The organism is Streptomyces sp. NPDC051041 (genome assembly GCF_044456065.1).
GTDB lineage: Bacteria > Actinomycetota > Actinomycetes > Streptomycetales > Streptomycetaceae > Streptomyces > Streptomyces glaucus.
Window position 1 is genome coordinate 369,087 of sequence record NZ_JBITFM010000002.1, and the last position, 44,978, is coordinate 414,064.

The window sequence follows — 44,978 nt, forward strand, 5'->3', positions numbered from 1 at the left end:
GCCCTCCCTGCGCCTGATCGCCGACATCTTCCAGTACTGCCGGGCCGAGATCCCGAAGTGGAACACGATCTCGATCTCCGGCTACCACATGGCCGAGGCCGGCGCCTCCCCCGCGCAGGAGATCGCCTTCACCCTCGCCGACGGCATCGAGTACGTCCGCACCGCGGTCGCGGCCGGCATGGACGTCGACGACTTCGCGCCCCGCCTGTCCTTCTTCTTCGTCGCCCGCACCACGATCCTGGAGGAGGTCGCCAAGTTCCGCGCCGCGCGCCGGATCTGGGCGCGGGTGATGAAGGAGGAGTTCGGCGCCGAGAACCCCAAGTCGCTGATGCTGCGCTTCCACACGCAGACCGCCGGGGTGCAGCTGACGGCCCAGCAGCCCGAGGTGAACCTCGTGCGCGTCGCCGTGCAGGCGCTGGCCGCGGTCCTCGGCGGCACCCAGTCGCTGCACACCAACTCCTTCGACGAGGCGATCGCGCTGCCGACCGACAAGAGCGCCCGGCTCGCCCTGCGCACCCAGCAGGTCCTCGCCCACGAGACGGACGTGACGGCGACGGTCGACCCCTTCGCGGGTTCGTACGTCATCGAGAAGATGACCGACGACGTGGAGGCGGCCGCTCTGGAGCTGATGCGGAAGGTGGAGGACCTCGGCGGCGCGGTCGACGCCATCGAGCGCGGCTTCCAGAAGAGCGAGATCGAGCGCAACGCCTACCGCATCGCCCAGGAGACCGACTCCGGCGAACGGGTCGTGGTCGGCGTCAACCGCTTCCAGCTCGACGAGGAGGAGCCCTACGAGCCGCTGCGCGTGGACCCGGCCATCGAGGCCCAGCAGGCGGAACGGCTCGCGAAGCTGCGCGCCGAGCGCGACCAGCGGGCGGTGGACACGGCGCTGGCCGCGCTGAGGAAGGCCGCCGAGGGCGAGGACAACGTCCTGTACCCGATGAAGGAGGCGCTGCGGGCCCGGGCGACGGTGGGCGAGGTGTGCAACGCGCTGCGCGAGGTGTGGGGGACGTACGTGCCGTCGGACGCGTTCTGACCCGGCGGGCCGCCGTGCGACACTCCCTGTCATGTTCGGCGTCATAGACCTCCCCACCTACCTCGCGGGCCTGATCCTCATCGTCCTGCTGCCCGGCCCCAACTCCCTCTACGTGCTGTCCGTCGCCGCCCGTCACGGCGTCCGCGCCGGGTACCGGGGGGCGGCCGGGGTGTGGTGCGGGGACACCGTGCTGATGACCCTGTCGGCGGCCGGGGTCGCCTCGCTGCTGCAGGCCAACGCCGTGCTGTTCGGGATCGTGAAGTACGCCGGCGCCGGGTACCTGACCTGGCTCGCGGTCGGGATGCTGCGGGCCGCGTGGGCGATGTGGCGGACCCGGCGGGAGCGGGTGGCGGAGGGGGCGCCGGCCGTTGCTGCCGGGAGCGACGAGCGGCCGTTCCGGCGGGCGCTGATCATCAGCCTGTGCAACCCGAAGGCGATCCTGTTCTTCGTCGCCTTCTTCGTGCAGTTCGTCGACCCGGGCTATGCGTACCCGGCCCTCTCCTTCGTCGTCCTCGGCGCCTTCGCCCAGCTCTTCAGCTTCCTGTACCTCAGCGCGCTGATCTTCAGCGGCACCAGGCTGGCCGCCGCCTTCCGGCGCCGCAAGCGGCTGTCGGCGACGGCCACCTCGGCGGCGGGCGCGCTGTTCCTCGGGTTCGCCGTGAAGCTGACGCTGGCCGGCGCCTGACGGCTCAGCCCCGGCCGAAGCGGGCCGCGTGGTCCGCGAGGCCGGCCGGGGGAGGCCCACCGCGGTGCCCTCCGGGAAACGGGCGACGGCCTGGAAGTTATCGGTCCCGGCGCGCGGGCGCACCGTGAGGAGTCCCTGGTCGTCCCCGCGCGGCGGGAGGATGTGCCAGTGGGCGCGGTCCAGGCCCGTGATCCGGACGTCCGCCACGAGCGCCGGCGGCGGATCCGAGGGCGGACCGCCGGCCGGCCGCACGTCCCGTGAAGGGTCAGCGCGCCCGGGAGAGCGCCGACCGCAGGCGGGGGGTCAGCGGCTCCTCGACGAACCGGTTCAGCAGCCAGGCCAGCAGCAGCATCGAGGCCACCGTCAGGGCGAAGGTCGGCGCCGACGCCAGGTGCAGACCGCGGTGCAGGGCGTGGATCACCACCCAGCCGAGGTGCTCGTGGACCAGGTAGAACGGGTAGGTCAGCGCGCCCGCCACGGTCAGCCAGCGCCAGTTCGCCCACTGCAGCCAGCCCAGCGCGATCGCCGCCACCGCCGCGAAACCGAGCGTCACCACGAGGACGATCCCGAACGACGAGCGGTAGGAGAAGGCGTCCACGCTCGGCGCGTGCCAGAGTTCCCGGACCGCGTGGTGCTGCCCGATCAGCCAGCTCACCCCCACGATGCCCCACGCGCAGGCGTCCCGCCGGTCGCGGTGGACCAGGTAGAGGCCGATGCCGCCGATGAAGAACGGGGCGTACTCGGGCATCAGGACCAGGTCCAGCAGCGGCTCGTTCGCGGCCTGGGCGATCGCCGCCGCCAGGGTCCAGCCCGCGCAGAACAGGACGACCCGGTGGCGATTGGCCCCGGGCAGGACGACGCACAGCGCGAACAGGGCGTAGAAGCGGATCTCCGCCCACAGCGTCCAGCACACGCCCAGCACCCGGTCCGCGCCCAGGGGCTGCTGCAGCATCGTCAGGTTCACCAGCGCGTCGCTCGGCGACACCGCCTCGTAGGCGACCGCCGGCAGGGCGAACACCGCCGTCACCAGCACGACCGCCACCCAGTAGGCGGGCAGCAGACGGGACGCGCGGGAGGCGAAGAACGACGCCAGCGGGCGGCCCCAGCCGCTCATGCAGATCACGAAACCGCTGATCACGAAGAAGACCTGCACGCCGAGACAGCCGTAGGCGAAGAACTCGTGCAGCGTGGGGAACTGCCGGGCGGGCGAGGTGCCCCAGGCGTCGGTGACCTCGCCGCCCCGCCCGCCGTAGTGGTACGCCGCCACCATCAGCGCGGCGACCAGCCGCAGCCCGTCCAGGGCGCGCAGCCGGCCGCCCGGGCGCTTCGCCGCCCGCGGCGGCGCGGCCGGGGCGTTCCGCTCCCGGACGGACGCGGCCGCGACGGGCTGCGGCCTCGATGTGCTGACGGCCGTTTCGGTCACGCTGCTGCCTTTCGCGGGACGCTGCGGGGTCTGTCGGGCGCGCTCCTGACCGCCTTCACCCAGGCCGGAGGAGAACCGCTACCGGAAGCCTAGGACGGGAGTTCGGGCACGACTGTTCGACAGGGTCACCCTTTGCCGGCCTGTCCCCAAGGATTCACCCGAAGGTTCTCCGCTCGTTCCGTCGGTGCTCAGCGGCGCACCGCCTTCTGGATCGCGCGGGCCCGGCGCACGATCCGGCGCGCGGTGGCGCTGCGCGGGAGGAACGACAGCTGGGCGGGCACCCCGCCGGGCAGTCCCAGCGAGGTGAGACGCCTCTTCTTGAAGTACCGCCGGGTGTGCGCGTTCAGATGCCGCGCCAGGTACCGCTCGGCCTCCGGGCGCAGCTCGGGCAGGATCTTCGGCTGCATCGCGAAGCCGACGGCCCGGACCAGGCCGGCGAGGGCGTCGGTGTCCGCGCTCCGGCTCTGCTCCTCGACGGCGGCGCGGTCGGTCAGCTCGGGCAGCAGCGCGTCGACGATGGTGACGGGGACGCGGTTGCTGTTCTCGTACGGGGTGAGGCGCTCCAGCAATATCTCCGTGCCCACGCGGGCGACCGGCAGGCGGTACAGCACGGACGCGGTGAGCAGGGCGGTGGAGAAGCAGCCGACGACCAGCGCCGGACGCATCCGCTGGTACAGCACCTCGGCCAGGACCGGCGTGTCCAGCACCGTGAGGTCCACGCCGAGCTTCTCGGCCTCCTGCTCCAGGGTGCGGGCGTAGCGGGCCGGGGCGGTCGGGTGCGGCTTGAACACGACGCGGGTGTGGCCCAGGCCGAAGGCGCCCCTCAGCATCCGCACGTGCAGGTCCTCCTCCTCGTCGGGGGAGAGGATGTTGAGCGCGGACAGGTACTGGCCCAGCAGCAGCGCGGGCTCCTCGACCCGGGGCAGCTCGGCCCCGGTGTCGACGAGTTCGGCCAGCACCTTGGTGAACGCGGCGGTCGGCACCACCTCCGGCTCCACGCCGAACTCGGTGAGCAGCAGCGGTTTCAGACCCGGCACCAGTTCGAGGTGGAGCAGCCGTTCGATCCGCGTGCCGACCAGCGGGTCGATCTTGTTGCGGGTGGGTCCGTAGCTCATCAGGCCGTCGGCGTAGACCGTCACGGGCGCGCCGACGAAGATCTGCGCCACGCCGAGCGCCGGATGCACCTGGATCGACTCGACGGCGAGCTCCACGTCGTCGTCACCGAGGTCCCAGGCCAGCCGCAGGTACCGCTCCCACAGGGGGACGTCGTCCGCGCGCGGCGCCCAGCCCCCCGGGTGGAAGGGGAAGATGGTCTCGTTCCACGACACCACGTCGTCGAACCGGTCGCGCAGCCGCTCGAACCCGGGCATGTCGGCGACCGCCGGAGTGGTCTCCGGCGTCGCCGCGTTGTTGGACACGAGCAGGATCCGCCGGTCGGCGGCGTCGAAGCAGCCGGCGTCCAGGGCGGCGGCCAGCGTGGCCGTGCCGTACAGCGTCGAGGCGAGGAAGATCTGCGTGGTCACGCGGCCACCTCCGCGCCCTGGGCGGGGCGGCGGCGCAGCCGGCGCAGACGCGTGGCGCGCTCGGCGTCCATGGAGTCGAGCGCCTGGTCGAGCACGTCCTGCGGCATGCGCCGCAGCGCGGCGGCGCTCATCGACTTCAGTTTCCGGGCCACGGGAGGCTCGAACCTTTCGATGGATCCAAGGTGGTGGGAAATGATCGCGCAGTAGGTGCGCACGGCCTTCGGCAGCAGGGTCGCCGCGTCCGGGTCCGCGGCGGTCTCCTCGACGACCTGGTCGAAGGCGCGGATGAAGTCGAGCTGGCGCACGTCGCCGATCTGGGTGAGCGACGAGGCCACCCCGCGCCGGTAGAACACGCCGAGCAGCCCGGAGACCGCGAAGGACTCCGCCTCCCGGTGCAGCTTCCAGATCCACGGCCGGTCCTCGGCGGTGCGCAGCCCGTCCCGGAAGTGCAGCAGACCGCGGTCGAGCAGCCGGCGGTGGTAGATGCCGGCCCAGGCGTAGGGGTAGTCGACCGAGGTGGAGCGGTGCGTGGGCAGGATCGCGTCGCGCGGGCGCAGGACGACGCCCCGGCGGCCGAGCGGCACCCGGTGCACGGAACGGGCCCGCGCGGTGCACTGGACGTGGTCGACGCGCAGGAAGTCGCAGCCCAGCTCTTCGATCTGGGCGACGAGACGGGCGTAGTAGCCGGGGGCCAGCCAGTCGTCGCCGTCCAGGAAGGTCAGGTACTCGCCGCGCGCCGCGTCGATGCCGGTGTTGCGCGCGGTGGCCAGGCCGCCGTTCTGCTCGTGCCTGACCAGCACCGCGCCGGGCAGCTCGCGCTCCGCGCGCGCGAGGATGTCCGGTGTGCCGTCGGTCGAGCAGTCGTCGACGAGGATGAACTCGAAGTCCTCACGCGCGTTCGCGCGCAGGCTCCGGAGGGTGTCGGGGGCGTATTGCTGCACGTTGTAGAACGGCACGATGACGGAGAGCTTGAGCACGTGAGCGACGTTAGGGGGCGGCCCGGCCTTCGTCTTTACCTGAGGCTTGCGGTCGGGTGAACGGCGCATGGCGATGCCATGAAGCGGGCGCTTTTCCGTGCTCCCGGCGGCCCGATTCGCCATTCGGCGACGTGCTGTTAACCGTTTGTTGCATTCGGGTTGGGCGGTTCCTAGAAATGGCTTCCTAGCGTCTTCGGCGTGCCAGCAAGTGCAGCAAGTACCACGACGACGGGGCCGGCGGAGACGGCGAGGCCCCGGCGGATCGCCGTCCTCGCGGATTCCGACACCCGGTGGAAGTGGGGCGCCCTCACCGCGAACCGCATCGCCCCGGCCGGCCCCGACGGCTCGGACATCCGCCTGGACGGCTACCTCCTGCGGGGCCGCGCCACGCCCACCGCCCGCCAGCTGCGGGAGGTCGGCGTGCAGGCGGACGCCCTGCACGAGGTGACCGCGGTCGAGTTCCTGCGGGCGATGGCCGAGGAGTCCTACGACATCCTGGTCCTCGCCCTGGTCGGCGGCGGGGTGCAGGCGATGCTGCACGGCCTGAAGCGGGTCTGGGAGGACCGGGCCGACCGGCCCGTCGTCGTCACCGGCTACGTCGGCGTCGTCTACGAGAAGCTCGCCGACGGCCTGCTGCTGCGGCACGGCGCCGACCTCGTGCTCGCCAACTCCCGCCAGGACGCGGAGCGTTTCCGCGCCGTGTACGAGGGGGTGGGCGCCGACGCCTCGTCGGTGACCGAGGTGGCGCTGCCGTTCCTGGGCGGGGAGCCCTACACCGGCGAGCACGACCCCTACACGGTCGTCTTCGCCGCCCAGCCCTCGGTGCCGGAGAGCCGCAAGGACCGTACGTACCTGCTGGACCGGCTGATCCGGCACGCCCGCGCGCACCCCGAGCGCGAGGTGCTGCTCAAGCTGCGCTCCAAGCCGGGCGAGCACACCACCCACATCGAGGAGCTGCCCTACCAGAAGCTGGCGCAGAAAGCGGACCTGCCGCCCAACTTCCGCCTGGTGTACGGGCACATGGGCGAGGTCCTCGACCGCACCGACCTGCTGGTGACCGTCAGCTCCACGGCGGCGCTGGAGTCGCTGCACCGCCGTATCCCCACGGTCGTGCTCACCGACCTCGGCGTGCGCGAGGCGCTGGGCAACCACCACTTCGTCGGCTCCGGCTGCCTCGCCTCCTGGGACCAGCTCGACGCCGGCCACCGCCCGGTGCCCGACGAGGAGTGGGTCGCCCGGCAGGGCGTCGCGGCCGGGGGCTCCCCCTCCGGGGGAGGCTCCTACGCGACCGCCTTCGACGCGGCCCGCGAGCGCATCGCCGAGCTGCTCGCCCAGCCCGGCGGGCTGCCGCCGCTCACCCCGTACTACACGCCCGCCACCGCCCCCGGCTATCTGCCCGGCATCCTCGCCCGCCACCACCTCGGCCCGGACGGCACCCCGCTGCCCGGCGCGCCCGCCGCCGACAAGGAGCCCGGACCGGTCCGGCAGATCGTGCGCCGGGCGGCGCGCGGCGCCTACCGGCACGGCGTGCAGCGGGTCGCCCCGGTGATCCGGCGCATGGGGGAGCTGTGAGTCCCGGGACGACACCCGCCGCCGTACGTCAAGGAGTACATCCCATGTCCGACCAGGAAGCGGGCCGGGGCGCCGGAGCGCGCCGCGTGCTCGCGGTGATCCCCGCCCGCGGCGGCTCCAAGGGCGTGCCCGCGAAGAACCTCGCCCCCGTCGGCGGCGTCCCGCTGGTCGCCCGGGCCGTGCGCGAGTGCCGCGCCGCCCGGCTGGTGACCGACGTCGTCGTCTCCACCGACGACCAGGCCATCGCCGCCGCCGCCCGGCAGGCCGGCGCCGAGGTGGTGCTGCGGCCGGCCGCCATCGCCGGCGACACCGCCACCTCCGAGGCCGCCGTGCTGCACGCCATGGACGCGCACGAGGCGCTGCACGGCCGTCCGGTGGACATCGTGCTGCTCGTCCAGTGCACCAGCCCGTTCGTGGTCCGCGAGGACATCGACGGGGTCGCCGCCGCGGTCGCCGAGAACGGCGCCGACACCGCCGTCACCGTCGCGCCCTTCCACGGCTTCCTCTGGCGGGACGCCGACGCCGAGGCGGCCGCCGACGGCGTGGTCACCGCCGCCGATTCCCTGAGCAACGGCGGCGGCTACGGCGTCAACCACGACAAGTCCTTCCGCCCCCGCCGCCAGGACCGCCCGCAGGACCTGCTGGAGACCGGCGCCGCCTACGCCATGGACGCGGCCGGCTTCCGCGAGCACCGGCACCGCTTCTTCGGCCGCACCGAGCTGGTGCGCACCGACCCCGCCCGCGTGCTGGAGATCGACGATCCGCACGATCTCGCCCGAGCCCGGGCGCTGGCGCCGCTGTTCGACGCGGACCGGCCGGGCGCCCTGCCGACCGCCGGCGACATCGACGCGGTCGTACTCGACTTCGACGGCACCCAGACCGACGACAGGGTGCTGATCGACTCCGAAGGACGGGAGTTCGTCTCCGTGCACCGCGGGGACGGCCTCGGCATCGCGGCCCTCAGGCGCAGCGGCCTGAAGATGCTGATCCTGTCCACGGAGCAGAATCCGGTCGTCGCCGCCCGGGCCCGGAAGCTGAGGATTCCGGTGCTGCACGGCATCGACCGGAAGGACCTCGCGCTGAAGCAGTGGTGCGAGGAGCAGGGCATCGCGCCGGAGCGCGTGCTCTACGTCGGCAACGACGTCAATGACCTCCCGTGCTTCGCCCTCGTCGGCTGGCCCGTGGCGGTCGCGAGCGCCCACGACGTCGTGCGCGGCGCCGCACGCGCGGTCACCACCGTCCCCGGTGGCGACGGCGCGATCCGAGAGATCGCCAGCTGGATCCTCGGCCCCTCTCTCGATTCCCTCACCAAGTAAGGACGACTCCTGCCATGAGCACCAACTCCCGCCTCCGCACGCTCGGTTCCCGCGAGGTCGGTCCCGGCCGCCCCGTCTACGTCACCGGTGAGATCGGCATCAACCACAACGGTGAGCTGGAGAACGCCTTCAAGCTGATCGACGTGGCCGCCGAGGCCGGCTGCGACGCGGTCAAGTTCCAGAAGCGCACCCCGGAGATCTGCACCCCGCGCGACCAGTGGGACATCGAGCGCGACACCCCCTGGGGCCGGATGACGTACATCGACTACCGCCACCGCGTGGAGTTCGGCGAGGACGAGTACCGCCGGATCGACGAGTACTGCAAGGAGAAGGGCATCGACTGGTTCGCCTCCCCGTGGGACACCGAGGCCGTCGCCTTCCTGGAGAAGTTCGACGTCCCGGCCCACAAGGTGGCCAGCGCCTCCCTCACCGACGACGAGCTGCTGCGCGCCCTGCGCGCCACCGGCAAGACGATCATCCTGTCCACCGGCATGTCGACGCCGAAGCAGATCCGCCACGCCGTCGAGGTCCTCGGCAGCGACAACATCCTGCTCTGCCACGCCACCTCCACCTACCCGGCGAAGGCCGAGGAGCTCAACCTCCGCGTGATCAACACGCTGGAGAAGGAGTACCCGAACGTCCCGATCGGCTACTCCGGCCACGAGACGGGCCTGCAGACCACGCTCGCCGCCGTCGCCCTCGGCGCCGTCTTCGTCGAGCGCCACATCACCCTCGACCGCGCCATGTGGGGCTCCGACCAGGCCGCCTCGGTCGAGCCGCAGGGCCTGGCGCGCCTGGTCCGCGACATCCGCACCATCGAGGCGTCCCTCGGCGACGGCGTGAAGAAGGTCTACGAGTCCGAGCTCGGCCCGATGAAGAAGCTGCGCCGCGTCCAGGGCGTCGTCGCCGAGGCGGAGATCGCCGCCGCGGCGGGCGAGCCGGTCACCGTCTGAGCCCGCCCCACCCCACCACCACCCCCTTACGACGGGACGGTCGTACGCCGATGAGCCCCCGCGCCGGGTCAGCCGGCCCCCGCACTCTCGCCTTCGTCGAGAGCCCGGTACAGCTTCTGAACGTGCTGGAGTGGGCGCACGCGCACGCGCTCCGCGCGGGGAACCCCCAGGGCGACGCGCCTCCGGGGCCGGGGCTCACCCTCGTGGTGCTGTCCCCGACCGACCCGATGACCCGCGGTCAGCTGCGCCGCATGGCGGAGCTGGCCCGGCAGGAGGGCTACGAGGTCCGCTGGGAGGAGGCGCGGGGCGGCGCGACGGCGCCGTTCCAGACCGTCGGGGGCCTGGCGGGGCCGCTGCGCCGGGCGACCCGGGTGGTGATGGGGGACCCCTTCTCCCGGTACGTCCAGCTGCTGCTGACCATCACCCGGGCCCGCGACCTCGTCGTCGTCGACGACGGCACGGCCACGATGGAGTTCGTCGGGCAGCTCGCCCGCGGCGAGCGGCTGGTGCGCTGGCACCGCAAGGGCGGCCGGCCGGCGCCGCGGGACCTGCTCTTCGCCCCCGTGTCGTCCTCGGCGCGGCGGCGGCTGACGCCGGGCGGGCGGCGGAGCGTGGAGGTCTTCTCCTCCATGCCGATGCAGGAGACGCCGCGGGGCGTGACGGTGACCGCGAACGACTTCGCCTGGACCCGGGCCCGCTTCGGCCCGCCGCACATCACCAAGGGCGCCGACCTGGTCGGCACGTCCCTGGTGGAGACCGGGGTGGTGGACGGCGAACGCTACCTGGCGGCCGTCCGCGCCCTGGCCGCGGCCCACGGCGCGACCCGTTACTTCGCGCACCGCCGCGAGAGCGCCGAGAAGCTCCACCGGCTCGCGGTGGAGACCGGCCTGGAGGTCGTCCGCCCCGACCTCCCCCTGGAGCTGATCGCCCGCCGCGGCCCGATCGGCCGCACGGTGCTGAGCTTCCCGTCCACCGTCGTCCACACCCTGCCGCTGGCCCTGGCCGGCACGGGGGTGAAGGTGGCGGTCTGCGACATCGACCCCACCTGGCTGACGGACACCGCCTCCCCCCGGGCCCAGGGCTTCCTGTCGGGCGTGACGGGGACGGCCCGGGACGTGCACCGGCTGTCGACGGTGAGCGCGGTCTAGCCGTTCCCCCCGGGAGGGAACGGCCGGACCGGCGAGCCGGGCCCCGGAGCGCCGGCCGGAAGCCCCGCACCGGACCGCCCGGACTTCCCCGCCGCATGACGTCCGTCACGTGAACGGGTCGGCGTGAGCACGGCGCTGCGTGGTATCCGTGAGAAGAGGGTGGGTGCCGGAGTGTGGCTGATGTCACACTCCATGGATTCCATGATCGACTCGGCTGAAAAATCCCGAGTTTACCCACCTGAGCCGACAGTCATGCGCCGGGCGGCAAGGTTTTCTTCCCCCGAGGGACTGAACTTTTGTTGATCGCAGGTCAACCTTCCGGTTCGGCGTCCTACCCTTCAGAGGGTGAAGCAACTGATGTCCCCAGAGTCCGAGGCCGACCTCCCAGGAGAAGCCGTGCTTCCCGGCGCGCTGCCCGAGGCGCTGCGTGCCGAGCTCGTCGCGTTCCGCCGCGATCTGCACATGCACCCCGAGCTCGGCAACCAGGAGTTCCGCACCACCGCCGCGATCAAGGAACGGCTGGAGCAGGCCGGCCTGAAGCCGCGGGTGCTCCCCACCGGGACCGGACTCGTCTGCGACATCGGCGCGCCGGAGGAGCAGGAGGCGGGCATCCTCGCCCTGCGGGCCGACATCGACGCCCTGCCCATCCCGGACATGAAGAGCGACTGCCCGTACCGGTCCACCGTGCCCGACCGCGCCCACGCCTGCGGCCATGACGTGCACACCACCGTGGTGCTCGGCGCGGGCCTGGTCCTCGCCGAGCTGCACCGGCGGGGCGCGCTGCCCCGGCCCGTGCGGCTGATCTTCCAGCCCGCGGAGGAGGTGCTGCCCGGCGGCGCCGGCGACGTCATCGCCGGCGGCGGACTGGACGGCGTCGAGCAGATCCTCGCCGTGCACTGCGACCCCCGGGTGGACGCCGGGCGGATCGGCCTGCGCGAGGGGCCCATCACCTCGGCCTGCGACCGGCTGGAGATCGCGCTCGACGGACCCGGCGGCCACACCGCGCGGCCCCACCTGACCACCGACCTCGTCACCGCCGTCGCCCGGGTCGTCACCGACGTGCCCGCGCTGGTCGCCCGGCGCGCCGACAGCCGCAGCGGACTCGCCGTGACCTGGGGCCGGATCGAGTCCGGGCACGCCCCGAACGTCATCCCGCAGCACGCCGAGCTCTCGGGCACCGTGCGGTGCCTGGACCTCGACGTGTGGCGGCAGGCCCCGGACCTCGTGGTCGCGGCGATCGACGAGGTCGCCAACCTGCACCGGGCCAAGTCCGAGATCAACTACGTGCGGGGCGTCCCGCCCGTCGTCAACGACCCGGCCGTGACCGAACTGCTCCGGGAGGCCATGGTCGCCCGGCGCGGGCCGGAGTCCGTCGAGGGCACCGAGCAGAGCCTCGGCGGCGAGGACTTCTCCTGGTACCTGGAGCACGTGCCCGGCGCCATGGCGCGGCTCGGCGTGCGTCCCCCCGGCGAGCGCACGGTGCGCGACCTGCACCAGGGCGACTTCGACGTGGACGAACACGCCATCACCGTCGGCGTGGAGCTGTTCACCGCCGCCGTGTTCTTCGGCACCCCCCGGTGACCTCGGCCCGCTCCGGTCGCGGCCGGGGCGGGCGCGGGCCGGCCTGGTGCGCGCGGAGTCCGGGCAGTGCCGACCGCGTTCCGCATGCGTCTTTCGATCCTCTTCGCTCCCCTTCGAACCGGTGGTTCACAAGGACGTAACCGGCCATCGGCACGAATGGATAACGGCCCCGCGGAACCCCGTTCCCAGGAGTTTCTACGCGCGTTAATGTGCGCCGAACCGAGCGCCCGCTGCGGGGCTGTGGAGAATGGGGAACTTCAGATGCGTCGGATATCCAGACTGACCCGCGTCGCGGTGGGGGCCGCTTCGCTCGCCCTCGCCGCCACGGCCTGCGGCGGCACCAGCAGCGAGAGCAGCGGCGGCGAGAAGGACACCAAGGGCGGCAAGGGCCTCGCCATCGCGTACGACATCGGCGGCAGGGGCGACCAGTCCTTCAACGACGCCGCCTACGCCGGCCTGCGGAAGGCCAGGAGCGAGTTCGGCTACCAGACCGCCGACATCGAGCCCACCGAGGGCGAGACCGACGCCGACAAGGAACAGCGCCTGGCCTCGCTGGCCCGGCAGGGCTACGACCCGATCATCGGCGTCGGCTTCGCCTACGGGCCGGCGATGAAGACCGTGGCCGCGAAGTACCCGGACACCACCTTCGGCATCGTCGACTCCGTGGTCGAGGGCAAGAACGTCGCCTCCCTGGTCTTCGCCGAGGAGCAGGCGTCCTACCTCGCCGGTGTCGCCGCCGCCAAGGCCACCGAGTCCAAGACCGTCGGCTTCGTGGGCGGTGTCGACATCCCGCTGATCCACAAGTTCGAGGCCGGGTACAAGCAGGGCGTGCAGGACACCGACCCCCAGGTGAAGGTGGTCTCGCAGTACCTGACGCAGACCGCGGAGGAGGGCGGCTTCTCCAGCCCCGACAAGGGCAAGGCCGCCGCCGAGGGCCAGATCGAGAAGAAGGCCGACGTCGTCTACCAGGCGGCCGGCCTGTCCGGGCAGGGCGTGATCGAGGCCGCCGCCAAGGCGGGGATCTGGGCGATCGGCGTCGACTCCGACCAGTACAAGCAGGAAGCCCTCGCCAAGTACAAGGACCGCATCCTCACCTCCGCGCTCAAGGACGTCGGCGGCGCGGTGTACGCCCTGGCCGAGTCCGTCGAGAACGGCGAGCCGCTCACCGGCACCCGGACCTTCGACCTGAAGGTCGACGGCGTCGGCCTCTCCGAGAGCAACCCGGAGTTCGCCAGGATCCCCGGCCTCAGGGACGCGGTGGCCAAGGCCGAGGAAGGCATCGTCGACGGCTCCATCAAGGTCAGGACGGAGTAGCGGAAACCCGGTGACGCGGCGTCGCGGGCGGGCACCCGCACCGGGTGCCCGCCCGCTTCGTACGTCACCCACCGCCACCCCCCGTTCGCGGTCGGCAAGGGTCCGGCGCACCGCCGCGTGGCGTTGGCCACGGGCGCATAACAAGGTGGACAGAAGGGGTTTTCAGGCCGGTCTACGCGCGTTAATGTGCGGCGAAACCAGCGCCGATGCCGAACCGTCCGGCGCTTGTACGACTAGGAGCACCACACATGCGCCGGATTTCCCGGATCACGGTCGCAGGCGCGGCGACCGCATCCCTGGCCCTCGCCCTCGCCGCCTGCGGCAGCACCTCCACCTCCGGCTCGGCGGACACGAAGGGCGACAAGGGCCTCGCCATCGCGTACGACGTCGGCGGCAGGGGCGACCAGTCCTTCAACGACGCCGCCTACGCCGGCCTGGAGAAGGCGCAGAAGGAGTTCGGCTACACGACGGCCGACATCGAGCCCACCGACGGTGAGACCGACGCCGACAAGCAGCAGCGCCTGGAGTCCCTGGCCAAGCAGGGCTACAACCCCGTGATCGGTGTCGGCTACGCGTACGCCGCCGCCGTCAAGGGCGCCGCGGAGAAGTTCCCCGACACCACCTTCGGCATCGTGGACGACTCCACGATCAGCGCCGAGAACGTGGCCGACCTGGTCTTCGCCGAGGAGCAGGCGTCCTACCTCGCCGGCGTCGCCGCCGCCGAGAGCACCGAGACCGGCGTCGTCGGCTTCGTCGGCGGTGTGGACAACCCGCTGATCCACAAGTTCCAGGCGGGCTTCGAGCAGGGCGTGAAGGACACCGACCCGAAGATCAAGGTCCTGTCGCAGTACCTGACGCAGACCGCGGAGGAGGGCGGCTTCTCCAGCCCCGACAAGGGCAAGGCCGCCGCCGAGGGCCAGATCGAGAAGAAGGCCGACGTCGTCTACGCGGCGGCCGGCCTGTCCGGGCAGGGTGTGATCGAGGCCGCCGCCGCCAACGAGGTGTGGGCGATCGGCGTCGACTCCGACCAGTACAAGCAGGAAGCCCTCGCCAAGTACAAGGACCACATCCTCACCTCGGCGACGAAGGACGTCGCCAAGGCGGTGTACAACCTTGCGAAGTCGGTCGAGGAGGGCAAGCCCGAGACCGGTATCGTCAGGGGCGATCTGAAGACCGGCGAGGTCGGCCTCGCGGACTCCAATCCCAAGTTCAAGGCCGACACCGAGCTCCAGGAAGCCATCGAGACGGCCAAGGAGAAGATCGTCAGCGGCGAGATCAAGGTCAAGAGCAGCTGATCACCGCATCACCTCCGAGCAGCGTGTGACCGCGGGCTGCGTCCGCGACGACGGGGTACGGGGAGGCCGCTCCCCGTACCCCGTCGTCGCGGTGCGTCGGCCCCTTTGTATGCCATAGGGGCGCTACGCGCGTAGACGACCCCCGTCCCCAGGAGAGTGCGCCATCAACGCGTCCAGCAGCCCTCCGGCCGGTGCGGCGGCGGGCGGTCAGCAGACCGCCGTCGAACTCGCCGGGATCACCAAGCGTTTCCCGGGCGTCGTGGCCAACCACGACATCCACCTCACCGTCCACAGGGGCACCGTGCACGCCCTCGTCGGCGAGAACGGCGCCGGCAAGTCGACGCTGATGAAGATCCTCTACGGCATGCAGAAGCCGGACGAGGGCACCATCGCCATCGACGGCGAGCAGGTCAGCCTGTCCTCGCCGGCCGACGCCATCGCCCGCGGCATCGGCATGGTGCACCAGCACTTCATGCTCGCCGACAACCTCACGGTGCTGGAGAACGTGGTGCTGGGCAGCGAGAAGCTGTACGGCATCGGCGCGAAGGCCCGCCGCAGGATCAACGAGATCTCCGAGCGGTACGGCCTCGACGTGCGCCCCGACGTGCTGGTCGAGGAGCTCGGCGTCGCCGCCCGCCAGCGCGTGGAGATCCTCAAGGTCCTCTACCGCGGCGCCCGCACGCTGATCCTGGACGAGCCGACGGCCGTGCTCGTGCCGCAGGAGGTGGACGCGCTCTTCGCCAACCTGCGCGAGCTGAAGTCCGAGGGCCTGTCGGTCATCTTCATCTCGCACAAGCTCGGCGAGGTCCTGTCGGTGGCCGACGAGATCACCGTCATCCGCCGCGGCACGACGGTCGGCACGGCCGTCCCCGCCGAGACCACCCCGCGCCAGCTCGCCGAGATGATGGTCGGCAGCGAACTGCCGACCCCGGAGACGGCCGAGTCGACGGTCACCGACCGCCCCGTCATCACCGTCGACAAGCTGAGCCTCCGGGCGCCGGGCGGCAAGGCGCTGCTGGACGACGTCAGCTTCACCATCCACGCGGGCGAGGTCCTGGGGATCGCCGGCGTCGAGGGCAACGGCCAGACCGAGCTGGTCGACGCGCTGATCGGCCTCAGGCACGCCGACTCCGGCACGATCGTCCTCGCCGGCGAGGAGATCACCGCCTGGCCCACCCGCAAGCGCCGCGAGCAGGGCATCGGCTACATCCCCGAGGACCGCCACCGCCACGGCCTGCTCCTGGAGGCCCCCCTCTGGGAGAACCGCATCCTCGGCCACGTCACCGAGAAGCCCAACGCCAGGGGCGTCTGGCTGGACCCGAAGGCGGCCCAGGAGGACACGCGCCGGATCGTGACGGCGTACGACGTGCGCACCCCCGGCATCGACGTCACCGCCGCCTCCCTGTCCGGCGGCAACCAGCAGAAGCTGATCGTCGGCCGCGAGATGAGCCACAAGCCGCGCTTCCTCATCGCCGCCCACCCCACCCGCGGCGTGGACGTCGGCGCCCAGGCCGCGATCTGGGACCACATCCGCGCGGCCCGCCACGAGGGCCTGGCCGTGCTGCTGATCTCCGCCGACCTGGACGAGCTGATCGGTCTGTCCGACACCCTCCGGGTCATCTACAACGGCAGGCTGGTCGCCGACGCCGACCCGGCCACCATCACCCCCGAGGAGCTCGGCTCGGCCATGACCGGCGCCGCCACCGGACACCTGGAGCACGAAGAGACCGCTGAGTCTCCGGAAGACGAGGCCCGCTGATGAAGAAGTTCGACCGGGAGCGCGTGCTCCTCGCGGTGGCCGGACCGGTCATCGCGCTCGCCGTGGCCTTCGTGCTGAGCGCGATCGTGCTGATCGCCTCGGGCAAGAGCCCCGTCGAGCCGTTCGCCCTGATGTTCGAACAGGCGGCGTTCTCCGACATCCAGGTCCTGATCGTCAACCAGGCGTCGATGTACTACATCGCCGCCCTCGCGGTGGCCATCGGCTTCCGGATGAACCTGTTCAACATCGGCGTCGACGGCCAGTACCAGCTCGCCGCGATGATGGCCGCCGTCGTCGGCGCCCACCTGGACCTGCCGGCCGTGCTGCAGATCCCGCTGCTGATCCTGACCGCCCTGTTCACCGGCGCCTTCTGGTCCGGCGTGGCCGGCGTCCTGAAGGTCACCCGCGGGGTCAGCGAGGTCGTCGCGACGATCATGCTGAACGCGATCGCCACCTCCGTCATCGCCTACCTGTGGCTGCCGGACGTCTTCGGCGTCAAGGTCGGCAACAACAACACCACCGGCGAGATGCACGCCTCCGGCTGGGTCCCCGGCATCGACCTGGGCGCGGCCGGCGAGATCTACGGCCTGGTCGTCCTCGCCGTCCTGCTCGGCATCGGCTACTGGGTGGTCCTCAACCGCACCCGCTTCGGCTTCGACCTGCGCGCCTCCGGCGCCTCCGAGAGCGCCGCGGCGGCCAGCGGCGTGGACCCCCGGCGCATGGTGCTCACCGCCATGCTGATCTCCGGCGGCATCGCGGGCCTGGCCGGCCTGCCGATCCTGCTCGGCGACACCCACACCTACAGCCTGAACTTCCCCACCGGCATCGGCTTCCTCGGCATCGGCATCGCCCTGCTCGGCCGCAACAGCCCCGTCGGCATCGCCTTCGCCGCCCTGCTGTGGGCCTGGCTCGACAAGGCCTCGCCCGAGCTGGACTTCCACGGCTACGACAAGGAGATCGCGGTCATCATGCAGGGCCTGATCGTCCTCTCGGTCGTCGTCTCCTACGAGGCCGTCCGCGAGTGGGGCCTGCGCCGCCAGCAGCGCCGGGTCGGCGCGGAACTGGCCGCCGGCCACGTCCTCGGCGCCGACAACAACACCACGAAGGAGGTGGCCGGCCGATGACCGCTCCGACCACAGCGACCGACGTCAACCAGCCCACACTGCAGCCCGCGGCACCGACCGGCCGCCGCCTGTCGTGGCCCGTCCTGCTGCTGATCATCGCCGGAGCGCTGGCGCTGACCTCGCTCGTCCGCATCGTCACCGGCGCCGACGGCATCACCAACGTCAGCCAGATGTCCACCGCGCTCCAGCTCGCCGTCCCGATCGGCCTGGCCGGTCTCGGCGGCCTGTGGGCCGAGCGCGCGGGCGTCGTCAACATCGGCCTCGAGGGCATGATGATCCTCGGCACCTGGTTCGGCGCCTGGGCCGGGTTCCAGTGGGGCCCGTGGACCGGCGTCCTGGTCGGCCTCGCCGGCGGCGCGCTCGGCGGCCTGGTGCACGCCGTCGTCACCGTCACCTTCAACGTCAACCACATCGTCTCCGGTGTGGCGATCAACATCCTCGCCCTCGGCGCCACCCGCTACCTCGCGCCGCTGGCCTTCGAGGGCCACCCGGGCGGCTCCGCCAAGCAGTCCCCGGCGGTCGAGTCCCTCGGCCACTTCACGGTCCCGGGCCTGTCCGACGTGCTCCGCGACCTGAACGCCAAGGGCTGGTTCTTCGTCTCCGACATCGCGGGCCTGCTCGGCGGCCTGGTCACCGACGTCTCCTGGCTGACCCTGATCGCCGTCGCGCTGATCCCCGGCACCTGGTGGGTGCTGTGGCGCACCGCGTTCGGCCTGCGCCTGCGCTCCTGCGGCGAGAACCCGGTCGCGGCCGAGTCGCTCGGCGTCAACGTCTACAAGTACAAGTACCTGGCCGTGATCGTCTCCGGCGCCCTGGCCGGCCTCGGCGGCGTCTTCCTGTCCCTCGTGGCCAACCCCTTCTACCTGGAGGGCCAGACCAGCGGCCGCGGCTACATCGGCCTCGCCGCGATGATCTTCGGCAACTGGATGCCGGGCGGCCTCGCCATCGGCGCGGGCCTGTTCGGCTACACCGACAGCCTCAACCTGCGCGGCGGCTCGGCGAACGTGCACGCGCTGCTGCTGCTCGGCGCGCTGCTGCTGGTCATCGGCGCGATCTGGCTCGCGGTCCGCAAGAAGTACGTCCAGGCCGCGATCACCCTGGTCGTCGGCGCCCTGGTGTTCGCCTGGTACGCGGGCACCGACGAGGTCCCCAACCAGGTCGTCTCCGCCACGCCGTACGTCATCACCCTCGTCGTCCTGGCCCTGTCCGCCCAGCGGCTGCGCATGCCGAAGGCGGACGGCCTGCCGTACCGGAAGGGGCAGGGCAAGTGACGGCCGGGGTCGACTGGGCGGCGCTGCGCGCGGCGGCGCGAGAGGCCATGTCCCGCGCGTACGCCCCCTACTCGGGCTACCCGGTGGGGGTCGCGGCCCTGGTCGACGACGGCCGCACGGTCACCGGCTGCAACGTCGAGAACGCCTCCTACGGCCTCGGCCTGTGCGCCGAGTGCGGGCTGGTGTCGCAGCTGCAGAACACCGGCGGCGGCCGGCTCACGCACTTCACCTGCGTGGACGGCAACGGCGACATCCTCGTCCCGTGCGGCCGCTGCCGGCAGCTGCTGTACGAGTTCGGCGGCCCGGACCTGCTGCTGGAGACCCCGGCGGGGATCCTGCCGCTGTCACGGATGCTGCCCCAGGCCTTCGGCCCGGAGCATCTCACCAAGTGAGTCCCCCGCGGCCCCTCCGAGTCGATCGGAGGGGCCGCGCACTTTCGGAACGTTCGGAAGGAACCCCCATGGCCATGGACGCCATCTCCGTCATCCGCACCAAGCGGGACCGCGGCGAGCTCAGCGACGAGCAGATCGACTGGGTCGTCGACGCGTACACCCGCGGGGAGGTGGCCGACGAGCAGATGTCGGCCCTCGCGATGGCCATCCTGCTCAACGGCATGAACCGCCGCGAGATCGCCCGCTGGACGGCCGCGATGATCGCCTCCGGCGAGCGCATGGACTTCTCCTCCCTGTCCCGCCCGACCGCGGACAAGCACTCCACGGGCGGCGTCGGCGACAAGATCACCCTGCCGCTCGCCCCGCTGGTCGCGGCCTGCGGCGCGGCCGTCCCCCAGCTGTCGGGCCGCGGCCTCGGCCACACCGGCGGCACGCTGGACAAGCTGGAGTCGATCCCGGGCTGGCGGGCGCTGCTGACCAACGAGGAGATGCTGTCCGTCCTGGACGGCGTCGGCGCGGTGATCTGCGCGGCGGGCGACGGCCTGGCCCCCGCCGACAAGAAGCTCTACGCCCTGCGGGACGTCACCGGCACGGTCGAGGCGATCCCGCTCATCGCCTCCTCGATCATGTCGAAGAAGATCGCCGAGGGCACCGGCTCCCTGGTCCTGGACGTGAAGGCGGGCAGCGGCGCCTTCATGAAGACCATCGAGGACGCCCGCGAGCTGGCCTCCACCATGGTGGGCCTGGGCACCGACCACGGCGTGCGGACGGTCGCGCTGCTGACGGACATGTCGACCCCGCTGGGCCTGACCGCGGGCAACGCCCTGGAGGTCCGCGAGTCGCTGGAGGTCCTGGCGGGCGGCGGCCCGGCGGACGTGGTGGAGCTGACCCTCGCCCTGGCCCGCGAGATGCTGGACGCGGCCGGGCTGAAGGACGCCGACCCGGCGAGGGCGCTGGCCGACGGCTCGGCCATGGACGTCTGGCGCCGCATGATCGCCGCCCAGGGCGGCGACCCGGACGCTCCCCTGCCCACCTCGCGCGAACAGCACGTGGTGCGGGCCCCGGCCTCGGGCGTCCTGACCCGCCTCGACGCCTACGACGTCGGTGTCGCCGCCTGGCGCCTGGGCGCGGGCCGGGCCCGCAAGGAGGACCCGGTGCAGGCCGCGGCGGGCGTGGAGCTGCACGCCAAGCCGGGCGACACGGTGACCGCGGGACAGCCCCTGCTGACCCTGCACACCGACACCCCCGAGCGTTTCGCCTACGCGCTCCAGGCGCTGGACGGCGCCTACGACGTCGCCGCGCCGGGCACCGAGTTCACGCCGTCGCCGGTGGTGCTGGAGCGCATCGCCTGAGCCGGGGTCGTGGCCGCGGGCCGCTGAGGGCAAGGCCCTTCCGGGTGAACGGGACCGGTGGACCGCCGCCGGTCCCGTTCGGCGTGCCGGGCCGAAGGCCTCAGCCCAGCAACGCCGCCACCACCACCAGCACCGGCACTGCCACCACCGTCGACAGCAGGATCGCCTCCCGGGCCAGCACCTCGCCCACCCGGTACGCGCTCGCGTAGGTGAACAGGTTCTGCGCGGCCGGCAGCGCCGAGGTCACCACCACGTCCAGCAGGGCCGGGCCGCGCAGTCCGAAGACCCCCGCCGCCAGCGCCCAGGCCACCACGGGCTGGGCGAACGACTTCAGCGCCACGGCCAGCAGCACGGGGGCCCGTTCGGCGCCGCGCAGCGGGAGCGTGCTGCCGCGCAGGGAGATGCCGAAGGCCAGCAGGACGGCGGGGACCGACATGTTGCCGATCAGGGTGAGCGGGTCCATCAGCGGACCGGGAACGTCCACGCCCGCCGCCGACGCCGCGACCCCGGCCAGCGAACCCACCGCCACCGGGTTGCGCAGCGGGGTCAGCAACCGCTGCCACCACGGCCGTTCCTCCCCGCCGCCCGCGACGTCCAGGATCGTCAGCGCCACCGGGGTGACGGCGACCAGCTGGAACAGCAGCACCGGCGCCACCAGCGAGGCGTCGCCCAGGACGTACACCGCGATCGGGATGCCCAGGTTGCCGGAGTTGACGTAGCTGGAGCACAGGGCGCCGATCGTGGTGCGGCCCACGCCCCAGCGGCGCACGGCGCCGACCGCCACGAACGCCCCCGCCACCGCCGCCGTGCTCATCGCCGTCACCAGCAGCCGGCTGGAGAAGACCACGGACAGGTCGGCCCGCGCGAGCGTGGTGAACAGCAGGGCGGGTGAGGCCACGTGGAAGGCGAGCCGGGTCAGCACCTCGCGGCCCTGGTCCCCGAGGTGACCGCCCCGGCCGATCACATACCCCACGCCGATGACGACGGCGATCACCGCGAACCCGCTCAGCACCCCCTGCACGGCGGCTCCTCGTGGGCAAGGAGGGCATCGCGCAGCGCGGCGGGACCAGATGCTTGGGGCATACAGCCAACCCTCCGGGGAAGGTCCGGCCCCGGTCAATGTGATCTTCGCGGCGTCGCCCGGCCCGGCCGCCGCGACGGGTCCCGGCAGCTCATCCGCGTCCGGGAGCACGGCCGGCCGCCCGCCCCGATGAGTTGTACCGGCCCGCCAGGTCTACCGGTCGTGGACGCGATGACACCCCCCGTGCTCGTGCTGGCCGGACCCGTCACCCGGGACGAGGTGGGAGAACTGGGCGACCAGGTGCAGGCCCTGCTGCGGGCCAGCGGCGCCGGGGTCGTCGTGTGCGACGTCGCAGGGCTGGGGCCGCCGGGGCTGGGCACCGTCGACCTGCTGGCGCGGCTGCAGCTGGCCGCCGGCCGCGCCCGGGGCCGGATCCGGCTGCGCGACCCCGACCCGGCGCTACCCGCCCTGCTCGACCTGGTCGGGCTCCGCTTCGAGATGGAGGGGAAGCCCGAACAGCGGGAACCACCGCTTGGTGTCGAGGAAGCAGTGGAACCCGGTGATCCGGCCGTGTGACGTCTCCAGCACCTGCACCGCCCACGGGGCGAAGCCGCCGGCATCCGGGTCCGGCTTGTACTGGGCGAACCCCGGCAGGCCGTTGACCTGGACCGGAAGCAGACGCGAACCCGCGCAGGACGCGCCGAGCGTGGTCATGAAGCCCGTGATGTCCCGCACGCCGGTCAGCCACAGGTCGAACGGCGGCATCGTCATGACGGCGTCCTCGTGCAGCAGGGCCGTCAGCGCCGACATGTCGTACCCCTCGAAGGCCGCCACGTAGCGCTCCAGGAGCTTTCGCTGCTCCTCGTCCAGCGGGTCGGCGACGGCCGCGTCGGCGCCTTGCCGCCGCCGTTCGGCCAGGGTCGCGCGGGCCCGCTGCAGGGCGCTGTTGACCGACGCGACCGAGGTGCCGAGCAGCTCGGCGACCTCGCTCGCCCGCCAGGCCAGCACCTCGCGCAGGATCAGCACCGCCCGCTGCCGGGGCGGCAGCTGCTGCAGCGCGGCCATGAAGGCGAGCCGCACGGACTCCTTGGCGATCGCGGCCTGTTCCGGGTCGTCGGTCGCGGGCAGCACGCGCGCGTCCGGCACCGGCTCCAGCCAGGTGTGGTCCGGGCGGGGGGACAGGGCCGCCCGGGCGAGCGGCGTCGACTCGGTGAGGTCCATGGGCCGCGCGCGCTTGTTGCCCGCGCTCAGCATGTCCAGGCAGACGTTGGTCGCGATGCGGTAGAGCCAGGAGCGGACGCTGGAACGGCCCTCGAACGTGCCGTAGCTCCGCCAGGCGCGGACCAGGGTGTCCTGGACCGCGTCCTCGGCCTCGAAGGAGGAGCCGAGCATGCGGTAGCAGTAGCCCGTCAGCTCGACCCGGTGTTTCTCCAGTGTGGCGCCGAGGTCTGTCGTCGCCGTGCCGTCGCTCATCGTCCACCCGCCCCTGTGGCCGTCCTGTCGGTGCGCCTCTTCGCGCCTCGTACTTCGGAAGCTACCGCAGGGCACTGACAACGGCCCTCGGAGCGGGGAAGGGGCAGCTCACAGGAGGCGGAGGGCGGGTGTCGCGCCCGGCGTGCTCAGGCCGCCGCGAGCCGGCGCCCGGCCCGTGCCGCCCGCGTCCCGAGCACCGTGATCGCCACGACGCCCAGCACCGCCAGCAGCCCGATCCCCACGGTCCCGGCCCAGCCGCCCGCGTGGAAGGCCACCGCGCCCGCCGTGCTGCCCGCGCTGGAACCGATGTAGTACGCGGACTGGTACAGGGCGGAGGCCTGGGCGCGGCCGTGCGCGGCCGCCTTGCTGACCGCCGAGGACGCCACCGCGTGGCCCGCGAAGAAGCCCGCCGTGATCAGCACCAGGCCCAGCAGCACCAGCGGCAGGGACCCGGCCAGGGACACCAGCAGGCCCGCCGCCGTCGTACCGCCCGCCGCGTACAGCGCGCCCCGGCGGCCCAGGCGCCCGACCAGCCGTCCCGCCGTCGACGCCGACACCGTGCCGACCAGGTAGACCAGGAAGACCGAGCCGACGATGCCCTGCGGCAGCCCGAACGGCGCCTCGGTCAGGCGGTAGCCGATGACCGTGTACACACCGCCGAACACCGTCATGAACAGCGCGCCGATCGCGTACAGGCGGCGCAGCAGCGGGTCGGCGAGGTGGCCGCGGACCGTGCGGGCGAGGACCCGCGGGCGCAGGGAGCCCGGCCGGAAGTGCCGCGGGGCGGGCAGCAGCAGCCGGAAGGCGACCGCGCACGCCACCGCGATCACGCCGATCACGCCGACGGCGACCCGCCAGCCCCACTCCTGCGCGACCCAGCCGGTGATGACCCGGCCGCTCATCCCGCCGACGCTGTTGCCCGCGACGAACAGGCCGATCGCGGTGACCAGCGCCTTCGGGGTGACCTCCTCCGCGAGGTAGGCGGTCGCCGACGCGGGCAGTCCGGCCAGGGCCGCGCCCTGCAGCGCCCGCAGCGCCACCAGGACGCCCAGCGAGGGCGCGAAGGGCACCAGCAGCCCGACGGTCACCGCGACCGCCAGCGACGCCGTCATGACCGCACGGCGGCCGAAACGCTCCGACAGCGCGCTCATCGGCAGGACGAACAGCGCCAGTCCGCCGGTCGCCGCGGCCACCGTCCAGCTCGCGTCGCCCGCGCTCACCGCGAAGTCGCCGGAGACCAGCGGCAGCAGCGCCTGGGTGGAGTACAGCAGGGCGAAGGTCGCGACCCCGGCGAGGAAGAGGGCGAGGCTCATCCGGCGGTAGCCGGGACCGCCCGGGGCCATGCGGGAGTCGGCGAGGGGGACGGCGGAGTCGGCGCCCACGACGGCGGGCGCCCCGGTACTGGCGGGAGACATGCCTCGACCGTAGGGACGCCGCCGCTGATCCGTCCAATGCGCCGAATCGCCATAATCGTTCCCATGGAGCATCAGCGGAGGCCACGGGCTCGCGTGTCACCGTCCAGTGACACAGAAGACATGGTGACGTTGCTGGCGCCGCGCCTCGCGTACTTCGCGGGCGTCGCCCGCACCGAGCACGTCACGCGCGCCGCCCAGGAGATGGGCGTCCCGCAGTCCACCCTCTCCCGCGCCCTGGCCCGCCTGGAACAGGACCTGGGCGTCGACCTGTTCGCCCGCCGCGGCCGTACGGTCTCCCTGACCCCCGCCGGCCGCACCTTCCTCGCCTCCGTCGAACGCGCCCTCGCCGAGGTCGGGCGCGCCGCCGACGAGGTCCGCGCCGACGCCGACCCCGCCACCGGCAAGGTCGCCTTCGGCTTCCTGCACACCATGGGCGCCGAGACGGTCCCCGGCCTCCTCCAGGCCTTCCGCGCCGACCACCCCCGCGTCCGCTTCAGCCTGGTCCAGAACTACGGCGAGGCCATGCTCGAAGGCCTGCGCGCCGGCGAGCTGGACCTGTGCCTGACCTCCCCGGTCCCCGACGCGCCCGACCTGGTGGCCCGCCGCCTCGACGAACAGAAGCTCCGCCTGGTCGTCCCCGCCGACCACCGCCTCGCCGGCCGCCGGCGCGTCCGCCTCGCCGAGGCCGCCGAGGAGACCTTCGTCACCCTGGAACCCGGCTACGGCCTGCGCCGCATCACCGACGACCTGTGCGGGCAGGCCGGCTTCAGGCCGCGGATCGCCTTCGAGGGCGAGGAGGCCGAAACCCTGCGGGGCCTGGTGGCGGCCGGTCTGGGCGTCGCCCTCCTGCCGCCCCCGGCCGTGCCCCGCCCCGGCGTCGTGGAACTCACGGTCACCTCCCCGCGAGCGGTCCGGGAGATCGGCGTGGCCTGGCTGGAGGGCCGCCCGGACACGCCGCCGGTGGCCGCGTTCAAGAGGTTCCTGCTGTCGCGCAGGGGCCGCCTGCTGTCCGCGTGAGGCGCGGCGCTACTGCCGCAACGACCTGCCGAACCCGGCGGCCAGCGGCATCCGCAGCCCCAGCGGCGGCGGAGCGGCCAGCGCGTCCGCCACCGGCCGCGAGAACGCCCTCCCGAAGAGCGCCCCCAGCACGAAGTCCTCGGCCAGCGCCAGCACTTCGTCCCGGTACTGGTGCAACCCGTGCCCGTCGGTGTGCACTTCGAAGCGGCACACGTCCCGGTTCGCCTTCTTCGCCCGGGCCGCGAGCCGGAACGACAACTCCGGGTCGCTGCGCCGGTCGTTCGTGCCGTGCACGATCAGCACCCGCCGCCCGGCCAGCTGCTTCACCGGTTCCGGCGGCACGGCCACGTCCTCGTCCGGCAGCCAGGGGGCGATCGCCACCACGGAGTCGACGGCCTCGTGCCCGCCCGCGCGCAGCGCGGCCCGCCCGCCCATGCCGACGCCGACGAGGCACACGGCGACGTCGCCGTAGCGCCGCACGGCCTCGTCCGCGGCCCAGGACGCGTCCCGCGCCAGATGCGCCTCGCTGCCGTTCCAGCCGCGGCAGCGGTAGTGGACGACGTGGGCGGCCAGCCCCTCCTCGCGTCCCGCGCGCGCCAGCCGGCGGCCCAGCGCGCGGACCGACGCGGTCGCCAGCAGGGGAGAGGGTCTGCGGCCGGAGACCTCGTCCCCGTCGGGGAGCAGCAGCGCCACCCCGCCCACCGCCGTCGGTTCCGGACCGAGCGCCCGCCCCAGCCGGGCGCCGCGGACCGGTGTCGCTTGCTGTGCCATGACAGAACAGTCTCAGAAGTCCGGGCGTACGCCACCCGTCCGTGCGGTCACCGTTGCGTATCGACGGAAACGCCGGAGTCCGGAGAAGAGAGTTCTACGCGCGTAGGAGTTACAGTGCGGAGATGACGAGCCAGAGCACCGCGAAGACCCCGACGCCGGACCAGATCCGCCGGGCGCCCAAGGTTCTGCTGCACGACCACCTCGACGGCGGGCTGCGCCCCGCCACGATCGTCGAACTCGCCCGCGAGACGGGCTACTCCGGCCTTCCCGAGACCGACCCCGACCGGCTCGCCGTCTGGTTCCGGGAGGCCGCCGACTCCGGCTCCCTGGAGCGCTACCTGGAGACCTTCTCCCACACCGTCGGCGTCATGCAGACCCGCGACGCGCTCGTCCGGGTCGCCGCCGAGTGCGCCGAGGACCTCGCCGAGGACGGGGTCGTCTACGCCGAGGTGCGCTACGCCCCCGAGCAGCACCTCGAGGGCGGACTCCGCCTCGAAGAGGTCGTCGAGGCCGTCAACGAGGGCTTCCGGGAGGGGGAGCGGCGGGCGCGGGCGAACGGCCACCGCATCCGCGTCGGCGCCCTGCTCACCGCGATGCGGCACGCCGCCCGCGCCCTGGAGATCGCCGAACTCGCCAACCGCTACCGGGACCTGGGCGTCGTCGGCTTCGACATCGCGGGCGCCGAGGCCGGCTACCCGCCCACCCGGCACCTCGACGCCTTCGAGTACCTCAAGCGCGAGAACAACCACTTCACCATCCACGCCGGCGAGGCCTTCGGGCTGCCGTCCATCTGGCAGGCCCTGCAGTGGTGCGGCGCCGACCGGCTCGGGCACGGGGTGCGCATCATCGACGACATCCAGGTGCACGAGGACGGCACGGTGAAACTCGGGCGGCTCGCCTCCTACGTCCGGGACAAGCGCATCCCGCTGGAGCTGTGCCCCAGCTCCAACCTCCAGACGGGGGCGGCGACGTCCTACGCCGAGCACCCCATCGGGCTGCTGCGCCGGCTGCACTTCCGTGCCACGGTCAACACGGACAACCGCCTGATGTCCCACACCAGCATGAGCCGGGAGTTCGAACACCTCGTCGACGCATTCGGTTACACGCTCGACGACATGCAGTGGTTCTCTGTCAATGCGATGAAATCAGCGTTCATTCCTTTCGATGAACGACTCGCCATGATCAATGACGTGATCAAGCCCGGATACGCCGAGCTGAAATCCGAATGGCTGTTCCAGTAGACCGCTTCCACCAGCGGTTTCGCGGCCGGGGAGGGCTGACGGGGGAATTCTCGGGGCCTGCTTCGGGGGACCGCTTTCACCGGTCGTCCGGATTTCGGGGTTTGCGGCGCGCGGCGCCGCGTGTTTACGGTCGTGAACCGCTCACCCCGTCATCCACTTCGAGGACGCATTTCATGAAGCAGTCTGCTGTCAGGACCCTCGGCGTCGCCGCTCTCGGCGCCGCCTTCGCCGCCGCCGGTGCGGGTGCGGCCAACGCGGCCCCGGCCCTCCCGGACGCCGCCCAGACGCTGGGCACCGTCACCCAGGCCCTTCCGGCGGAGACCGTCACCCAGGCCGTGCCGGGCGGGAGCGCGGCGCTGGAGCAGGGACAGGGCACGGCCGAGGCGGCCCTGACCACCGTGCAGCCGGTCGCCGAGCAGGTGCTGGCCGAGCGGCTCTCCCAGATCCCGGTCCAGCCGGTCGCCGAGCTGCTCGGCGGACTGCCCGCGCACGGCCTGCCGGTGACGGGACTCCCGGTCGCCTGAACCGCGCCGTCCGAACGCGCCGGCGGGGCGCGCCCCGAACACGGGGTGCGCCCCGTCGGCGCGCCTGCGTAGGGCGGCTCACCAGGCCGCGCGCGCCTTCCCCTCGGACGGCAACAGGATCCACAGCGCGAGATAGAGCAGGAACTGCGGGCCGGGCAGCAGGCAGGAGAGCAGGAAGATCACGCGCATCGTCCTCGCGGAGGTGCCGAAGCGCCGGGCCAGCGCGGCGCACACGCCGCCGATCATGCGGCCGTGGGTGGGGCGGGCGAGGCGGGACATGGCGGCTCCTTCGTGGTGGCCGGCGGTACGCCGTGCGTCGGTCCGGGGTTTTGGGTGGTCGCCCCGTCTGACCTCCACGCTACGGAGACGAAGGGGGCAAAGCGTCACTCCACGGGGCGATCCCGACCCTGGGAATCGTCGGGGTCCGACCCTGAGAGGACTCCTCCCACGGGCCGGCCGCGCGGCGCCGGCGCTCGGACCTGCGGCGCAGCCAGGCACGCCCGGCGGGCACGACCGCCAGATGGGCCAGGGCCACGCCCAGGGAGTTCAGCAGCAGCGAGTCGACGTCCACCACCTGGCCGGGCACCCCGGTCTGCAGCAGCTCGATGGCCAGCGACAGCAGGGCTCCGGCGGCGACGGTACGCAGCAGGGAGGCCAGTGTCGAGACGGCCGGCCGGCCGCCGGCCGCCGGCAGCAGCACGCCCAGCGGAGCCAGCAGCGCGAGTCCCTCGCCGATGCGGCGGGCGGCCTGCTCCCAGCCGAGCGCCAGGTCGGCCCGGATGCCGGCCAGCGGGCGGAGGTTGGCGGGCATCACCCAGGGGACGTCCAGCGGCCGCAGCGTGAACCAGGCGACGAACGCGAGGTGGGCGACGAGGAGGACACCTCCTGTCACACGGATGTGGATCACGGCGCTGTCGCCGACGGAGCCTTGACGCTGCACGCCCCCCTAGACGCGGCCGCCGGCGGGATCGGTTCCGCCGTGCCGCCCGGTGTACGGGTGAGGCATGCGCCACACGGCCGGGTCAGTCCCCGGCGACCTCGCTCGACGGCGGCCGCTCGCTGCCGGGACGGGCGCGGACCTCGTCCGTGCACGCGTACCGGAGCGGCCGCTCCTCGCCCGGGCCCCCCAGGACCACCGAGCCGTCGCCCTCGGCCGCGGCCGAGTCGGAGAACGTGCAGACGATCTGGGCGAGGGCGTGAGCAGTGAGGTCACCGGGCGCGGAGCTCAGCCGCAGCGTGTCCGCCGGATCGCCGGGACGCGGACCGCTCACCGTCGTCCCGCCCGGTACGGCCGTGCTGTACCCGGCCTCCCGCTCCGCCGCCGACGGCGTCGCCGCGAGCTGGTCCAGCAGCCCCTGCGCCACCAGGACGCGCCGCGCGGAGTCCGCGGCGCCCTCCGGGACCCGCACGGCCCGGTCGACGGTCACCAGCGAGGTGCCGCACCGCAGGAACACCCGCACCGGCATCCCGCGCGACTCTTGCGCCGACGGCTCCGGCTCGCCGAGCGAACACCGCACCCGCGAGGGCGCCGGCCCGAAGTCCGTCGGCACCTCGGTGGCCCGGATACCGCAGCCGGCGAGCAGCACGGCGAGCAGGGGCAGGGCGGGGGCGCCCCGCAGGACGCGGCGCCGCGCCGGCGCCCGGCCGATGCGGCGGCGTATGTTCGTCAGGCGTCCCTGTTCGCGCATCAGGCGTCCCTCTTCGCGTCCTTGCCCTCGTCCTCGGCGGCCCCGGCGGCCCCGGTGGTCCGCCCGGTCGGCGCCGACGTGTGCCGCGGCAGCCGCAGGGTGAACACCGCTCCTCCCTCCGGGGAGTTGGCGGCGGTGATCTCGCCGCCGTGGATGTGCGCGTTCTCCAGGGCGATGGACAGGCCCAGCCCGCTGCCCTCGGAGCGCGGCCGGGAGGCGCTCGCCTTGTAGAAGCGGTCGAAGACGTGCGGCAGGACGTCCTGGGGGATGCCGGGCCCGTGGTCCCGCACCTGGATGAGCAGCTCGTCGTCCGTCTCCCTGACCGACACCCGCACCGGCGACCCGCCGTGCTTGAGGGCGTTGCCGATGAGGTTGGCCAGGATCACGTCCAGGCGGCGCGGGTCGAGACGCGCGTGGATGCCGCGCTCGGCGTCCAGCTCGACCGCGTCCAGCCAGGCCCGGGCGTCGATGCAGGCGGTGATCTGGTCGGCGATGTCGACGTCGTCCAGGACCAGCCGGGCGGTGCCCGCGTCGAAGCGGGTGACCTCCATCAGGTTCTCGACCAGGTCGTTCAGCCGCCGCGTCTCGCTGACGACGAGCCGTACGGCGGGCTCGATCATCGGGTCGATGCCGCCGCCCTCGGAGTCCAGCTCCTCCTCCAGCACCTCGGTGACGGCGGTGATCGCGGTCAGCGGCGTACGCAGCTCGTGGGACATGTCGGCCACGAAGCGCCGGGAGGCAGCCTCCCGCGCGGCCATGTCGGCCACCCGCTTCTCCAGGGCCTCCGCCGCGCTGTTGAACGTCCGTGACAGATCGGCCAGTTCGTCGGTGCCCGACACCCGCAGCCGGGTGTCCAGCTTCCCCTCGCCGAGCCGCCGCGCGGCGACCCCGAGCCGCTGCACCGGCTTCAGCACGGTGGAGGCGGCGGCCTGCGCGAGCAGCGCCGACCCGATCAGCGCGAGCGCCGTCGCGATGCCGAGCGACCAGGCCAGCGAGTTGAGGTCCTTCGCCTCCGGCTCCAGCGACTTGAGCATGTAGCCGGTCGGCCCGCCGCCGATCACCCTCGTCCCGGCCACCAGGTACGGGGTGTCGCCGTCGACGATCCGCTGCCAGTACAGGTGGTACGGGTACCGGTTGGCCGAGGTGACCTTCTGCTCCTTGTTCACCGCGGCGCGCAGCGACGCGGGCACGTCACCGAGCGCGAAACCGCCCAGCCCGCCGGAGCTGCCGTACACCGTCCTGCCGTCGGGGTCCTCGGCGACGAGCAGCACGCCGAACCGCTGGCTGCTGCCCGCCATCTGGCCGGCGGCGTGCTGCAGCTCGTCCTGCGTGGGGCGCGCGGGCAGCGCGCCCGCCCGGTTGCGCATCTCCTGCTCGAAGTCGCGCAGCACGGCGTCCTGGGCGCGGGTGAGCACCGCCTCCCGGTTGAGCCAGTACGCGATCCCGGACGCGGACACGGCCGCGGTGAGCGCGACCAGCCCGAAGACGACGACCAGCCTGAGCCGCAGGCTGGTCAGGCGCAGCCGCGACCAGACTCCCTTGCGCGCCGCGGACCAGCCGCGCGGACCCCCTTGGTGTTCCCGTGTCACTGAGGCGGATCCAGCCGGTAGCCGACACCGCGCACGGTACGGATCAGCGTCGGGGACGACGGCACGTCCTCGACCTTGGCGCGCAGCCGCTGCACGCAGGCGTCCACGAGCCGCGAATCGCCGAGGTAGTCGTGCTCCCACACCAGCCGCAGCAGCTGCTGCCGCGACAGCGCCTGCCCCGGACGCCGGCTCAGCTCCAGCAGCAGCCGCAGTTCGGTCGGCGTGAGCTGCAGGTCCTGGCCGTTCTTCGTGACGGTCATCGCCGCCCGGTCGATGACGAGGCTGCCGAACGTCGCCGAGTCGCTGGACTCCCGCTCCCCGCGCCGCAGCACGGCCCGGATCCGGGCGTCGAGGACCCGCCCCTGCACCGGCTTGACGACGTAGTCGTCGGCGCCGGACTCCAGGCCGACCACGACGTCGATGTCGTCGCTGCGCGCGGTCAGCAGGATGATCGGCAGCTGGTCCGTGCGCCGGATGCGCCGGCACACCTCGAAACCGTCGATGCCGGGCAGCATGACGTCCAGCACGATCAGGTCCGGCCGCTGCTCACGCAGCAGTTTCAGTCCGTCCTCACCACTGGCAGCGGTGGCCACCCGGTGTCCCTGGCGCGTCAGGGAGAGCTCCAGGGCCGTGCGGATGGCGTCGTCGTCCTCGATCAGCAACAGGGAAGGCACGGGCTCATTCTGGCCCATGGAGGGGGCCCTGTTCGACCTGCGGGCCGGGGAAGGAGCCGCCGGAACCCCCGGTAGACCGCGCGTGATCCCCGCCGCCACCGCGCCCCGGCCCTGTGACAGGTCTGTGACAGTCGGCGGACACGGCCATGAAGTCGCCCCGGCAAGCTTTTCGGCACAGGCAAGGAAGCGAGCCGAGCAGGCCGGAAGGACCGGCGGCGCCCGGCGAGCCGAACACCGGAAGTCCACGACGGGGGGCGCGAGATGAGCACGCTGCACGGCACCAGCACCAGCGCAGTGATCACACGCCTGCACGACGTGCACCGGGGTTCCGAGAAGTCCGGTGCTGCGAGCGGGCGGGGGTGCGTTCGCGGCACCGGGCGTCAGCACCCGGCGTACATGTCGGTGGTTGACGCGAACACGGGGGAGACGCACGGGGGAACCGCGTACGGGGAGGCACCGGGGGAGCGCCGTTCGCTGTCGGAGGCGGAGTTCACCGCCTACGTCCAGGAACGCCGCGCCTCCCTGTACGCAACCGCCTACCACCTCACCGGCGACCGCTTCGAGGCCGAGGACCTGCTGCAGAGCGCGCTGTTCTCGACGTACCGGGCGTGGGAGCGGATCAGCGACAAGGCGGCCGTCGGCGGATACCTCCGCCGCACCATGACCAACCTGCACATCAGCGCCTGGCGGCGCCGCAAGCTCAACGAGTACCCGACCGAGGAACTGCCGGAGACGCCCGGCGACACGGACGCGATGCGCGGCACCGAGCTGCGCGCGGTCCTGTGGCAGGCGCTGGCCCGGCTGCCCGAACTCCAGCGCACCATGCTGGTCCTGCGCTACTACGAGGGCCGCACGGACCCGGAGATCGCGGAGATCCTCGGCATCAGCGTCGGCACGGTGAAGTCCAGCATCTGGCGGTCGCTGCGCCGGCTGCGCGAGGACGAGGCGCTCAGCCTCGGCCGGGACGAGGAGGACGCCTTCGGCGAGCTCGTCGCCTGAAGGTCCGGGGGCTCCGGGGAATTCCAAAAAATCTTCGGAAGACGAGGACTCGGGGTGTATCAGGGGGGAGGCACCGGGGTCTTCATCACAGGGACCCGGGATCCGGGTCCCCGGGGGGAAGCACCATCCGGGGGGGAGCACCACGGGGGAACGGGGGAACAACGGGGGAAAGGAAACGGGGGACACGGGGGAAACACCACGGGGGAACACGGGGGAGCGGGACTGGAGGGCCGGGGGTCTCTCCAGTCCCGCTTTTCCGTGTCCGGCCCCGGCGCCTACGCCGAGTGCGCCGCCGTACGGGCCGGGGCGCACCGCCCCGCCGCCGCGGCCGCCAGCCGGCCCATCGCCTCGTCCCGGTCGCAGGCGTACGCGCCCAGCGCCGTCTGGCGGGCCACGATGGACCGCTCGGCGCGCATCAGCCGCCAGCCGCGGCGCAGCAGGAACGGCACCGACTTGCGGCCCTCCCGCAGATCCCGCAGGAAGCGCCGGCGGAAGGTCGTCACCGCACCGCGGCTCAGACACAGCGCGTCGGCCAGCACGCCCAGTTCCCGGCACCGTGCCACGATCTCCGCGGCGAAGATGCCCTCCGCGATGAACAGCGGGGTCCGCCCGATGTCGACCGTCTCCTCACCGGTGCGGGCACTGCGCGCGATGTCGTACACGGGGACGTTCGTACGACCCGTGCGGCACAGCTCGGTGATCGCGGCGACGGCGGTGTCCGCGTCCCAGGAGTCGGGATGGTCCCAGTCGATGTCGGAACTCCCGGCGACCAGGGGCAGCGTCGGGTCGTCGCCCTCCTTGTAGAAGTCGTCGAGCCGCAGCACGGGCAGGCCGGAGCGGGCGGCGAGGAGGGACTTGCCGGAGCCGGAGGGGCCGCAGAGCAGCACGACTCGCGTCGGTATGGGCGGATGGGAGTTCACGGGACACCAGTGTGGGGCATCGGCCGGGCGCCGTACGACCCAGCGGGTCGCCTTTGAAGTGCGCGTCACATGGCCGCTACTGTTCGTGCTGCAATCGTCACCCTCGGTATCGACAAGGCGGCAGCAGTGATGACCCGACAAGCGTCCTCCCCCGTCCCCACCGCCCGGCGTGCCCTGGTCGTCCTCGCGGCGGCGGGGGCGGCGCTGGGCGCAGGCGCGGCGACGGCCGGCGCGGACACAGAACCGTCCGTCCGTGCCGCGCAGACGCGCCCCGCCGCGCCGGGCCAGGCCGAGCCGCAGGCCGTCCGGCTGCTGATCGACACGATCGGCCACGTCCTCGGCCCGATCGTCGGGCTGAACCCCGGTCAGGCGGCGAGCGGCGGTCAGGCGGTGAGCGGCGGTCAGGCGGCGGACGGTGGCCAGACGGTGGACGCCGGCGGGAGCCGGCCGGGCGACGGCGCGTAAACGGCCGGCTTCCCGCCGTCCGGCGGTGCGGCAGCCGGGCGGCCGGCGCGAGGACGGCGGAGAGCCGTGTCCCCCTCGGGCGGAGGGGGACACGGCTCTCCGGTCCCGTACGGGCGTCAGTAGGACGAGCCGGACGCGCCCAGGGAACCCGTCGGGTGCCAGACCGTCTTCGTCTCCAGGAAGGCCGTCATGCGGTCGATGCCCGGAGTGCGCGACCAGTCGTCCACAGGCTGTGGACGCAGGACCCGCTTGAGGTTGTCCGCCGCAGCGATCTCCAGTTCCTTCGCCAGCGCCTCGTCGGCGCCGGCCAGATCGATCGCGTTGACGTCCTGGTGCGCGGCGAGGGGGGCGGCGATCTCCGCCGTGCGGCCCGAAAGGATGTTGACGACGCCGCCCGGCAGGTCGGAGGTGGCGAGCACCTCGCCCAGCGACAGCGCGGGCAGCGGGGAGCGCTCGCTCGCCACCACGACCGCCGTGTTGCCGGTGGCGATCACCGGGGCGACCACCGAGACCAGGCCGAGGAACGACGACTCCTGCGGCGCCAGGACCGCGACCACGCCCGTCGGCTCCGGCGTGGAGAGGTTGAAGAACGGGCCCGCGACCGGGTTGCCGCCGCCGACCACCTGAGCGATCTTGTCGGTCCAGCCCGCGTACCAGACCCAGCGGTCGATCGTCGCGTCCACCTGGCGGGCGGCCTCCGGCTGCGGCAGGCCCTCCGCGTCGGCGACCTCGCGCACGAACTGGTCCCTGCGGCCCTCCAGCATCTCCGCGACGCGGTAGAGGACCTGGCCCCGGTTGTAGGCCGTCGCGCCGGACCAGGCGCCGAACGCCTTGCGGGCCGCGACCACCGCGTCCCGGGCGTCCTTGCGGGAGGACTGCGGCGCGTTGGCCAGCCACTCGCCCTTGGAGTCCGTCACCTCGTACACCCGGCCGCTCTCGGAACGCGGGAACTTCCCGCCCACGTACAGCTTGTAGGTCTTGAACACACTGAGACGGTCAGACATCGAGGTACGCCTCCAGGCCGTGGCGGCCGCCCTCGCGGCCGAAGCCCGACTCCTTGTAGCCGCCGAACGGCGAGGTCGGGTCGAACTTGTTGAACGTGTTGGACCAGACGACGCCCGCGCGGAGCCTGTTCGCCACGGCCAGGACGCGGGAGCCCTTCTCCGTCCAGACGCCCGCCGACAGGCCGTACGGGGTGTTGTTGGCCTTGGCGACGGCCTCGTCCGGGGTGCGGAAGGTCAGCACCGACAGCACCGGGCCGAAGATCTCCTCGCGGGCGACGGTGTGCGCCTGGGTGACGTTGGTGAGGAGCGTCGGGGCGAACCAGTAACCGGAGCCGGGCAGTTCGCAGGCCGGGGACCAGCGCTCGGCGCCCTCGGCCTCGCCCCGCTCGACGAGCGAGGTGATGCGCGCCAGCTGCTCGGCGGAGTTGATCGCGCCGATGTCGGTGTTCTTGTCCAGCGGGTCGCCGAGGCGGAGCGTGGCGAGCCGGCGCTTGAGGGCGTCGAGGAACTCGTCGTGGACCGACTCCTGGACCAGCAGCCGGCTGCCCGCGCAGCAGACCTGGCCCTGGTTGAAGAAGATGCCGCCCACGACGCCCTCGACGGCCTGGTCGATCGGCGCGTCGTCGAAGACGATGTTGGCGCCCTTGCCGCCCAGTTCGAGGGTGAGCTTCTTGCGGGTGCCGGCGACGGTCCGCGCGATCTCCTTGCCGACGGCCGTGGAGCCGGTGAAGGCGACCTTGTCCACGTCCGGGTGGGCGACCAGCGCGGCGCCCGCGTCGCCGTAGCCGGGCAGGATGTTGACGACGCCCTTCGGCAGGCCCGCCCGGCGGCAGACGTCCGCGAAGAACAGGGCGGACAGCGGGGTCGTCTCGGCGGGCTTCAGCACCACCGTGTTGCCGGTCGCGAGCGCCGGGGCGACCTTCCACGCCAGCATCAGCAGGGGGAAGTTCCAGGGGATGACCTGACCCGCGACGCCCAGGGGCCGCGGGTCCGGACCGAAGCCCGCGTGGCCGAGCTTGTCGGCCCAGCCCGCGTAGTAGAAGAAGTGCGCCGCCACCAGGGGCAGGTCGGTGTCCCGCGTCTCCCTGATGGGCTTGCCGTTGTCGAGGGTCTCCAGAACGGCCAGCTCGCGGCTGCGCTCCTGGATGATGCGGGCGATGCGGAACAGGTACTTCGCGCGCTCGGAGCCGGGCAGCGCCGACCACGTCCCGAACGCCTTGCGGGCGGCCCGCACCGCGCGGTCGACGTCCGCCTCGCCCGCCCTGGCGACCTCGGACAGCACCTCCTCGGTGCTGGGACTGACGCTCTTGAAAACCCTGCCGTCGGCCGCCTCCGTGAACTCGCCGTCGACGAACAGGCCGTAGGACGGGGCGATGTCGACGACCGAGCGGGACTCGGGGGCCGGGGCGTACGCGAACGCGGGGGACCGCCTCGCCGTGGGGGCCGCGGTTCCCGTGGTGGTTCCCGTGGTGTTTTCCGTGGTCATGGTGATCAGTCCACCGTCACGTAGTCGGGGCCGGAGTAGCGGCCGGTGGCCAGCTTCTGACGCTGCATCAGCAGGTCGTTCAGGAGCGAGGAGGCGCCGAAGCGGAACCAGCGGTTGTCCAGCCAGTCCTCGCCCGCGGTCTCGTTGACCAGGACCAGGAACTTGATCGCGTCCTTGCTGGTGCGGATGCCGCCGGCCGGCTTCACGCCGACCTGGACGCCGGTCCGGGCGCGGAAGTCCCGGACCGCCTCCAGCATGAGGAGGGTGTTCGCGGGGGTCGCGTTGACGGCGACCTTGCCGGTGGAGGTCTTGATGAAGTCCGCCCCGGCCAGCATGGCGAGCCAGCTCGCGCGGCGGATGTTGTCGTACGTCGACAGCTCGCCCGTCTCGAAGATGACCTTCAGGCGGGCGCTCGTCCCGCAGGCCTCCTTCACGGCGGCGATCTCGTCGTACACCTTCATGTACCGGCCCGCGAGGAACGCCCCGCGGTCGATGACCATGTCGATCTCGTCGGCGCCCGCCGCCACGGCCTCGCGCACGTCGGCCAGCTTGACGGCGATCGGGGCGCGGCCCGCCGGGAAGGCGGTGGCGACCGAGGCGACCTTCACGGACGAACCGGCGACGGCCTCCTTGGCGACGGCCACCAGGTCGGGGTAGACGCAGACCGCGGCCGTGGCGGGGGTCGTACGGTCCGTCGGATCGGGGCGGACCGCCTTCGCGCCGAGCGCCCGGACCTTGCCCGGGGTGTCCGCGCCTTCCAGCGTCGTCAGGTCGACCATCGAGATGGCGAGGTCGATGGCGTACGCCTTCGCGGTGGTCTTGACGGAGCGGGTGCCGAGGGAGGCGGCGCGCGCCTCCAGGCCGACCGCGTCGACGCCGGGCAGCCCGTGGAGGAAGCGGCGCAGCGTGCCGTCGGACGCGGTGACGTCCGTGAGTGCGTGGGCGCGGGGGGCGCCTCCCGCCGGTTCGGCGGCGGGGGAGGGTGCAGTGGTGGGCATGGTCACCAGACGAGCATATCTACGCGCGTAGCGGCTGTACAGCCCCCGGAGACCGGGCGGGGAGCGGGGCGGTGGGCGGGATCGCGGTGCGGCGCCCGCGGGGGCGTCGGGCACAATCGGCTGCATGACGAGCCCGGAGCACCAGCCACCAGCGCCGCAGCCATCGGAACCCGAGTCCGCCGGGTACCGGGAACAGGTCCACCGGTCGTCCGGGGGGATCGCCGGCGGTGTCCTGCTGCTCGCCGTCATCGGCTGGCTCGGCATCGACGCGGTGGTCACGGGGGAGGGCCGCACGCCGTGGCTGGCGCTCGCCGCGCTGCTGTTCCTGGTGCCGCTGGTCGTCGCCTTCACCCTGCGGCCCGCCGTCCTCGTGAGCGAGGACCGGCTGCGGGTCCGCAACCCCTTCCGGATGATCGTGCTGCCGTGGGGGCAGATCGCCGCGCTGCGCTCCGGCTACTCCCACGAGGCCGTCACCCGGTCCGGTGCGAAGTACCAGCTGTGGGCCCTTCCCGTCTCGCTGCGCGCCCGGAAGAAGGCGGCGCGGCGGGCGGCGCGGGCGGCGGCGGAGGGGGCGCCGGAGACGACCGGCCGGAGCGGTCCCGGACGCGGCGGCCTCCTGCGCCGGGCAGGCGCCGGGGACGGACCCGTGCGGGCGGAGACCGACAAGGTCATGGACGACCTGCGCGCGCTGCTGGAGGACCGGGGGGAGGCGGAGACGGCGCAGGGCGAGGTGACCGTGCGCTGGGCGTACGAGGTGGCGGCCCCGGCCGCGGCCGGGGCCGTGCTGCTGGCCGTCCTGCTGGCGGTGGGGTGAGGAGCCGGGGGGCGCCCGCCGGGCGGGACGCCCCCCGGCCGGATCAGATGCCGGCCGCCGCCGACAGGTCCCGCTCGAGGGCCGTCAGCAGGTCCGCCGCCCGCGCGCGGGCCGCCGGCAGGTCCGCGCGGGCGGCGACCGGGACGACCACCTCCAGGTAGCACTTCAGCTTCGGCTCCGTGCCGCTCGGGCGGACGATCACGCGGGCGCCGTCGAGGGTGTAGCGCAGGCCGTCGGTGGGCGGGAGGGCGTCCGTGCCCCGCGCGAGGTCCTCGGCGCGGGTGACGGGCAGCCCGCCGAGGCGGGCCGGGGGCCGCTCCCGCAGGCGGCGCATCGCGGCCGCGATGACGGAGAGGTCCTGGACGCGGACCGAGAGCTGGTCCGTGGCGTGCAGGCCGTGCTCGACGGCCAGGTCGTCGAGGAGGTCGAGGAGGGTGCGGCCCCGCTCCTTGAGCACGGAGGCGAGTTCGGTGACGAGGAGGGCCGCGGTGATGCCGTCCTTGTCGCGTACGCCGTCCGGGTCGACGCAGTAGCCGAGGGCCTCCTCGTAGCCGTAGCGCAGGCCCTCGGCGCGGGCGATCCACTTGAAGCCGGTGAGGGTCTCCGTGTGGCGCAGTCCCGCCTTCCCGGCGATGCGGCCGAGCAGGGAGGAGGAGACGATCGACTCGGCGAACGTGCCCCGGGCGCCACGGTCGACCAGGTGGGCGGCGAGGAGGGCGCCCACCTCGTCGCCGCGGAGCATGCGCCAGTCCCCGCCGTCCCTGACGGCGACGGCGCAGCGGTCGGCGTCCGGGTCGTTCGCGATGACCAGGTCCGGGTCCGTCTCGCGGGCCCGGGCGTAGGCGAGGTCCATCGCGCCGGGCTCCTCCGGGTTGGGGAAGGCGACGGTGGGGAAGTCCGGGTCGGGGTCGGCCTGCTCGGCGACGAGGACCGGCTCCGGGAAGCCGGCGCGGGCGAAGGCGGCGAGGAGGACGTCCCTGCCGACGCCGTGCATCGCCGTGTAGACCGTGCGGGCGGTGCGCGGGGAGCCGGGGGCGAGGACGGCGTCGGTGCGGGCCAGGTAGGCGTCCAGCACGCTGTCGTCGAGGACCTCCCAGCCGGTGGCGGGGCGGGGGACGTCGGCGAGGGCGGCGATCGCGTCGATCTCGGCGGCGATCTCCGTGTCGGCGGGCGGGACGATCTGGGAACCGTCGCCCAGGTAGACCTTGTAGCCGTTGTCGCGGGGCGGGTTGTGGCTGGCGGTGACCTCCACGCCGGCGACCGCGCCGAGGTGCCGGACGGCGAAGGCGAGGACGGGGGTGGGCAGGGGGCGCGGGAGGAGGGCCGCCCTCAGGCCGGCGCCGGTCATGACCGCCGCGGTGTCCCGGGCGAAGTCGGCCGACTTGTGGCGGGCGTCGTAGCCGATGACGACGAGGCCGCCGGTGTGGCCCCGCTTCGTCAGGTACGCGGCGAGACCGGCGGCGGCGCGGATGACCACCGCGCGGTTCATGCGCAGGGGGCCGGCGCCCAGTTCGCCGCGGAGGCCCGCGGTGCCGAACTGGAGGGTGCCGCTGAAGCGTGCGGCGAGTTCGGTGACGTCCCCGGCGTCGATGAGCCGGGCGAGTTCCGCGCGGGTGTCCGCGTCGGGGTCCTCGGCCAGCCACGCCTTGGCCCGTGCGAGGAGGTCGTCGTGCACGTCGGGTCAGCCTCTCGTTGTCGTTCGTACGGGGCGGGTCCCCGTGGGGGCGGGGGTGTGGGGTGCGGGCGCCCGCGGCGGCCTGCGCGGCTCCGGCGGAGGTCGCTGCGGCGCCTGCGGCGGGGTGGGTCGGGGCCGCGCCGGGGATGTCCGTCCTCGGTCCGGCGTGCCGGCGGTTCCGGTGGCGGGGCGGTGCGGGCGCCGGACGCTGCGGGCGGACACCCCCGGCCCGCGCTCCTCCCGCCGTGGGCGGCCGGGCGGAGGCCGCCGGTCCCGCGGGCCGTCCGTCGGGCCGCGGAGGCCCGGTCCGTCCGGGGGCTCTACAGCCGGCCCAGCACCTGGGCCAGCAGCGAGCCCATCCGGGCGGCGGAGTCGCGGCCCGCCTGGAGCACCTCCTCGTGGTTCAGGGGCTCGCCCGTCATGCCGGCGGCGAGGTTGGTGACCAGGGAGATGCCGAGGACCTCGGCGCCGGCCTCGCGGGCGGCGATCGCCTCCAGGACCGTCGACATGCCCACCAGGTCCGCGCCTATGGCGCGGGCCATGCGGATCTCCGCCGGCGTCTCGTAGTGCGGGCCGGGGAACTGGGCGTAGACGCCCTCCTCCAGGGTGGGGTCGACCTCCTTGCACAGGGCGCGCAGGCGGGGGGAGTAGAGGTCGGTGAGGTCGACGAAGTTGGCGCCGACGATCGGGGAGGTGGCCGTGAGGTTGATGTGATCGCTGATCAGGACCGGCTGGCCGGGGCGCATGCCCGCGCGCAGGCCGCCGCAGCCGTTGGTCAGGATCACGGTCTTGCCGCCGGCGGCGACGGCCGTGCGGACGCCGTGGGCGACGGCGGCCACCCCGTGGCCCTCGTAGTAGTGCGTGCGGCCCAGGAAGACGAGGGCGCGCTTGTCACCGATGCGGTACGAGCGGACCTTGCCGCCGTGGCCCGCGACCGCGGGCTCGGGGAAACCGGGCAGCTCGGTGACCTGGAGCTCGGCCTCGGGGGTGCCGAGGGCGTCCACGGCCGGAGCCCAGCCGGAGCCCATCACCAGGGCGACGTCGTGGATCTCGGCGCCCGTGAGCTCGCGCAGGCGCGCGGCGGCGGCGTCGGCGGCGGCGTAGGGGTCGCCCTGGATGTCGTCCGGAAGAAGAGATGCGTTCACGCCGATGAGGGTAGCCGGTCTCTGCCTACGCGCGTAGATGGCGGAGCGCACGGGACGGCGATCGTTGTCCGGTCGTTTCCGGCGAGAGCGCCGGCGGATGTCAGCAGGGGCGCTTGCGCAGTTCCATCACGTAGTCGTGCGGGGCGCCGGCCGATTCGGCGGCGTCGGCGATCTCGCCCAGGTGGCGGGCCGACGGCAGGCCGCCCTCGTAGGCGTTGAGGACGTACGCCCAGGCCTGCTCCTCGCCGTCGAGGGTGTGCGCGCGGACGCGGGTGCGGCGGTAGACGTCGAGGCCCACGCCCACCCAGTGGTCCAGCTGGTCCTCGTCCATCGGGGCGATGTCGTACAGGGCCACGAAGACCTGGGACACCGGGTCCTCGACGATCGTGGGGAGCGCGCCCTCCCAGCCCATGTGCTCGCCGCCGAAGGTCAGTCGCCACCCGTTCAGCCAGCCGGTGGCGCGCAGCGGCGAGTGCGGGGCGCGACGGGACATCAGCCGCGCGTCGAGGTTGCCGGCGTACGCGGCGTAGAGCGACATGGGGAGAGGGTACGGCAGGCGCCGCCGCGTCACTTCCGGTGACGGAGGAGCCGCTGCCGGGCCCCCGGGGCGGCCGTACGCCGAAGGTGCGGGACAATGGGGTACGTGACTCGGATCGTGATCATCGGTGGCGGACCCGGCGGATACGAAGCGGCGCTGGTCGCCGCGCAGCTCGGTGCGGAGGTGACCGTCGTCGACCGCGACGGTCTGGGCGGTGCGTCGGTGCTGACCGACTGCGTGCCGTCGAAGACCCTGATCGCCACGGCCGAGGTGATGACCACCTTCGACTCCTCGCACCAGGAACTGGGCATCATCGTCGCCGACGACACCCCGCCCATGGAGCAGGCCGCCCGGGTGGTGGGCGTCGATCTCGGAAAGGTCAACCGGCGGGTCAAGCGGCTGGCGCTGGCGCAGTCGCACGACATCACCGCCGCCGTCACGCGCGCCGGCGCGCGGGTCGTGCGCGGGCGCGGCCGGCTGGAGGGCACGCAGGCCCTCGACGGGTCGCGGAAGGTCGTCGTCACCGCCGCCGACGGGAGCGAGGAGACGCTCACCGCGGACGCCGTGCTCGTCGCGACCGGCGGTCATCCGCGGGAGCTGCCCGACGCCCGGCCCGACGGCGAGCGGATCCTGAACTGGACCCAGGTCTACGACCTGACCGAGCTCCCGGAGGAGCTGATCGTGGTCGGGTCGGGCGTGACCGGCGCCGAGTTCGCCGGCGCCTACCAGGCGCTCGGGTCGAAGGTGACGCTCGTGTCGTCCCGGGACCGGGTGCTGCCGGGCGAGGACCCGGACGCGGCCGCCGTCCTGGAGGACGTGTTCCGGCGGCGCGGCATGAACGTCATGGCGCGCTCGCGCGCCCAGTCCGCCAAGCGGGCCGGGGACCGGGTGGAGGTGACGCTCGCCGACGGGCGGGTGATCACCGGGTCGCACTGTCTGATGGCCGTCGGCGCCGTGCCCAACACCGAGGGCATGGGCTTGGAGGAGGCCGGGGTCAGGCTGCGCGAGTCCGGGCACGTGTGGACCGACAAGGTGTCGCGCACGACCGCCCCGGGCGTGTACGCCGCCGGCGACGTGACCGGCGTGTTCGCCCTGGCGTCCGTGGCCGCCATGCAGGGCCGGATCGCCATGTACCACTTCCTCGGCGACGCGGTGGCCCCGCTGAACCTGAAGACCGTCTCGTCGAACGTCTTCACGGACCCGGAGATCGCGACCGTCGGCTACACCCAGGCCGACGTCGACGCCGGCAAGATCGACGCCCGGGTCGTGAAGCTCCCGCTGCTGCGCAACCCGCGCGCCAAGATGCAGGGCATCCGGGACGGCTTCGTGAAGATCTTCTGCCGGCCGGGCACCGGGATCGTGGTGGGCGGTGTGGTCGTGGCGCCGCGCGCCTCGGAACTGATCCACCCCATCTCGATCGCCGTCGACAACAATCTGACGGTCGAACAGATCGCGAACGCCTTCACCGTGTACCCCTCTCTGTCGGGCTCGATCGCCGAGGTGGCCCGGCAGCTCCACACCCGCAAGGCGGCGGACGAGGTCTGACGGCCGGAGGCGGATCCCCGCTGGTCACGGCGCCTTGTCGGGCATCCGCGCGGGACGGATGCCCGAACCGGGCCTCTATACCACCGCGCGCCCTGCCGTGCGAACAACTTCTGTTATTCGGCGCAAACCGCTGAAAGCAGACGGTCGTTGGCGTTACTGTCAGTTTCGTGTTCGCTGCAGAACGTCGCCAATTGATCCTCGAAATGGTGCGAGCGAACGGGGCCGTGTCGCTCCGTGAGCTCGCCCGCGTCGTCCAGACCTCCGAAGTGACCGTACGGCGGGACGTGCGCGCACTGGAGGCAGAAGGACTCCTCGACCGCCGGCACGGCGGTGCGGTACTGCCGGGTGGCTTCACGCGAGAGTCCGGCTTTCCGCAGAAGTCCCATCTCGCGACCGCCGAGAAGACGGCCATCGCCGACCTCGCCGCGGGCCTCGTCGAAGAGGGCGAGGCCATCGTGGTCGGCGCGGGTACGACCACGCAGGAGCTGGCCCGCCGGCTCGCCCGCGTGCCCGGGCTGACCGTCGTCACCAACTCCCTGCTGGTGGCCCAGGCGCTGGCCCACGCCAACCGCGTGGAGGTCGTGATGACCGGCGGCACGCTCAGGGGGTCCAACTACGCCCTGGTGGGATCCGGAGCCGAGCAGTCCCTGCAGGGGCTGCGGGTGGCGAAGGCCTTCCTGTCCGGCAGCGGCCTGACCGCCGAGCGCGGGCTGTCCACGTCCAACATGCTGTCGGCCTCCGTCGACCGGGCCCTGGTGCAGGCCGCCGCCGAGGTCGTCGTCCTCGCCGACCACACCAAGCTCGGCACGGACACCATGTTCCAGACCGTGCCGACGGACCTGATCACGCGGCTGGTGACCGACGAGCCGCCCGCCCACGACGACCGCGCCGCCACCGAGCTCCAGGCCCTCGCCGACCAGGGGGTCCAGATCGCCGTGGCCGGCACCCAGGGGGGCCCGGCGGGCTCGGGAGGTGATGCCGCCCCGGCGCGCCGGCAGCGCCGGGACGTGCCGCTGCCCGGTCCGCGCCGCCAGGGCCCCGGCGCGGGAGCGGGACTGCGGACGAGCGCGATGCTGGGGGAGCAGACACCGGGCACGGAACGCGGCCGGGTCGCGGACCTGCGGCGCCGCTGAGGCGCCGGGCGGGGGCGGAGGCGGGGGCGGCTCCACGGCCGGGCGCCGGGCCCGTGGCCGGCGCGGCGGAGACGCCGGGCGCCCGGCGGGTTCCGTACGGCTCAGTCCTTGATCTCGCAGAT

General features: G+C 73.1%; 42 protein-coding genes (1 of these 42 only partly in view). 23 read left to right on the top strand and 19 right to left on the bottom strand.

The annotated features are described in order from the left end of the window. Both ACIBAI_RS04970 and leuE read left to right on the top strand, forming a co-directional pair. A protein-coding gene (locus tag ACIBAI_RS04970; RefSeq protein ID WP_399031016.1) for a methylmalonyl-CoA mutase crosses the window boundary here: on the top strand, nt 1-1,036 show its 3' portion. Its footprint begins 545 nt before the window's first position; 1,036 of the gene's 1,581 nt are visible here — the last part of the coding sequence; its start codon lies beyond the left edge, outside the window; it ends in the stop codon at nt 1,034-1,036. A 31-nt stretch (nt 1,037-1,067) separates the two neighbouring features. Next, complete coding sequence (gene leuE / locus ACIBAI_RS04975) at nt 1,068-1,721, top strand: leucine efflux protein LeuE (protein WP_399031018.1); 654 nt, start codon at nt 1,068-1,070, stop codon at nt 1,719-1,721. A gap of 265 nt (nt 1,722-1,986) precedes the next feature. On the opposite strand, the gene ACIBAI_RS04980 is transcribed toward leuE, so the two are convergent. From ACIBAI_RS04980 to ACIBAI_RS04990, 3 genes are all read right to left on the bottom strand, one after another. Beyond that, entirely contained in the window at nt 1,987-3,144 is a 1,158-nt protein-coding gene (locus tag ACIBAI_RS04980; RefSeq protein ID WP_399031019.1) for an acyltransferase family protein, read from the bottom strand. Nucleotides 3,145-3,332: 188 nt separating this feature from the next. Next, entirely contained in the window at nt 3,333-4,667 is a 1,335-nt protein-coding gene (locus tag ACIBAI_RS04985) for a polysialyltransferase family glycosyltransferase (RefSeq protein WP_399031021.1), read from the bottom strand. After that, on the bottom strand, nt 4,664-5,644 hold the full coding sequence (locus tag ACIBAI_RS04990; protein ID WP_399031023.1) for a glycosyltransferase family 2 protein: 981 nt from the start codon (nt 5,642-5,644) through the stop codon (nt 4,664-4,666). The genes ACIBAI_RS04985 and ACIBAI_RS04990 overlap by 4 nt, the downstream gene beginning before the upstream one ends. A gap of 261 nt (nt 5,645-5,905) precedes the next feature. Here ACIBAI_RS04990 and ACIBAI_RS04995 point away from each other — a divergent pair, with 261 nt between their 5' ends. The 12 genes from ACIBAI_RS04995 (at nt 5,906) to ACIBAI_RS05050 (ending at nt 20,721) form a co-directional block, all read left to right on the top strand. Next, entirely contained in the window at nt 5,906-7,216 is a 1,311-nt protein-coding gene (locus ACIBAI_RS04995) for a DUF6716 putative glycosyltransferase (protein ID WP_399031378.1), read from the top strand. Between the two features lie 44 nt (nt 7,217-7,260). Next, the gene (locus tag ACIBAI_RS05000; RefSeq protein WP_399031025.1) at nt 7,261-8,532 is read left to right on the top strand and encodes a cytidylyltransferase domain-containing protein; all 1,272 of its coding nucleotides are present in this window, start codon (nt 7,261-7,263) and stop codon (nt 8,530-8,532) included. 14 nt (nt 8,533-8,546) lie between these two features. Beyond that, a complete protein-coding gene (locus ACIBAI_RS05005) occupies nt 8,547-9,485 on the top strand; it encodes an N-acetylneuraminate synthase family protein (protein WP_344602569.1) in 939 nt (312 codons plus the stop codon). A gap of 50 nt (nt 9,486-9,535) precedes the next feature. After that, complete coding sequence (locus ACIBAI_RS05010; RefSeq protein ID WP_399031028.1) at nt 9,536-10,633, top strand: hypothetical protein; 1,098 nt, start codon at nt 9,536-9,538, stop codon at nt 10,631-10,633. Nucleotides 10,634-10,990: 357 nt separating this feature from the next. Next, nucleotides 10,991-12,214 carry a M20 family metallopeptidase gene (locus ACIBAI_RS05015; protein WP_399031380.1) on the top strand — a complete coding sequence of 408 codons (1,224 nt, stop codon included), beginning with the start codon at nt 10,991-10,993 and terminating at the stop codon, nt 12,212-12,214. 261 nt (nt 12,215-12,475) lie between these two features. Beyond that, nucleotides 12,476-13,528, top strand: a complete 1,053-nt coding sequence (locus ACIBAI_RS05020) for a BMP family protein (protein ID WP_399031030.1) — start codon at nt 12,476-12,478, stop codon at nt 13,526-13,528. 248 nt (nt 13,529-13,776) lie between these two features. Continuing rightward, nucleotides 13,777-14,823, top strand: a complete 1,047-nt coding sequence (locus tag ACIBAI_RS05025; protein ID WP_399031032.1) for a BMP family protein — start codon at nt 13,777-13,779, stop codon at nt 14,821-14,823. 163 nt (nt 14,824-14,986) lie between these two features. After that, nucleotides 14,987-16,582, top strand: a complete 1,596-nt coding sequence (locus ACIBAI_RS05030; RefSeq protein WP_399031382.1) for an ABC transporter ATP-binding protein — start codon at nt 14,987-14,989, stop codon at nt 16,580-16,582. Beyond that, nucleotides 16,582-17,706 (top strand): ABC transporter permease, encoded by a 1,125-nt coding sequence (locus ACIBAI_RS05035; RefSeq protein ID WP_399031033.1) that lies wholly within the window; start codon nt 16,582-16,584, stop codon nt 17,704-17,706. Before ACIBAI_RS05030 ends, ACIBAI_RS05035 begins: the two co-directional genes overlap by 1 nt. Continuing rightward, complete coding sequence (locus ACIBAI_RS05040) at nt 17,703-18,977, top strand: ABC transporter permease (RefSeq protein ID WP_399031035.1); 1,275 nt, start codon at nt 17,703-17,705, stop codon at nt 18,975-18,977. Before ACIBAI_RS05035 ends, ACIBAI_RS05040 begins: the two co-directional genes overlap by 4 nt. Further along, nucleotides 18,974-19,369 carry a cytidine deaminase gene (locus ACIBAI_RS05045; RefSeq protein ID WP_399031037.1) on the top strand — a complete coding sequence of 132 codons (396 nt, stop codon included), beginning with the start codon at nt 18,974-18,976 and terminating at the stop codon, nt 19,367-19,369. Before ACIBAI_RS05040 ends, ACIBAI_RS05045 begins: the two co-directional genes overlap by 4 nt. 68 nt (nt 19,370-19,437) lie before the next feature. Continuing rightward, a complete protein-coding gene (locus tag ACIBAI_RS05050; protein ID WP_399031039.1) occupies nt 19,438-20,721 on the top strand; it encodes a thymidine phosphorylase in 1,284 nt (427 codons plus the stop codon). A 100-nt stretch (nt 20,722-20,821) separates the two neighbouring features. Here ACIBAI_RS05050 and ACIBAI_RS05055 read toward each other — a convergent pair whose 3' ends face one another. Next, nucleotides 20,822-21,742 carry an AEC family transporter gene (locus tag ACIBAI_RS05055; protein ID WP_399031041.1) on the bottom strand — a complete coding sequence of 307 codons (921 nt, stop codon included), beginning with the start codon at nt 21,740-21,742 and terminating at the stop codon, nt 20,822-20,824. A 189-nt stretch (nt 21,743-21,931) separates the two neighbouring features. Here ACIBAI_RS05055 and ACIBAI_RS05060 point away from each other — a divergent pair, with 189 nt between their 5' ends. Beyond that, nucleotides 21,932-22,318: an STAS domain-containing protein gene (locus tag ACIBAI_RS05060; RefSeq protein ID WP_399031043.1), complete on the top strand. Its 387-nt coding sequence runs from the start codon at nt 21,932-21,934 to the stop codon at nt 22,316-22,318. Here ACIBAI_RS05060 and ACIBAI_RS05065 read toward each other — a convergent pair. Next, entirely contained in the window at nt 22,202-23,215 is a 1,014-nt protein-coding gene (locus tag ACIBAI_RS05065; protein WP_399031044.1) for a sigma-70 family RNA polymerase sigma factor, read from the bottom strand. The two genes, ACIBAI_RS05060 and ACIBAI_RS05065, sit on opposite strands and share 117 nt — an antisense overlap. A gap of 146 nt (nt 23,216-23,361) precedes the next feature. Continuing rightward, nucleotides 23,362-24,630, bottom strand: a complete 1,269-nt coding sequence (locus ACIBAI_RS05070; RefSeq protein ID WP_399031045.1) for an MFS transporter — start codon at nt 24,628-24,630, stop codon at nt 23,362-23,364. A gap of 63 nt (nt 24,631-24,693) precedes the next feature. On the opposite strand from ACIBAI_RS05070, the gene ACIBAI_RS05075 reads away from it, so the two are divergent. Further along, nucleotides 24,694-25,647: a LysR family transcriptional regulator gene (locus ACIBAI_RS05075; RefSeq protein WP_399031047.1), complete on the top strand. Its 954-nt coding sequence runs from the start codon at nt 24,694-24,696 to the stop codon at nt 25,645-25,647. A gap of 9 nt (nt 25,648-25,656) precedes the next feature. Here the strand turns inward: ACIBAI_RS05075 and ACIBAI_RS05080 are convergent, their stop codons facing one another. Further along, on the bottom strand, nt 25,657-26,418 hold the full coding sequence (locus ACIBAI_RS05080) for an alpha/beta hydrolase (protein ID WP_399031048.1): 762 nt from the start codon (nt 26,416-26,418) through the stop codon (nt 25,657-25,659). A gap of 122 nt (nt 26,419-26,540) precedes the next feature. On the opposite strand from ACIBAI_RS05080, the gene ACIBAI_RS05085 reads away from it, so the two are divergent. Further along, a complete protein-coding gene (locus ACIBAI_RS05085; protein ID WP_399031050.1) occupies nt 26,541-27,659 on the top strand; it encodes an adenosine deaminase in 1,119 nt (372 codons plus the stop codon). Between the two features lie 173 nt (nt 27,660-27,832). Further along, entirely contained in the window at nt 27,833-28,183 is a 351-nt protein-coding gene (locus ACIBAI_RS05090; RefSeq protein WP_399031052.1) for an ATP-binding protein, read from the top strand. Between the two features lie 78 nt (nt 28,184-28,261). Here ACIBAI_RS05090 and ACIBAI_RS05095 read toward each other — a convergent pair whose 3' ends face one another. The 5 genes from ACIBAI_RS05095 to afsQ1 form a co-directional block, all read right to left on the bottom strand. Beyond that, nucleotides 28,262-28,462, bottom strand: coding sequence for a PspC domain-containing protein (locus ACIBAI_RS05095; RefSeq protein WP_399031054.1), 201 nt, complete (start codon nt 28,460-28,462; stop codon nt 28,262-28,264). Nucleotides 28,463-28,541: 79 nt separating this feature from the next. Continuing rightward, nucleotides 28,542-29,123 (bottom strand): VanZ family protein, encoded by a 582-nt coding sequence (locus ACIBAI_RS05100; RefSeq protein ID WP_399031055.1) that lies wholly within the window; start codon nt 29,121-29,123, stop codon nt 28,542-28,544. 82 nt (nt 29,124-29,205) lie between these two features. Then, entirely contained in the window at nt 29,206-29,871 is a 666-nt protein-coding gene (locus ACIBAI_RS05105; RefSeq protein ID WP_399031056.1) for a hypothetical protein, read from the bottom strand. After that, nucleotides 29,871-31,460, bottom strand: coding sequence for an ATP-binding protein (locus tag ACIBAI_RS05110; protein WP_399031058.1), 1,590 nt, complete (start codon nt 31,458-31,460; stop codon nt 29,871-29,873). Before ACIBAI_RS05110 ends, ACIBAI_RS05105 begins: the two co-directional genes overlap by 1 nt. Then, nucleotides 31,457-32,134: a two-component system response regulator AfsQ1 gene (afsQ1, locus tag ACIBAI_RS05115; protein WP_189287708.1), complete on the bottom strand. Its 678-nt coding sequence runs from the start codon at nt 32,132-32,134 to the stop codon at nt 31,457-31,459. The genes ACIBAI_RS05110 and afsQ1 overlap by 4 nt, the downstream gene beginning before the upstream one ends. A 261-nt stretch (nt 32,135-32,395) precedes the next feature. Here afsQ1 and ACIBAI_RS05120 point away from each other — a divergent pair, with 261 nt between their 5' ends. After that, a complete protein-coding gene (locus ACIBAI_RS05120) occupies nt 32,396-33,133 on the top strand; it encodes a SigE family RNA polymerase sigma factor (protein ID WP_399031060.1) in 738 nt (245 codons plus the stop codon). A 275-nt stretch (nt 33,134-33,408) separates the two neighbouring features. On the opposite strand, the gene ACIBAI_RS05125 is transcribed toward ACIBAI_RS05120, so the two are convergent. After that, nucleotides 33,409-34,122 carry a uridine kinase gene (locus ACIBAI_RS05125; protein ID WP_399031061.1) on the bottom strand — a complete coding sequence of 238 codons (714 nt, stop codon included), beginning with the start codon at nt 34,120-34,122 and terminating at the stop codon, nt 33,409-33,411. A 60-nt stretch (nt 34,123-34,182) separates the two neighbouring features. On the opposite strand from ACIBAI_RS05125, the gene ACIBAI_RS05130 reads away from it, so the two are divergent. Beyond that, the gene (locus ACIBAI_RS05130; RefSeq protein ID WP_399031063.1) at nt 34,183-34,518 is read left to right on the top strand and encodes a hypothetical protein; all 336 of its coding nucleotides are present in this window, start codon (nt 34,183-34,185) and stop codon (nt 34,516-34,518) included. A 116-nt stretch (nt 34,519-34,634) separates the two neighbouring features. On the opposite strand, the gene ACIBAI_RS05135 is transcribed toward ACIBAI_RS05130, so the two are convergent. Genes ACIBAI_RS05135 through deoC form a run of 3 tightly spaced genes read right to left on the bottom strand, consistent with a single transcriptional unit; the run spans nt 34,635 to nt 38,006 of the window. Next, complete coding sequence (locus ACIBAI_RS05135; RefSeq protein WP_399031064.1) at nt 34,635-35,522, bottom strand: aldehyde dehydrogenase family protein; 888 nt, start codon at nt 35,520-35,522, stop codon at nt 34,635-34,637. Continuing rightward, nucleotides 35,515-37,008 carry an aldehyde dehydrogenase family protein gene (locus ACIBAI_RS05140; RefSeq protein ID WP_399031066.1) on the bottom strand — a complete coding sequence of 498 codons (1,494 nt, stop codon included), beginning with the start codon at nt 37,006-37,008 and terminating at the stop codon, nt 35,515-35,517. The genes ACIBAI_RS05135 and ACIBAI_RS05140 overlap by 8 nt, the downstream gene beginning before the upstream one ends. A 5-nt stretch (nt 37,009-37,013) precedes the next feature. After that, complete coding sequence (deoC, locus tag ACIBAI_RS05145) at nt 37,014-38,006, bottom strand: deoxyribose-phosphate aldolase (RefSeq protein WP_399031068.1); 993 nt, start codon at nt 38,004-38,006, stop codon at nt 37,014-37,016. Nucleotides 38,007-38,130: 124 nt separating this feature from the next. Here deoC and ACIBAI_RS05150 point away from each other — a divergent pair, with 124 nt between their 5' ends. After that, nucleotides 38,131-38,820: a PH domain-containing protein gene (locus ACIBAI_RS05150; protein ID WP_399031070.1), complete on the top strand. Its 690-nt coding sequence runs from the start codon at nt 38,131-38,133 to the stop codon at nt 38,818-38,820. A gap of 43 nt (nt 38,821-38,863) precedes the next feature. Here the strand turns inward: ACIBAI_RS05150 and ACIBAI_RS05155 are convergent, their stop codons facing one another. The 3 genes from ACIBAI_RS05155 to ACIBAI_RS05165 all read right to left on the bottom strand — a co-directional run bounded on the left by ACIBAI_RS05155 (nt 38,864) and on the right by ACIBAI_RS05165 (nt 42,178). Next, on the bottom strand, nt 38,864-40,495 hold the full coding sequence (locus tag ACIBAI_RS05155) for a phospho-sugar mutase (protein ID WP_399031072.1): 1,632 nt from the start codon (nt 40,493-40,495) through the stop codon (nt 38,864-38,866). Nucleotides 40,496-40,815: 320 nt separating this feature from the next. Next, complete coding sequence (locus ACIBAI_RS05160; protein ID WP_399031073.1) at nt 40,816-41,640, bottom strand: purine-nucleoside phosphorylase; 825 nt, start codon at nt 41,638-41,640, stop codon at nt 40,816-40,818. Between the two features lie 100 nt (nt 41,641-41,740). Continuing rightward, on the bottom strand, nt 41,741-42,178 hold the full coding sequence (locus ACIBAI_RS05165; protein WP_399031075.1) for a gamma-glutamylcyclotransferase: 438 nt from the start codon (nt 42,176-42,178) through the stop codon (nt 41,741-41,743). Nucleotides 42,179-42,274: 96 nt separating this feature from the next. Between ACIBAI_RS05165 and ACIBAI_RS05170 the strand changes: the two genes are divergently transcribed. Together ACIBAI_RS05170 and ACIBAI_RS05175 are read left to right on the top strand one after the other, a co-directional pair. Continuing rightward, nucleotides 42,275-43,723: an NAD(P)H-quinone dehydrogenase gene (locus ACIBAI_RS05170; RefSeq protein ID WP_399031076.1), complete on the top strand. Its 1,449-nt coding sequence runs from the start codon at nt 42,275-42,277 to the stop codon at nt 43,721-43,723. Between the two features lie 191 nt (nt 43,724-43,914). Then, nucleotides 43,915-44,856, top strand: a complete 942-nt coding sequence (locus ACIBAI_RS05175) for a DeoR/GlpR family DNA-binding transcription regulator (RefSeq protein WP_399031078.1) — start codon at nt 43,915-43,917, stop codon at nt 44,854-44,856. The last annotated feature ends 122 nt before the right edge of the window (nt 44,857-44,978 follow it).

What these genes read in the sequence shown, in the direction of transcription:
- ACIBAI_RS05010 (WP_399031028.1), top strand. Translation starts at nt 9,536, where the DNA reads ATGAGCCCCCGCGCCGGGTCAGCCGGCCCCCGCACTCTCGCCTTCGTC.
- ACIBAI_RS05140 (WP_399031066.1), bottom strand. Translation starts at nt 37,008, where the DNA reads ATGACCACGGAAAACACCACGGGAACCACCACGGGAACCGCGGCCCCC.
- ACIBAI_RS05020 (WP_399031030.1), top strand. Translation starts at nt 12,476, where the DNA reads ATGCGTCGGATATCCAGACTGACCCGCGTCGCGGTGGGGGCCGCTTCG.
- ACIBAI_RS05170 (WP_399031076.1), top strand. Translation starts at nt 42,275, where the DNA reads ATGGGGTACGTGACTCGGATCGTGATCATCGGTGGCGGACCCGGCGGA.
- ACIBAI_RS05105 (WP_399031056.1), bottom strand. Translation starts at nt 29,871, where the DNA reads ATGCGCGAACAGGGACGCCTGACGAACATACGCCGCCGCATCGGCCGG.
- ACIBAI_RS05050 (WP_399031039.1), top strand. Translation starts at nt 19,438, where the DNA reads ATGGCCATGGACGCCATCTCCGTCATCCGCACCAAGCGGGACCGCGGC.
- ACIBAI_RS05060 (WP_399031043.1), top strand. Translation starts at nt 21,932, where the DNA reads ATGAGTTGTACCGGCCCGCCAGGTCTACCGGTCGTGGACGCGATGACA.
- ACIBAI_RS05090 (WP_399031052.1), top strand. Translation starts at nt 27,833, where the DNA reads ATGAAGCAGTCTGCTGTCAGGACCCTCGGCGTCGCCGCTCTCGGCGCC.
- ACIBAI_RS05135 (WP_399031064.1), bottom strand. Translation starts at nt 35,522, where the DNA reads ATGTCTGACCGTCTCAGTGTGTTCAAGACCTACAAGCTGTACGTGGGC.
- ACIBAI_RS05000 (WP_399031025.1), top strand. Translation starts at nt 7,261, where the DNA reads ATGTCCGACCAGGAAGCGGGCCGGGGCGCCGGAGCGCGCCGCGTGCTC.
- ACIBAI_RS05120 (WP_399031060.1), top strand. Translation starts at nt 32,396, where the DNA reads ATGAGCACGCTGCACGGCACCAGCACCAGCGCAGTGATCACACGCCTG.
- ACIBAI_RS05005 (WP_344602569.1), top strand. Translation starts at nt 8,547, where the DNA reads ATGAGCACCAACTCCCGCCTCCGCACGCTCGGTTCCCGCGAGGTCGGT.
- leuE (WP_399031018.1), top strand. Translation starts at nt 1,068, where the DNA reads ATGTTCGGCGTCATAGACCTCCCCACCTACCTCGCGGGCCTGATCCTC.
- ACIBAI_RS05035 (WP_399031033.1), top strand. Translation starts at nt 16,582, where the DNA reads ATGAAGAAGTTCGACCGGGAGCGCGTGCTCCTCGCGGTGGCCGGACCG.
- ACIBAI_RS05130 (WP_399031063.1), top strand. Translation starts at nt 34,183, where the DNA reads ATGACCCGACAAGCGTCCTCCCCCGTCCCCACCGCCCGGCGTGCCCTG.
- ACIBAI_RS05095 (WP_399031054.1), bottom strand. Translation starts at nt 28,462, where the DNA reads ATGTCCCGCCTCGCCCGCCCCACCCACGGCCGCATGATCGGCGGCGTG.
- ACIBAI_RS05015 (WP_399031380.1), top strand. Translation starts at nt 10,991, where the DNA reads ATGTCCCCAGAGTCCGAGGCCGACCTCCCAGGAGAAGCCGTGCTTCCC.
- ACIBAI_RS05080 (WP_399031048.1), bottom strand. Translation starts at nt 26,418, where the DNA reads ATGGCACAGCAAGCGACACCGGTCCGCGGCGCCCGGCTGGGGCGGGCG.
- ACIBAI_RS05150 (WP_399031070.1), top strand. Translation starts at nt 38,131, where the DNA reads ATGACGAGCCCGGAGCACCAGCCACCAGCGCCGCAGCCATCGGAACCC.
- ACIBAI_RS05085 (WP_399031050.1), top strand. Translation starts at nt 26,541, where the DNA reads ATGACGAGCCAGAGCACCGCGAAGACCCCGACGCCGGACCAGATCCGC.
- deoC (WP_399031068.1), bottom strand. Translation starts at nt 38,006, where the DNA reads ATGCCCACCACTGCACCCTCCCCCGCCGCCGAACCGGCGGGAGGCGCC.
- ACIBAI_RS05040 (WP_399031035.1), top strand. Translation starts at nt 17,703, where the DNA reads ATGACCGCTCCGACCACAGCGACCGACGTCAACCAGCCCACACTGCAG.
- ACIBAI_RS05070 (WP_399031045.1), bottom strand. Translation starts at nt 24,630, where the DNA reads ATGTCTCCCGCCAGTACCGGGGCGCCCGCCGTCGTGGGCGCCGACTCC.
- ACIBAI_RS05025 (WP_399031032.1), top strand. Translation starts at nt 13,777, where the DNA reads ATGCGCCGGATTTCCCGGATCACGGTCGCAGGCGCGGCGACCGCATCC.
- ACIBAI_RS05065 (WP_399031044.1), bottom strand. Translation starts at nt 23,215, where the DNA reads ATGAGCGACGGCACGGCGACGACAGACCTCGGCGCCACACTGGAGAAA.
- ACIBAI_RS05075 (WP_399031047.1), top strand. Translation starts at nt 24,694, where the DNA reads ATGGAGCATCAGCGGAGGCCACGGGCTCGCGTGTCACCGTCCAGTGAC.
- ACIBAI_RS05165 (WP_399031075.1), bottom strand. Translation starts at nt 42,178, where the DNA reads ATGTCGCTCTACGCCGCGTACGCCGGCAACCTCGACGCGCGGCTGATG.